General features: G+C 44.6%; 44 protein-coding genes (2 of these 44 cut by a window edge). 23 read left to right on the forward strand and 21 right to left on the reverse strand.

What is annotated here, in order from left to right; genetic code table 11:
* Positions 1–125 carry the 5' portion of a cobalamin B12-binding domain-containing protein gene (locus Q3W13_RS09905; protein WP_302863362.1) on the reverse strand. The gene continues 295 nt to the left of window position 1, outside the view, so the window shows 125 of its 420 coding nt (coding positions 1–125); the start codon lies at positions 123–125; its stop codon lies off the left edge, out of view.
* 214 nt (positions 126–339) lie between these two features.
* Between Q3W13_RS09905 and ruvC the strand changes: the two genes are divergently transcribed.
* Complete coding sequence (ruvC, locus tag Q3W13_RS09910; protein ID WP_302863364.1) at positions 340–939, forward strand: crossover junction endodeoxyribonuclease RuvC; 600 nt, start codon at positions 340–342, stop codon at positions 937–939.
* 71 nt (positions 940–1,010) lie between these two features.
* Here ruvC and Q3W13_RS09915 read toward each other — a convergent pair whose 3' ends face one another.
* The 4 genes from Q3W13_RS09915 to Q3W13_RS09930 form a co-directional block, all read right to left on the reverse strand.
* On the reverse strand, positions 1,011–1,406 hold the full coding sequence (locus Q3W13_RS09915) for an HIT family protein (RefSeq protein WP_302863366.1): 396 nt from the start codon (positions 1,404–1,406) through the stop codon (positions 1,011–1,013).
* A gap of 101 nt (positions 1,407–1,507) precedes the next feature.
* Entirely contained in the window at positions 1,508–1,981 is a 474-nt protein-coding gene (gene greA, locus Q3W13_RS09920; RefSeq protein WP_302863368.1) for a transcription elongation factor GreA, read from the reverse strand.
* A 299-nt stretch (positions 1,982–2,280) separates the two neighbouring features.
* The gene (locus tag Q3W13_RS09925; protein WP_302863369.1) at positions 2,281–2,643 is read right to left on the reverse strand and encodes a hypothetical protein; all 363 of its coding nucleotides are present in this window, start codon (positions 2,641–2,643) and stop codon (positions 2,281–2,283) included.
* Between the two features lie 123 nt (positions 2,644–2,766).
* Entirely contained in the window at positions 2,767–2,949 is a 183-nt protein-coding gene (locus Q3W13_RS09930; RefSeq protein ID WP_302863371.1) for a hypothetical protein, read from the reverse strand.
* Positions 2,950–3,749: 800 nt separating this feature from the next.
* Here Q3W13_RS09930 and Q3W13_RS09935 point away from each other — a divergent pair.
* The 3 genes from Q3W13_RS09935 to Q3W13_RS09945 all read left to right on the forward strand — a co-directional run bounded on the left by Q3W13_RS09935 (position 3,750) and on the right by Q3W13_RS09945 (position 5,521).
* Positions 3,750–4,952 (forward strand): MFS transporter, encoded by a 1,203-nt coding sequence (locus Q3W13_RS09935; protein WP_302863372.1) that lies wholly within the window; start codon positions 3,750–3,752, stop codon positions 4,950–4,952.
* Positions 4,953–5,150: 198 nt separating this feature from the next.
* Positions 5,151–5,333 carry a hypothetical protein gene (locus Q3W13_RS09940; RefSeq protein WP_302863373.1) on the forward strand — a complete coding sequence of 61 codons (183 nt, stop codon included), beginning with the start codon at positions 5,151–5,153 and terminating at the stop codon, positions 5,331–5,333.
* Between the two features lie 26 nt (positions 5,334–5,359).
* A complete protein-coding gene (locus Q3W13_RS09945) occupies positions 5,360–5,521 on the forward strand; it encodes a hypothetical protein (RefSeq protein ID WP_302863374.1) in 162 nt (53 codons plus the stop codon).
* A 226-nt stretch (positions 5,522–5,747) separates the two neighbouring features.
* Here Q3W13_RS09945 and Q3W13_RS09950 read toward each other — a convergent pair whose 3' ends face one another.
* The 4 genes from Q3W13_RS09950 to Q3W13_RS09965 form a co-directional block, all read right to left on the reverse strand.
* Complete coding sequence (locus tag Q3W13_RS09950) at positions 5,748–6,932, reverse strand: M20 family metallopeptidase (RefSeq protein ID WP_302863375.1); 1,185 nt, start codon at positions 6,930–6,932, stop codon at positions 5,748–5,750.
* The gene (locus tag Q3W13_RS09955; protein ID WP_302863376.1) at positions 6,925–7,386 is read right to left on the reverse strand and encodes an SPOR domain-containing protein; all 462 of its coding nucleotides are present in this window, start codon (positions 7,384–7,386) and stop codon (positions 6,925–6,927) included. The genes Q3W13_RS09950 and Q3W13_RS09955 overlap by 8 nt, the downstream gene beginning before the upstream one ends.
* Positions 7,387–7,527: 141 nt before the next feature.
* Positions 7,528–10,833, reverse strand: coding sequence for a preprotein translocase subunit SecA (gene secA / locus Q3W13_RS09960; protein ID WP_302863378.1), 3,306 nt, complete (start codon positions 10,831–10,833; stop codon positions 7,528–7,530).
* A gap of 323 nt (positions 10,834–11,156) precedes the next feature.
* Positions 11,157–12,044, reverse strand: a complete 888-nt coding sequence (locus tag Q3W13_RS09965) for a cupin-like domain-containing protein (protein ID WP_302863379.1) — start codon at positions 12,042–12,044, stop codon at positions 11,157–11,159.
* A gap of 269 nt (positions 12,045–12,313) precedes the next feature.
* Here Q3W13_RS09965 and purD point away from each other — a divergent pair, with 269 nt between their 5' ends.
* Entirely contained in the window at positions 12,314–13,588 is a 1,275-nt protein-coding gene (purD, locus tag Q3W13_RS09970) for a phosphoribosylamine--glycine ligase (RefSeq protein WP_302863381.1), read from the forward strand.
* Between the two features lie 486 nt (positions 13,589–14,074).
* On the opposite strand, the gene Q3W13_RS09975 is transcribed toward purD, so the two are convergent.
* Complete coding sequence (locus tag Q3W13_RS09975; protein ID WP_302863382.1) at positions 14,075–15,058, reverse strand: glycoside hydrolase family 43 protein; 984 nt, start codon at positions 15,056–15,058, stop codon at positions 14,075–14,077.
* 150 nt (positions 15,059–15,208) lie between these two features.
* Here Q3W13_RS09975 and Q3W13_RS09980 point away from each other — a divergent pair, with 150 nt between their 5' ends.
* Entirely contained in the window at positions 15,209–16,045 is an 837-nt protein-coding gene (locus Q3W13_RS09980; RefSeq protein WP_302863383.1) for an MBL fold metallo-hydrolase, read from the forward strand.
* 2 nt (positions 16,046–16,047) lie between these two features.
* Here Q3W13_RS09980 and panD read toward each other — a convergent pair whose 3' ends face one another.
* The 5 genes from panD to Q3W13_RS10005 form a co-directional block, all read right to left on the reverse strand.
* Positions 16,048–16,398 (reverse strand): aspartate 1-decarboxylase, encoded by a 351-nt coding sequence (gene panD, locus Q3W13_RS09985; RefSeq protein WP_302863385.1) that lies wholly within the window; start codon positions 16,396–16,398, stop codon positions 16,048–16,050.
* Between the two features lie 157 nt (positions 16,399–16,555).
* On the reverse strand, positions 16,556–18,067 hold the full coding sequence (locus Q3W13_RS09990) for a Gfo/Idh/MocA family protein (protein WP_302863386.1): 1,512 nt from the start codon (positions 18,065–18,067) through the stop codon (positions 16,556–16,558).
* 108 nt (positions 18,068–18,175) lie between these two features.
* Entirely contained in the window at positions 18,176–18,868 is a 693-nt protein-coding gene (locus Q3W13_RS09995; RefSeq protein ID WP_302863387.1) for a DUF1080 domain-containing protein, read from the reverse strand.
* Between the two features lie 312 nt (positions 18,869–19,180).
* Positions 19,181–20,101, reverse strand: coding sequence for a TIGR01777 family oxidoreductase (locus Q3W13_RS10000; protein ID WP_302863388.1), 921 nt, complete (start codon positions 20,099–20,101; stop codon positions 19,181–19,183).
* A gap of 29 nt (positions 20,102–20,130) precedes the next feature.
* Positions 20,131–20,952, reverse strand: coding sequence for a DCC1-like thiol-disulfide oxidoreductase family protein (locus Q3W13_RS10005; RefSeq protein ID WP_302863389.1), 822 nt, complete (start codon positions 20,950–20,952; stop codon positions 20,131–20,133).
* Between the two features lie 222 nt (positions 20,953–21,174).
* Here Q3W13_RS10005 and Q3W13_RS10010 point away from each other — a divergent pair, with 222 nt between their 5' ends.
* The 4 genes from Q3W13_RS10010 to Q3W13_RS10025 all read left to right on the forward strand — a co-directional run bounded on the left by Q3W13_RS10010 (position 21,175) and on the right by Q3W13_RS10025 (position 28,412).
* Positions 21,175–22,317 (forward strand): putative sensor domain DACNV-containing protein, encoded by a 1,143-nt coding sequence (locus Q3W13_RS10010; RefSeq protein WP_302863392.1) that lies wholly within the window; start codon positions 21,175–21,177, stop codon positions 22,315–22,317.
* Between the two features lie 748 nt (positions 22,318–23,065).
* Positions 23,066–25,018, forward strand: a complete 1,953-nt coding sequence (locus tag Q3W13_RS10015) for an ATP-binding protein (protein ID WP_302863394.1) — start codon at positions 23,066–23,068, stop codon at positions 25,016–25,018.
* 217 nt (positions 25,019–25,235) lie between these two features.
* Positions 25,236–27,656 carry a beta-galactosidase GalB gene (gene galB, locus Q3W13_RS10020; protein WP_302863396.1) on the forward strand — a complete coding sequence of 807 codons (2,421 nt, stop codon included), beginning with the start codon at positions 25,236–25,238 and terminating at the stop codon, positions 27,654–27,656.
* Positions 27,657–27,767: 111 nt separating this feature from the next.
* Positions 27,768–28,412 carry a DUF4136 domain-containing protein gene (locus Q3W13_RS10025; RefSeq protein ID WP_302863397.1) on the forward strand — a complete coding sequence of 215 codons (645 nt, stop codon included), beginning with the start codon at positions 27,768–27,770 and terminating at the stop codon, positions 28,410–28,412.
* Between the two features lie 346 nt (positions 28,413–28,758).
* Here Q3W13_RS10025 and Q3W13_RS10030 read toward each other — a convergent pair whose 3' ends face one another.
* On the reverse strand, positions 28,759–33,654 hold the full coding sequence (locus Q3W13_RS10030) for a discoidin domain-containing protein (protein WP_302863398.1): 4,896 nt from the start codon (positions 33,652–33,654) through the stop codon (positions 28,759–28,761).
* Positions 33,655–33,924: 270 nt separating this feature from the next.
* Positions 33,925–39,858, reverse strand: a complete 5,934-nt coding sequence (locus Q3W13_RS10035) for a DUF2341 domain-containing protein (RefSeq protein ID WP_302863400.1) — start codon at positions 39,856–39,858, stop codon at positions 33,925–33,927.
* Between the two features lie 390 nt (positions 39,859–40,248).
* Here Q3W13_RS10035 and Q3W13_RS10040 point away from each other — a divergent pair, with 390 nt between their 5' ends.
* Together Q3W13_RS10040 and Q3W13_RS10045 are read left to right on the forward strand one after the other, a co-directional pair.
* Complete coding sequence (locus tag Q3W13_RS10040) at positions 40,249–41,349, forward strand: DNA replication/repair protein RecF (RefSeq protein ID WP_302863404.1); 1,101 nt, start codon at positions 40,249–40,251, stop codon at positions 41,347–41,349.
* On the forward strand, positions 41,342–41,632 hold the full coding sequence (locus Q3W13_RS10045; RefSeq protein ID WP_302863407.1) for a DUF721 domain-containing protein: 291 nt from the start codon (positions 41,342–41,344) through the stop codon (positions 41,630–41,632). Before Q3W13_RS10040 ends, Q3W13_RS10045 begins: the two co-directional genes overlap by 8 nt.
* Before the next feature lie 324 nt (positions 41,633–41,956).
* Here the strand turns inward: Q3W13_RS10045 and Q3W13_RS10050 are convergent, their stop codons facing one another.
* Positions 41,957–42,376 carry a nucleoside-diphosphate kinase gene (locus Q3W13_RS10050; RefSeq protein ID WP_302863409.1) on the reverse strand — a complete coding sequence of 140 codons (420 nt, stop codon included), beginning with the start codon at positions 42,374–42,376 and terminating at the stop codon, positions 41,957–41,959.
* Between the two features lie 220 nt (positions 42,377–42,596).
* Between Q3W13_RS10050 and Q3W13_RS10055 the strand changes: the two genes are divergently transcribed.
* From Q3W13_RS10055 to Q3W13_RS10080, 6 genes are all read left to right on the forward strand, one after another.
* Positions 42,597–43,607: a bifunctional oligoribonuclease/PAP phosphatase NrnA gene (locus tag Q3W13_RS10055; RefSeq protein ID WP_302863411.1), complete on the forward strand. Its 1,011-nt coding sequence runs from the start codon at positions 42,597–42,599 to the stop codon at positions 43,605–43,607.
* A 7-nt stretch (positions 43,608–43,614) separates the two neighbouring features.
* The gene (locus Q3W13_RS10060; RefSeq protein ID WP_302863413.1) at positions 43,615–44,589 is read left to right on the forward strand and encodes an FKBP-type peptidyl-prolyl cis-trans isomerase; all 975 of its coding nucleotides are present in this window, start codon (positions 43,615–43,617) and stop codon (positions 44,587–44,589) included.
* 41 nt (positions 44,590–44,630) lie between these two features.
* A complete protein-coding gene (locus Q3W13_RS10065; RefSeq protein ID WP_302863414.1) occupies positions 44,631–45,614 on the forward strand; it encodes an FKBP-type peptidyl-prolyl cis-trans isomerase in 984 nt (327 codons plus the stop codon).
* A gap of 45 nt (positions 45,615–45,659) precedes the next feature.
* A complete protein-coding gene (locus Q3W13_RS10070) occupies positions 45,660–46,427 on the forward strand; it encodes a TatD family hydrolase (RefSeq protein WP_302863415.1) in 768 nt (255 codons plus the stop codon).
* A 41-nt stretch (positions 46,428–46,468) separates the two neighbouring features.
* Positions 46,469–47,491, forward strand: coding sequence for an asparaginase (locus Q3W13_RS10075; protein WP_302863417.1), 1,023 nt, complete (start codon positions 46,469–46,471; stop codon positions 47,489–47,491).
* A gap of 498 nt (positions 47,492–47,989) precedes the next feature.
* A complete protein-coding gene (locus tag Q3W13_RS10080; protein WP_302863419.1) occupies positions 47,990–49,423 on the forward strand; it encodes an NHL repeat-containing protein in 1,434 nt (477 codons plus the stop codon).
* 65 nt (positions 49,424–49,488) lie between these two features.
* Here the strand turns inward: Q3W13_RS10080 and Q3W13_RS10085 are convergent, their stop codons facing one another.
* From Q3W13_RS10085 to Q3W13_RS10095, 3 genes are all read right to left on the reverse strand, one after another.
* Positions 49,489–50,037, reverse strand: a complete 549-nt coding sequence (locus tag Q3W13_RS10085; protein WP_302863420.1) for an NUDIX hydrolase — start codon at positions 50,035–50,037, stop codon at positions 49,489–49,491.
* A 122-nt stretch (positions 50,038–50,159) separates the two neighbouring features.
* The gene (locus Q3W13_RS10090) at positions 50,160–50,762 is read right to left on the reverse strand and encodes a DUF4142 domain-containing protein (protein ID WP_302863421.1); all 603 of its coding nucleotides are present in this window, start codon (positions 50,760–50,762) and stop codon (positions 50,160–50,162) included.
* A 117-nt stretch (positions 50,763–50,879) separates the two neighbouring features.
* Complete coding sequence (locus Q3W13_RS10095) at positions 50,880–51,527, reverse strand: YceH family protein (protein WP_302863422.1); 648 nt, start codon at positions 51,525–51,527, stop codon at positions 50,880–50,882.
* A 514-nt stretch (positions 51,528–52,041) separates the two neighbouring features.
* Here Q3W13_RS10095 and Q3W13_RS10100 point away from each other — a divergent pair.
* From Q3W13_RS10100 to lpxB, 5 genes are all read left to right on the forward strand, one after another.
* A complete protein-coding gene (locus Q3W13_RS10100) occupies positions 52,042–52,641 on the forward strand; it encodes a DUF2807 domain-containing protein (RefSeq protein WP_302863423.1) in 600 nt (199 codons plus the stop codon).
* Positions 52,642–52,979: 338 nt separating this feature from the next.
* A complete protein-coding gene (locus tag Q3W13_RS10105; RefSeq protein ID WP_302863424.1) occupies positions 52,980–56,105 on the forward strand; it encodes an AsmA family protein in 3,126 nt (1,041 codons plus the stop codon).
* Positions 56,106–56,252: 147 nt separating this feature from the next.
* Positions 56,253–57,026, forward strand: a complete 774-nt coding sequence (surE, locus tag Q3W13_RS10110) for a 5'/3'-nucleotidase SurE (protein WP_302863426.1) — start codon at positions 56,253–56,255, stop codon at positions 57,024–57,026.
* Positions 57,027–57,029: 3 nt separating this feature from the next.
* The gene (locus Q3W13_RS10115) at positions 57,030–57,293 is read left to right on the forward strand and encodes a hypothetical protein (protein WP_302863428.1); all 264 of its coding nucleotides are present in this window, start codon (positions 57,030–57,032) and stop codon (positions 57,291–57,293) included.
* Positions 57,290–57,671: the 5' portion of a lipid-A-disaccharide synthase gene (gene lpxB / locus Q3W13_RS10120; protein ID WP_302863430.1), read on the forward strand. It continues 755 nt past the right edge of the window; only the first 382 of its 1,137 coding nucleotides appear in the window; its start codon is at positions 57,290–57,292; its stop codon lies off the right edge, out of view. Before Q3W13_RS10115 ends, lpxB begins: the two co-directional genes overlap by 4 nt.

A 57,671-nucleotide genomic window follows, 5' to 3' on the forward strand; every position in this document is an offset into this window, starting at 1 on the left:
GTGTAAATAACTTCCATTCCCGCATCGCGCAGGCTGGTAGCAATAATGCGTGCGCCGCGATCATGGCCGTCAAGGCCCACTTTAGCCACCAAAACACGGATAGGACGATTAAAGGTTTTGCTCATAATTTGCTCAAAGCTATGAAACTAATTTCGATTAGCAAGGGATCACAGGCAGCGCAAAGTAGCGGCAGTAAGTAGCAGTGATTCTTTATATACTATCTGTTTTGATTTTTCTGCGATACAACAAATCTCTATATGCGTTGCACAGTTGAATTTATTAGCACTGATAATTCCACCGGCAGTTTTGTTGTATCTTTGAACCAAATAAAGCTACTTAATGCCTGATATTGTGTCCACCGTTAACAAACCCCTTACCCTGCAAAAAGAGCGCATTATTTTGGGCATCGACCCGGGTACCGCAGTGATGGGATATGGACTGATAAAGGAGATGGGCAATAAAATTGATCTGATAAGCCTTGGTGTTGTCAAAATGGAAAAAATTGACGACCACATGCTGAAACTCCAGCGCATTTTCGAAAAAACCGTTGCGCTCATTGATAACTACAATCCAGATTGCCTCGCGATCGAGGCGCCGTTTTATGGGAAAAACATACAGGTAATGCTCAAACTCGGCCGTGCGCAGGGAATGGCTATAGCGGCAGCATTGTCGCGTAACCTGGATATCACCGAATATGCTCCCCGCAAAATAAAACAATCTATAACCGGCAATGGTAATGCAGCCAAAGAGCAGGTTGCCGCTATGCTGCAAACCCTGTTAAAATTTACCGAAACCCCCGATTTTCTCGATGCTACCGATGGCCTTGCTGTGGCGGTATGTCATTCCTTCCAGCGAATCAGCGGCACTAAAGGCGCCAGTAAAAAGTCATACTCGGGCTGGGACACGTTTGTGAAGGATAATAAGAATAGGATTGTGTGATTTATTCCGGAGTAAGTAATTTGAAGCCCCGGTTTTTATGTCTGATTAACGCATCATCAAACTTCAAACGATTAACTTTTCAGCGCTTCCCTTATTTTCTCAGCCGTCGCCTCTAATTGCTCGGGGGTGAAACTTAGTTTTGGCCGCGCAAAATTCAAATCATCAACGCGGTTCATCGGGATAAGGTGTATATGCACGTGGGGCACTTCGAGCCCGATGACAGCCACGCCTATACGCTTGCACGGGATGGCCTTTTTCAGCCCTGTGGCAACAATCTTGGCGAAGATCTGCAATCCGGCATACAAGTCGTCCTCCATATCAAATATGTAATCAACTTCTTTTTTCGGAATAACCAGCACGTGCCCTTCAGCAAGTGGATTTATATCCAGAAATGCCAGGTAATCTATAGTTTCAGCCACTATATAGGCTGGTATTTCGCCTGCTACGATTTTAGAGAAGATGGTCATGTTTTAGTTGATTAAGTGAGTAATTGTCCTAATATCACCCGGGAAAGTTGTCCAAATTAGGAAAGTCCTGAAGCGCCTTCCGGACTTTCCCGATTTTCAGACTATCTTGATATCTCCAGCACCTCAAATTCCATTTTACCGGCGGGCACCGTTATCTCGGCAATTTCGCCAACTTTTTTACCGAGGAGCCCCTTGGCAATAGGCGACGTTACAGATATTTTACCCGATTTCAGGTCTGCTTCGCTCTCCGATACCAACTGGTACGACATGGTAGCGCCGTTTTTTACATTTTTTATTTTTACAACCGACAACGCCAGTACTTTAGAAGTATCCAGCTTGGAGTCGTCGAGCAAGCGCGCATTGGCCAGCATCTCACCCATTTTAGCAATTTTTGCCTCATGCAACCCCTGGGCCTCTTTTGCAGCATCGTATTCTGCATTCTCAGACAAATCGCCCTTATCGCGCGCCTCAGCAATGGCCTTGCTGATGGCCGCACGGCCTGAAGTTTTAAGCTCGTGTAATTCCTTCTTTAAATTCTCTAATCCCTCTTTGGTATAATATGCCACTTCAGCCATAACCGTACAATTAAATTTTAAATAATATTTCCTAATCCTTTGCCAAAAAAAACCGCCCTCCCGTACTTAAGAAGGACGCATCGGCTTTCTATATAAAACAAACAAGACTATATCGGCGGCGCCTACATAGTCTTGCTTTGTGTGTAAAACGAAGATAAGCTATTTAAGTTTTAATATCCAAATTTTTTTTCGGACACGTCTGACACGCCATGCTGGAATTGTGATTTAAAACTAATTCTTTAGGCAATATAAATCCCCTAGGTCAAAAGCCAACAACTTACCTGCCTATCATTTGTTAATCAACCATTGCCTGGTTTGAGCTGCGACGGGTCCGTAACATATATAGCAGGTCTGCCATTATAGTCGACAATTTTACCTGATACACAAATAGTGCGATCCTTAAAATCGCGTTCCGGGTGCCAGTTAAATTTGGGATGATCAGGACCCTTAACCAGGACCGTCAGGTAACGGCCATCTTCGCTGCCTACATACAACAGCGTGGTATTGCCGGTTTTCGCTACTTCCGTATTAAATACCTTATCACAAACCATCAGCGTTTCTCCTTTATGATTCGCGGCATCTTTCGCGTTGATTCGTTTCTGGGCCCTGCAATTAAGCGAGAACAGAATTAAAAGGAGCGGGAACAATGCAAATGACTTCATCTGTTAATCAACTATTTTCAAAGTAACGTTTAAATAAAAAAAGAATTGTAATCATGGAGCGGGTAAAAATAAAAGCCGCACAGCGCTTAGCACCGTGCGGCTTTATTGATAAAAATAAGAGGGTTATTTTTGTTTTACAAGGGTAGAGTCTTTTTTCTTCTTGACAACAGTGTCCTTCTTCATCGGTTTTGTTTTCTTTTTGCTGGTGTCAGTTTGCATTACATTTACTTTGCTAACTGTTGCATGTGCATACACACTTCCGAATGAGATTGCTGCTAAAGCAATCATGCTAATTAATTTTTTCATGGGTTTCTCAATTTGTTACACTATAGGCATACACATTAGTGCCAAATCGATAAAAAAATCACTAATCACTCACAATCAATTGGTTAGCTATTTACTGCCTCATTTCAACTGTGGAGTTTCTCTACAATCTGACGCTTCCTTCACCGGATTTAGGCAGTAGCTCAACCCAGCGGAAAAAAGTAAAGCCCCTGATGGGCAGGGGCCTTTACTAACCAATTATAAACCTAAATTATGAGAAGACTTTTTTAATATTTGATGGTGTAAAAATAACACTATCTTTTTATATCTATCGAAATTATTTGTAATTTATTTGTAAAAAAATCATTTCTTTGATTTCTACATTTCAAAAATACAGACATTTTTCAAAAAAAAGAAATTTAATTAAAAAATTCATCGATACAGGTCGATTTTTTTTTGCAAAAGCTTCCTATCTATAGCCTATATTGACGTTAGTAAATAAAAATAAATCAATATTACAGTAAAATGGCACACAATTACAGACGAAAATCTAGCAAAAACTAATTATTTACCATTAATTAGCAGACACATTGTAACATTTTATACGATTACGGCTATTTTATATCAAATTAAATGTAAAAATACCCGACCAGCGGCGCAATTCGGACAATAATAGGTTTCTTAGAGAGGTATAACGTGACTTTTTACCGAATTCTGTTAAAATCCCTAACCAGATTCACAACAGTACCAGTAGTAACAGAATTCTTTTTAAATTATTGCATTGCATTAACACCAATATTTAAAAATGGTTGCCATTTTTGCGCGGATTCAAAACAAACTGTATGTCAAACAGCGAAGCAACGAAATTAAACCCACAATTAACACCGCTCACTTTATGGATCATGACCGTTGCTACCGCCGTTGTTGTCGCTAACCTGTATTATAACCAGCCACTTTTAGAAGACATAGCACGCACTTTTCATTCCACACGGGCAAAGGTCGGCAAAGTTTCTATGTTAACCCAGATTGGCTATGCCACGGGCATGTTTTTTCTTGTGCCCCTGGCCGACATGGTAAGACGCAGACAATTGATGCTGATCGTATTTATGTTTATCGTAATATCGCTCATCATAACCGCGACGGCAACGTCTATTAACTTATTGATAGTCGCCAGTTTTTTTCTGGGTGCATCATCCATAATCCCTCAATTATTGGTACCAATGGCTGCGCATCTGGCCAAACCTGAGGAGCGGGGAAAAAAGATCGGAGTTATCATGAGCGGACTTTTAATAGGTATATTGTTATCACGTACGTTCAGCGGTTATATAGGCTATTATTTGGGATGGAGGGCGGTTTATTGCATAGCAGCGTGTATGATGATATTGATTTGGCTGATGATCGGTTTCTTTTTGCCGGAAGTTGAACCGGAATACAAGGGTACCTATAAAAAACTTATGTCATCGATGATCCATTTGATAAAAGAAGAGCCCAGATTACGGCTGGCTGCCGTACGGGGTGCGCTTTGTTTTGCCTGTTTCAGCGCATTCTGGACTACTATAGTTTTCCTGCTCAAGCAAAACTTTAACATGGGCAGCAGTGTCGCAGGCGAGTTTGGGCTCGTTGGGGCTTTCGGCGCATTGGCGGCAGGCCTGATGGGGAGATTGAGCGATAAAATGGATGCCTACAAATTATCGGGCTTTACGTTGCTGCTTGTCTTTTTATCTTTTGTTATCTTTTACTTTTCAGCGCACAGTTTAGCCGGGCTGATCATCGGCGTAATCGTGCTCGACATGGGCGTACAAGCCACGCATATCTCAAACCAGTCTATAATATTTGCACTTCGGCCAGAAGCACGCAACCGCATCAATACAATATATATGGTGACCTATTTTATAGGCGGCGCTCTGGGCACTTTCGTCGCAACGGGGCTATGGAAAAACTATCAATGGGATGGTGTGTGCATAACCGGCGGCGCACTGGCACTTATAACGCTGGTAATCCATTTCGCAAATCATCGTACAGCAGCAACCGCAGCTGCCATATAAGCCAATGTACACCTGGCTGACTACTGTAAACAACATACTGTACTAAAAATCTGTACACCCGCCGCCAGCAGACACTTAGCGGCGTATTTTGCATTACTCAGAATTTTACACCTGTATTTCAGCGATTTATGGCTAAGGAAAAAGACCAATTCTGTTTTGGCATCAATTTGGAATAAACCTTATCAAATGCAATTCAGGATGGCACTCGATATCAAAGAAAGCCGCGAACGCGAAGAGAAAGAATGGGAAAATCCTGCAGACCCTAAAGCGCCTTCTGACGAGCGCGATAAGGAACAATTGCTGAGGCAATATAAAGAAGCCAAACGCAGGAAAGATAACTTAACAACAACTGAAGACGGCGAAACTGAAAAGACTAAATAAAGTCTGTTAATAAAGAAAGGTAAACTATGAAAAGCTATAACAAAACCGCCCCAAGTAAATTACTCGCAAAATTTGACAATGAATTAAAGGATTTGCTGGCGAGCGATTTAAAATCATTCATGAATAGGAATCCGTTCTTTTTGCGCAGAAAATTAGCTATGGCCAACAACACCTTGTTTGTTGCCTAACCATCATATATCTATCTACCGAAAAACAGTACATCAACACCTATGAAAACGTAGAGCTTTGCAATTGTGCAGGGCTCTATTTTTTTTGGGGATTTTTTCATAGTTACCTGTCTTTATGAGTTAATGACGTCTTTTGCCGTTTCCACCGGTTGAGAATAAAGCAGACCGGTTTTATCTGGGCCCCTTTGTTAAAGGCCAAAATAACAAATACTTTAATGGGCTAGCTTTAATTCCCTAGTTGTTTCAAGGCCAGATAGGCCATCAGCCCCGTGCTCATTTCCAAAGCGCTTTCTTCTACATCAAAGGTCGGCGTATGTACTGATGACGTAATTCCGCGGCTTTCATTTCGGGTGCCAAGCCGGTAGAAGCAGGAGTCTGCCACTTGGGAATAATAGGCGAAGTCTTCTGCGGCCATCCAAATATCCAGGTCGAGCACATTTTCTTTACCCAGGTAATCCTCGGCATGCCCACGGGTCGACGCAGTTAGCTTTTCTTCATTTATAAGGAACGGATAGCCTTTCATAATATTGAATTCGCAGCTTGCCCCCATGCTTTCGCAAAGCCCTTCCGCAAGTTTTTTCATCCTTGTATGGGCTTCTTTGCGCCATTTTTCGTCCATAGTGCGAAAAGTGCCTTCCAGGTAAACTTCATTAGGAATTACGTTTGTAGCGCCGTTGGCTATTACTTTTCCGAATGACAATACAGTAGGGCTTTTAGGATCGGCAAAGCGGCTTACTACCTGCTGCAGCGCGGTAAGCATGTGTGCAGTGATAATAACCGGGTCGATGTTTTGCTGGGGCTGTGCACCATGGCCCCCTTTACCACGAACTGTCACGTATAATTCGTCTGTCGAGGCCATATATTTGCCGGCCCGAAAACCCACTTTTCCGGCATCAATCAGCGGCATTACGTGCTGCCCGATTACCGCCTGCGGTTTTGGATTCTCCAATACCCCTTCTTTTATCATCAGGCTTGCACCGCCGGGCAGTTTTTCTTCAGCCGGCTGAAATATCAATTTTACCGTACCGCCAAACTGGCTTTTTAAACTGGTTAAAATTTGGGCTGTTCCCAATAGCGATGAAGTATGAGCATCGTGCCCGCAGGCATGCATCACACCCACATTCCGGGATTTATAGGGCACATCATTGGCCTCGGTAATTGGCAGCGCATCCATGTCTGCACGCAACGCAACCACGTTTTCCGAAGGCTTTTCTCCTTGTATCAAAGCAACAATACCGTTGTCAGCCATGCGCTGGCAGGTAAGACCCAGCGCCTCCAGCTTTCCTGCTACGAATGCCGAGGTATTTACCTCGCTAAAAGACAATTCCGGGTTGGCGTGGAGGTGGCGGCGATTAGCCACGGTATCGCCAAAAATATCTTTAGAAAGCTGCTGAATCTGCTCTTTAATCATTGGAGGTATCGGGTTTTGGGAGATTAATTTTTTCAGGGATTATAAATATACTGGTAAACATAGGCCTCACTTCTTCGGCTAGTTTTTGGGCTTCGAGCCTGGTGCGAAAATCCCCTGCACGCACTTTAAAGTTCGGCTCAACATAGCTGATGTAAGTACGCAGTTCCGGATATTCTTCATTCATTTTCGCCTGCGCATCATAAGCAGCTTGCCGGCTTGATCCAAAAAATATCTGCACACGGTAACCTCTTGCTGTTTCCGCTCCCGGCAAGCCGGTTTTAGCCCCAATGCTGCTGCGGCGAGCAATAAGGGTATCGATAAGCGGGTCTTTTATTACTTCAACTGTACCTCGCGTTTGAGCGGCTGCAACGGTTGAGGAAAATGTCAGCATAAAAAAAATGCAATACCTTATAAGGCCGGGATTAGCTTTTTTATAGGATAGTGTATTTTTCATAGGGCTATGATATAAACAAACTCGTCATTGCGAGCGAAGCACCGCAACCTCGTCGTCATCCATAGCGGACATGCATGGTTATGAGGTTGCTTCGCCGTTACTCTTCGCAATGACAAAATTTATTATAGTTTAATTAAAAATTTACGCCTGTCCTACGCCGTGGCAGTTTTTGTATTTCTTGCCACTGCCGCAAGGACAAGGGTCGTTCCTGCCTACTTTTTGTTCGTTGCGTACCGGCATCTGGCGCTGTGGCTCGGCAGTGTCAAGCATCGGTATACCTGATTCACTTACCATCTCAGCCTTTTGGGTGCGCATCTTTTTCAGATCCAGGTTAGGCTGCGGCCTTGCTTCCCGAACTTCCTCGGCCTGCTGCTGTACTGGTATGCCCCCCCTGAACAGGAAGCTTACCAGATCTTTATTTACACTGGCCAGCATGCCGCGGAACAGGTTAAACGCTTCAAACTTATAAACCAATAACGGGTCCTTTTGTTCGTACACAGCATTCTGTACCGACTGTTTCAGCTCGTCCATTTCGCGCAGGTGCTCTTTCCAGGCATCGTCGATCAGGTACAGGGTAACATTTTTTTCGAATGACTTAAATACTTCCTGCCCTTTATTTTCAATCGCCTTTTTAAGCGGAACAGCAACCTGTATTCCATTAACGCCATCGGTAAACGGAACCACTACATTTTCTACATACGAACCGCGGGTATCAAACACGTCTTTTAACACGGGGTAAGCCTGTTGGGCAATGGCCTGCTGCTTGCGTTTATAAAAATCTATCACTTTAGCAAACGCAGCGTCTATAAGGCCATTGATATTTTTAGCGGTAAACTCATCGTGCGAAATCTCCAGATCGAGCGAAAACAGGCGGATCATCTCCAGCGTGAACCCTTCGTAGTTGTTCGATTCCTTATATTCAGTCACTACGTCCTCAACTACATCGAAAATGGTGTTATTGATGTCGACCTCCAGGCGCTCACCAAACAAAGCATTTTTTCGCCTTGCATAAATAACGGTACGCTGCGAATTCATTACGTCATCGTACTCCAGCAAACGCTTACGGATACCGAAGTTGTTTTCTTCCACTTTCTTCTGAGCGCGCTCTATCGAGCTTGATATCATGGAATGTTGTATAACTTCGCCCTCTTCGATACCCATCTTCACCATCAGGTTCGATATCCTTTCTGAACCAAACAAGCGCATCAGGTTATCTTCAAGCGATACAAAGAACTGCGACGAGCCTGGGTCGCCCTGGCGGCCGGAACGGCCACGCAGCTGGCGGTCAACACGGCGCGATTCATGGCGCTCTGTGCCCACAATGGCCAAACCGCCTGCCTCTTTAACGCCCGGACCTAATTTTATATCTGTACCACGACCGGCCATGTTGGTGGCGATGGTAACAGTACCTGCCTGACCAGCTTCGGCCACAATGTCGGCTTCCTTCTGGTGCAACTTGGCATTCAGTACGTTATGTTTAATGCCGCGCAGTTTAAGCATGCGGCTAACCAATTCCGAAATTTCTACCGAAGTAGTACCCACCAGTACCGGGCGACCAGCTTTAGTAAGGTTAGCAATCTCCTCAGCAACGGCATTGTATTTTTCACGAACGGTACGATAAACCAAATCCTGGCGGTCGTCACGCGTGATCGGCGTATTAGTAGGTATCTCAACTACGTCCAGCTTATAAATTTCCCAGAATTCACCAGCTTCGGTAACGGCTGTACCCGTCATACCGCAAAGCTTGTGATACATCCTGAAATAGTTTTGCAATGTAATGGTCGCGAAAGTTTGAGTTGCATCCTCAACCTTTACATTCTCTTTGGCCTCTATTGCCTGGTGCAAACCATCTGAGTACCGGCGGCCATCGAGCACACGGCCTGTTTGCTCGTCTACAATCTTTACCTTGCCCTCATCAAGAATATATTCGGTATCTTTTTCAAACAGGGTATAGGCCTTTAATAACTGGTTAACCGAGTGTATACGCTCCGACTTAATAGAAAAGTCGCGCATCAGCTCATCTTTGCGGTGTATCTTCTCATCGTTAGGCAGATCTGACTTTTCAATATTCGAAATTTCAGTGCCCACATCAGGCATAACAAAGAAATGCGGGTCTTCGCCGGAAGATGTGATCAGCTCAATACCTTTTTCTGCCAGCTCAACCTGGTTGTTTTTTTCGTCGATGATAAAGAAAAGCTCTTCGTCAACCTTATGCATTTCCTTGTTTTGGTCCTGCATGTAGTAGTTTTCCGATTTCAACAGTAACTGCCTGTTGGCGCCCTCACTTAAAAACTTAATTAAAGCCTTACTTTTCGGCAGACCCCTGTAGGCGCGCATTAAAGCTAATCCGCCTTCTTCCGGGCCGGTTTTACCTTCTGCAAACAACCTTTTGGCTTCGTTAAGCGCCGCATTCACATAAGTTTTTTGCGCATTTACCAAACGCTCTATGCGTGGTTTCAGTTCGTAAAACTCATGTTCGTCGCCGCGCGGGATTGGGCCAGATATAATCAAGGGCGTACGGGCATCGTCAATTAAAACCGAGTCAACCTCATCCACCATTGCGTAGTGTAATTTTCTTTGTACCAGCTCTTCAGGCGTACGTGTCATATTGTCACGCAGGTAATCAAAACCAAACTCGTTGTTGGTTCCAAAAGTAATATCAGCCAGGTAAGCAGAGCGCCTTGCTTCAGAGTTTGGCTCGTGCTTATCGATACAATCAACCGATAACCCATGGAATTCATACAGCGGGCCCATCCACTCAGAGTCACGGCGTGCCAGGTAGTCGTTCACAGTCACAATATGAACACCCTGACCAGCAAGCGCATTAAGATATGCAGGCAGCGTGGCTACCAGAGTTTTACCCTCACCTGTGGCCATCTCAGAAATCTTGCCCTGGTGCAAAACAGTACCGCCAATCAGCTGTACATCGTAATGTACCATATTCCACGTCACGTCGTTTCCTGCGGCTTTCCAGGTATTATGGTGGATTGCTTTATCACCCTGAATCAGTACATTAGACTTCTTTGAAGCCAAATCACGGTCGAACTGGGTAGCGGTTACTTCTATAGTCTTGTTCTCTGAAAAACGTTTTGCGGTTTCTTTTACCACGGCAAATGCTTCAGGTAAAATACGCATCAGAATCTCTTCAAGCTGTTTATTGCGGTCTTTTTCCAGCTTATCCAACTGGGTATACAGTTCAACCTTCTCAGCAACATCTATATCAGGGTTGTTTTCGGTGCGGTCTTTAATCTCATTTATTTGGGCGTCAATGTCGGCAAGGCCTTCGGCAATTGTTTCTTTAAAACCAACTGTTTTGGCCCTAAGCTCATCGTTGCTAATACCGCCGAGCTTGGCATATTCTGCCTTAATCTTCTCAACGATAGGCATTATGCTTTTTACGTCCCTTTCTGATTTGCTTCCGAAAAGCTTACTTATAAAATTTAACATGATAATCTTAATGTATGGCAATACTTGGCTCAACAATTGCGCCACGGCAAACAATGAGCCATAATGACAGGCAAAGCTACGTTATTTTTTCGATTTTGATGTGATTTCGCCGATTGGAGAATGATTTCACCGATATGAAAATGAGTGACTTTAACACTTAGATGGCATTAAAATTAACGCCTGATTTTTCAGATTGAACAGGCTACACGAGTGATAAATTTAAAAAATGATAAATAAAAAATCCTTTAACCCGGGGAGAATTAAAGGACTCTTGAACTAAAAAACTATTTATTCAAAAAATTAAATCACTCTTCAACAGATAATCATCGTTTATCCTGCGAATTCATTATCGCGCCAACGATCTTACCGTACAGAAGAATTGGCGCTGCTGCAAATGATATTTTTTTCTTCCAGTTAACATAGCGGTCGCGGATGAAGTTATCCCAGTTATAGCCGTTCAGTTGTACGCGTCCTACAGATATACAGGGCTCGGTGATACGGGTAGTATGCCACCATCCCGATGGGAACAATAAAGTTTCACCTTCATTAACGGTTACCTCTATCGGTGTTGCCTCCCTAAACAGTGGAAACTGTTCATAATCCGGATTGCTGAAGTTTATTTGCGAAAACTTTGGGTTATCAGGATAAGGGTACATATATGGTGTCTGGTCAGGCGGATACATGATGAATGTTTTGGAGCCGTAAACCTGGGTTATCTGTGTGTGCAAAAATAATGCATCCACATGCAGGTACGGGAACCCGCTGCCGTTACCGCCTAAAAATATTTCATACACGGTTGTGCCTTGTAAAAACTTCCCCGGCATCAAAGGATGATTGATACGGTCGGTGTTGCCATAAATAACCTCCGGCTGTAAATCGGCTATCAGTTCACGGAACACTTTTCTGATATCAAAGTTGTATGGGTAAGGCGCCTGGTTGTCCGGAGTAGCTGCCAGCATCTGGTCGATAAACTCATCCATACGATAAGTAACGTCCTTAATGGTTTTAGTAATATCCGGATAGTTTTTCTTAAAAAACTCAGGGGTAAATTTGCCCATGGCTTTCCAATCCTTCGCCGCGTCGGTTAATACCACCGGCAGCGATTTACTTACGTATTGGTTTATAAATTCCTCGTGCGAAAGGTTTGTGCGTTTGTCGATTGAGGTAATGCCTTTGTGGGTTGGCTTCGTTTGAACTTGTTCAGCAACCATAATCATTTAATTTACCGTTTGTTAGTCTGCTTTATACGGCAATAGATGGCCGAGGGTTACCTGCTGGTTTATTGCAAACGGTTCGGCAGTTTATTGCCGCCGCATACAAGAGGAATTGCTAATTAAGCGTTACCTGTTTTTTGACATTGTTATCATAGTAGCTTGAATCAAAGTAGTTAACAGATTATTTGCAATGCCTGCTTTCAAACCAACTTATTTTCAAATCTTCAAATAGTTGCCATCCATACATTATTCTTACCTTTACGGCCATGAACATCCTGATCCTCGGTTCGGGCGGAAGGGAAAGCGCCTTCGCCTGGAAAATATCCCAAAGCCCCAAATGCGACCAGCTTTTTATTGCCCCCGGCAATGCAGGTACAGGTCAGTATGGTACTAATCTTAATATCAAGGTTACCGATTTTGAAGGCATCAGGCAGGCTGTTTTAACTAACAACATTAACCTGGTTTTAGTAGGTCCTGAAGAGCCCCTGGTAAAAGGCATACATGATTTTTTCCTGGCTGATGACCATCTGCACAACATTCCGGTTATCGGCCCTCAACGTGAAGGCGCTCAGCTGGAAGGCAGTAAGGACTTTTCGAAACAGTTTATGGTGAGAAATAATATTCCCGCCGCCGCTTCCCGCACCTTTACGCGCGAAACCATGCAGGAAGGCTTTGACTATTTACCAACCATCGGCCTGCCTATTGTTTTAAAGGCCGATGGGCTTGCAGCCGGCAAAGGTGTTTTAATATGCCTTACCGTTCAGGAAGCACAGCAGGAACTGATCGAGATGCTTACCGAGGCCAAGTTTGGTGAAGCCAGTTCGAAGGTGGTGGTGGAGCAATTTTTACAGGGAATAGAGCTATCGGTTTTTGTATTGACCGATGGCAACAATTATAAAATACTACCATCTGCCAAAGATTATAAACGTATTGGCGAAGGCGATACCGGCTTAAATACCGGCGGTATGGGCTCAGTTTCGCCGGTGCCGTTTGCTGATGATGAGTTTTTGCAAAAGGTAGAACAGCGCATTATTATCCCCACTATTGAGGGGTTGAAGAAAGAAGGCATCCCATATAAAGGCTTCATTTTTATAGGATTGATGAATTGCGGCGGCGACCCTTATATGATAGAATACAACTGCCGCATGGGCGACCCCGAAACCGAAAGCGTAATGATGCGCATTGAAAGCGACCTTGTTGATTTATTGCAGGGCGTGGCGGAAGGAAACCTCGACACCAGGGAATTAAAAATATCTGATAAAGTAGCGGCTACTGTAGTTATGGTAGCAGGCGGTTATCCCGGCGAATACTTAAAGAATAAAACCATCACCGGCATTGAAAATGTGCGCGATTCAATTGTATTTCATGCGGGCACCACGCTGGAAGGTGAAGATATAAAAACATCAGGCGGCCGTGTGCTGGCTGTTACCACTTTGCAGGATAATATGTTCTCTGCCTTACAACAAGCCACTGCCGATGCCAGCCGTATTTATTTTGATGGCATGTATTTCAGGAAAGATATAGGGTTTGATCTGCTGTGATGTTGTCACACAATTATACTTGTGATACTGTGACAAGTGTGACAGATATAACTTAACTCGCGCCGCACATAAATAAGCGGCCCAGAGCCTGTGTCACGCTGTCACAAGTGTCACAATTGTTATGTCTCTATCTGTGTGACAGCGTGACAAACACTTGACCCGTCCTGCAAAAAATTTACACTTTTGATTGTTAATACTGCTACAAGCTTACAACTCCCAATTATTGCAGACTGTCACACTTGTCACAACTGTTACGTCTCCTGTAGTGTGACAGTGGGACAATATTGTTAATGAGAATAATGAATAGCTTAATAATTTTCCAATAACAATTATGGCGTTTATCCTCTGATAATTATTGAATATATAAAGAGAGAGTATATTACTATTATCTATTTATATAATTATATTAATATAGATTAAAGGATATAAATATGGTGTATTGTCACACTGTTACGCCGTAACAGTTGTGACAGTGTGACAACAGTTCTACTTTATCACTCTCGCAGCGACGCCCTCATTGGTGATCCTAACCGGCAATATCTTGCCATCTTTATCAAAATACATTTTATCGATACAGGTTACGCGGTGATTGCCGTCTGTTTCGCCAAGCGGGCGGCGGTGATAAACGATATACCATTCGTCCGTACCCGGAACATTTATCACTGAATGATGTCCTGCGCCTGTCGCAACGTTCATATCCTGCTTTAAAATAGTGGCGATGCGCTCAAACGGGCCGATTGGTGAATTACCGATAGCATAAGCTACCCGGTAATCGGGCCCGGTCCAGCCGCCTTCGCTCCACATCAGGTAATACTTGCCTTTACGTTTGAACATTACCGGGCCTTCCACGTAATCCTTTGGGGTAATCTTCTTAAATGTTTCGCCGTCTTTAAATGGAACACAACCGGTAAAGTCATTTTTTAGCTTTGCGATGTTGCATTCACCCCAGCCGCCATAGATGATATAATATTGGCCGTCGTCATCTTTAAACACAAACTGGTCGATTGGCTGCGCTTTGTTTATGATCTTACCGATGAGCGGCTTGCCCAGGTAATCTTTAAACGGTCCGCCGGGATTATCCGAAACGGCAACGCCTATTCCGCCAATCTCCTTCTGGTCATCGTGGATGTCGTTCGCTCCAAAAAACAGGTAATATTTACCATCCTTTTTAGCTACCGCCGGCGCCCACATGGCACGTTTAACCCATTTCACAGTGCTGCTGTCAACAATACGGGGGTGCTTTGTCCAGTGTACCAGGTCGGTAGAGGAAAAGGCATCCATAAAAACCTGCTCATTGTATGGTGCAGAATAAGTTGGGTATACCCAGTACGTCTTATCAAAAATCTTTGCTTCCGGGTCGGCATACCAGCCGGAGAAAATAGGATTGCCGGATGTTTTCTTTTCTTGCGCCGATGCTATGGAGCATGTGGCTAATAATGCTATAAAGAGTATATTTTGAAATTTAGTCATATTGTTTTAGTCGCCGCAATTTGTAAACACAATAATGGGATAAAAAGTTGAATTAGCGGCTAACGGATTGAAAATTCCGCAACCGGCACCTTGACTTTAACATTCAAAAAGTTCGGATTCCCAAATCAAATAGCTTATTTTGTACCTGATATGTCGCTGTTCATCGCATCGTTAAATTCGGGAAGTAACGGTAATTGCTATTACGTTGGTAACCAGCATGAAGCTGTATTAATTGATGCAGGCATTTCCTGCCGTGAGACGGAAAAGCGGATGCAGCGCCTGGGGCTCTCTATGCTGAAAGTGAAGGCAATTTTTGTCTCCCATGAGCATTCCGACCATATCAACGGCATCCCTGTTATTGCCAAAAAGTATAAACTGCCGGTTTACATTACGCCGCCAACTTTGCAGCGCGGGGGTTTAACTATCGACCCGGGGCAAGTGATCCCTTTCAAAGGTTTTCAAACCGTTACTATTGGCGCGCTGCATATTACCGCGTTTCCCAAAAACCACGATGCCAGCGACCCCTACAGTTTTATGGTTACCTGTGATGAGGTTAAAGTGGGCGTATTTACCGATATTGGTGTGGTTTGTCAGAATTTAATCGACCATTTTAAGCAGTGTCATGCCGCGTTTCTTGAGGCGAATTATGATGACGACATGTTAGACAAAGGAGGCTACCCTTATCATTTAAAGCGCCGAATTCGCGGGGGACAGGGCCATTTATCTAATAAACAAGCGATTGAGCTTTTCATAACGCACAGGCCGCCATTTATGACGCACCTCTTGCTGGCGCATCTATCCAAAAATAATAACGACCCGCAATTAGTAAAGAATTTATTTGATGCCTGCGCCAATGGGGTAAATATCATAGTGGCGTCACGGCATGTGGAATCGGAGGTGTATTACATCACACAAAAGACAGAAGGCCTTGCACTATCGCCAACCGGCGTAACTGTACTTACAGCGCAACAAACCACACTGTTTTAAAATTACTTTATCAGCTTATTATCCCCGTCGGGAAAAATCAGGATAGGTTGGTATTGGCGGGCTTCTTCAGCTTCCATGTATGCGTACGACATGATGATAACAATGTCGCCTACCTGGGCCAAACGGGCTGTTGCACCGTTCAAACAGATAGTTCCCGAACCCCGTTCACCGGCTATGGTATATGTTTCAAAACGGGCGCCATTGTTGTTATTCACAATCTGCACCTTTTCGTTCGGTATAATATTAGCAGCATCCAGCAAATCCTCATCGATGGTAATACTGCCAACATAATTCAATTCAGCCTGTGTTACCCTCGCCCTGTGCAGCTTGGATTTTAATACTTCAATTATCATGGCGCAAAGGTAGGAATATTTTCAACGCCACGTCAATGGGTAATTGTGTGAAGGATGTAAAAAGAAAGCAGGCTTTCTGAACGAGTAGCAGTGGCAGTAAATAGTAGCAGGCTAATATACATTTACTGCTACCTAACGCTACCACTGCCACTATTTCTTACAACACGAGAGGTCCCCACCCCTTTCTGTACTCGCGTTTAATATACTGGTTAGCCGGTTCGAAGTTGGTGATGCGCATGTTTTCACCGTCCCACTTCAGCGCAGTGTAACGACCGCTGAATTTATAGCCTTCCATGTTGCCGTACACAGGATCATTACGCTTGATCTTCTCCTGGATGTTAAAGGTCCTCAGCAACAGGTTGCCCATCAGCACAGTTTCCGTAAGCGGACCAGCATACCCAACAAATGGCGAATCAACTTCCATTTTGCCATAACCTGCGATGCTGGCGTCAACCCACTGCCACCAGTGGCCGTCCATACCGCCCTGCACGCGTGGATATTTTTCAGGTATATGTATGTCTTTATTTAGGCTAAGCGGCAATAATCTTGGGTGACTTCCGCCCCAACCACACGAAACTTTTCCTTTTGTGCCAATAAACAGCGTACAGCCTTCAAAGTCATTTTCGCCGGGGAAATCGCCCAGGGCCTCGTTCTGGTTCAGGCTTGGGTCCAGCTCGCTAAGTCGCTCCGGCGTGATGCCACCGTCCATCCAGTATAAATCCAGCGGTTTACCATCCTTTTGGGTAAATTTGAATTTGATGGAACTTGATACAGGTCCGCTCTCAGGATAAATGCCTTCTTTGAAGATGCCTTTATATACGGTACTCGCACTTCCCGAAACTTCTGTCGGATACCCCAACCCCAGCAATTTAAACGGCGGCCCCATAATATGGCAACCCATGTCTCCAAGTGCGCCTGTGCCGAATTCCCACCAGCCGCGCCAGTTAAATGGCACCAGGTTATCGATATAATTGGTTTGTTTAGCTGTGCCCAGCCACAAATCCCATTTCAATTCTTTAGGTATTGGCGGACTCGTATTGGGCCAGCTTATGCCTTGCGGCCATACCGGGCGGTCTGTCCAACAGTAAACTTTTTCAATATCGCCGATCAGGCCGGCCTCAAACCATTCACGCAGAGTGCGCATACCATCGCAGCTGGCGCCCTGGTCGCCCATTTGGGTTACCACTTTATATTTTTCGCTGGCCTGTGTCAGAATACGGGCCTCGTGGATGTCATGGGTCAGCGGTTTTTGCAGGTAGAGATGCTTTTTTAGCTGCATTGCGCTCAAACCTACCAGCGCATGGTTGTGGTCGGGAATAGCCACGGTTACGGCGTCGAAGTTTTTGTGCTCTTTATCAAACATCTCGCGCCAATCGTGGTAAAATTTTGCCTTGGGGAACTCTTTCCGGCGTGGATTGGCCATCCGGTCATCCACATCGCAAAGAAAGGCCATTTCAGCATTTTTCTTTGGTGCGGTGGCATAATGGTGAATATCATTCTCAGCTTCTCCGCCACAGCCTACAGCCGCAATATATAACTTATCACTGGGGGCCGTATAGCCTTTGCCCAATACATAACGCGGCACTATATAAAAACCCGCAGCAGCAATAGCCGCCTTTTTAATGAACGAGCCGCGGGTGATGGTAGTATTATCTTTAGATTGTTCCATGATAACAGGGTTAAAGGATTAGAAATACCGAACACCGGATTTCGAATGAGGAATAATGAAGTACGTTCGGTGTGCTATATTCGGCATTCATTATTTAATATTCATTTCTCACTTCTTTAGCGGCTTTACTGCCACCTCCTTAAAAAACACCACATCATCATTACCATGATTTTGCAAACCAATGTAACCTTCATTCGGTCTTATGCCGCGGTAAGGCTCAAAATCAAACTTGCGGGCCGGTGTTGGCTGGCCTTCAGTGTAATCAGTTACCTTTTGACCATTTACTACGACAATCGTACGCGGCCCATCCAATGTTATTTCCATGGTATTCCATTCCGGACCGGGTTTGCCCGGTTTAGCCAGCGGCTTGGTTAGGGAGTACAATGTGCCAGTTATGTGGTATTCATCTTCCTTCGAGGTTTCCGGGTGATTGTCGATCTGCACCTCGTAACCATAAAACACAGGCATCCACTCCTCACGCGGCTCAATAGGTATGCGGATAAACACGCCCGAATTGCTGTTGAATTTTTGCATCTTATAAACTACACGGATAACGCAGTTGCCAAATTTTTCTTTGCTCCAGTACTCCAGCCCCATGCCGCCCTTGCTGCCTGTAACACCATCCTTAACATAACGGCTGCCCGGACCAACGTGCTTCCACCCATTGTTGAGGTCTTTACCATTGAACAGCTGCCGCCAGCCGTCTTTATCTTGTGCGTTTGTAGTGGTGCAGGCTAGTAAAAGCAGTGCCGAAAAAGCGGCAGCCAGGCATTTACCTGCCAGGAAATTCATGGTTTTCATATACCGGAAACTTTAATTAGTTAATAATTGATTAAACTAAGGTAGCGGTTTTTTAATTGGCACGCAATAAATACCGGATGAGCGTTAGCAATGTAAACGGAAAATTACACGAATTGCCTTACAGCGCTCCGCGACACTGTACGCTGCTTGTTCTGAAGAAGTTGGGCGAGCATCCTTATAATTATAAATTTGAGCGGCGAGAATGACCAGGCTGTATACAGCGCAAGGCTTTTAGCCCCGTGAAGGAGAGGTCAGAATATGCGTAACAACCAGTGCAGCAACCCACTTGTAAAACATGCGGACCATCCAACATTAAGCCTTTAATATATCTCTTACTGCTTCTTCTGCTTCGGGAAACATAAATTCAAATCCGCTATCCAACAGCCTTGCAGGCCGCACCCACCTGCTTTTCAAAATCAATTCTGTCTCTGTGCCGATGACAATAGAGCCCAACTCAAGCAGCCATTTCGTTGCCGGCAGTCCGAAAGGCATTCCGTACATTTTGCGGATAATGCGCATCAGCCCGGCATTCTTTACAGCATTTGGCGCAACACAGTTAACTGCGCCATTTATTTCGGGATGATCCATCAGCCATTCGGTACTGCGGGCAGCGTCCGTTTCATGTACCCAAGACACATATTGCCGGCCATTACCTTGTTTGCCACCTAAGCCAAACTTCACTAAATTAAGCAGACGTGGAAAAACACTGTCTGACCGGCCAAGCGCAATACCCATGCGCAGTGCTATCTTGCGGGTTTTCGGCGTTTCGTATTTATTGAACGCGGCCTCGCATGCCTTACAAACGTCCACAGAAAAGCCAGTGCCTATCTCGCCTGTTTGCTCATCCTGCGGGCGGTCCTCAGCATGACGGTAGATTGTTGCAGACGCCAGATTTATCCAGAGTTTTGGCGGTTCATAAAGGTCGTGGATCACCTCGCCGAGCAATTCAGTAGGCAGTATCCTTGAAGCGAATATTTCAGCTTTATTTTTTTCGGTATAGCGGCAGTTTACATTTTTGCCGCATAAGTTGATTACCATATCGGCATTGACCAGTTCTGCTGTCCATTTGCCGCGCGTTTTGCCGTCCCATACTACAGTACGCACATTCCCGTCGGCTTGTTTTTCATGACGGCTTAATATTACCACCTCTCCAGCTTTTTGTGTATAATATTTAGCGAACACCGTGCCCAGGTAACCATTACCGCCCGCGAGGACTATTTTTTTATATTTCATGTTTGTAATTATTAAGTTATACGGCCACGTTAATTAAGCATCAGAATCACAAGCAGCAACATTGCCCGGTAAAAAGCCCATGTTACCGTCATCGTCCAGCCAAGATTTAGTAATTTCGTTCTGCGGATGTGCTCGAAAAACATCAGACCAGCGACCATTATAAAGCTTACAATAAAGAATAAAGTTGGCAAATTAAACCACGCACCAACTGCCAGTGGCAGCAGCAGCAACAAGCTGCCGCCGAAAGAAATCGTCATCATATTACCGAGATAATCCCAAAGTTTTGGTTTAGCCAAGATATTGATGATGATACCCTGAAAAATGATTTGTCCACCGCATATCATATACTCCCGACTCGAGTTACCCAGAGGAATTGCCGGTGTTAAGCGATGCACATAAGCGGTGAGGATAAAGCCGGTGCAAAGCCATGTAAACAGCAGATAAGCTATGCGGTAATGGCGTTTAAATGTGGGTTGATAACTAAAGCTGTTACCGATTTCACTCGCCGGAATAATTACCCGGCGGTTGTAGGATATGAAAGCGTAAATCTTGCGCATTACCCATAAAAATGGGTTGCAGGCAAACAGTCCGGCAAACAACGGCCACGCGTTCCCTAATATTTTAAAAATGCTGGTTACCCCATAAGTCACTTCACCGTTCTCTATGTTTACAAGGGCTATCTCATTTACCGCCCGCTGCTTATCAATCTGAGGACAAACGTTCATATGGGTTTGATAGGCTGCCCTTCCGGCTGAATCTAGCATACCGGTTTTAACAAATGCCTGGGTGTAAGCCCGGCACATGGGGCATTCACCATCGAACAATATTATGTGATTTTTCAATGTTCTCATATTTTCAATATTTAATGAAAGATTAGGTCGAAAATAAATCGGCAACGTGGCTGCCGGTTTATCATGGAACAAAAATAAATAAATATTTTATATTTTCAGTATTTATTGAAAATAAAATCAGTACAGATCTTGATCTTTTTACATCGTTTTGTAATACTTATTCCTTTTGTTCGCGTTGAAATATAATTGCGGTATTTTAGCGTTTCAAATACAAAAATCATAATGGCTTATACGTCAACCTACCAGGCTGCACATGCAGCGGCTCCGGCTATAGAAAGCCATTTTATTAAGTTGCTGGCTATAGCAACCCAGGAGGGCGAGTCTGAAGAGCTTGCGCCTGCTCCGCCGGCAGGCGTTGTTGAGGCGCTAATTGATGTTGCCTTCTGGATGAGCCTCCGACATGAGGAAGGCCGTTCTCCAAAAATATCATTAGCATACCTTCCTCCATTGCTGGCAGGCCAACCGCTTATTTTTGAGGAGCGGATACCATTAAGTCCGCACGTTCTTACCAAACTGGCCCCGGCCGTTGAGCGTTCAGGTATCCACCTCGGAATATGGGATGACGGCGGCGAAATGTTTATCTGGGGCACGACACGATCTATCCCGGATTGCTGTTTTGTACTGGAGGTTATTGAGCCGGGCCTGCTTGTTGTGAAACACCGCAGAATTAAAGGATTCGGGAAGTTTATTAACGTGGCGGTGTTGCGTGGCGGCGAAGTGAAAATTATCGATGAGCTGAGCAGAAGCCTGCCCGACTGCCCCGCAATGCTCACCTCGTTGCTTGGCTATAATTCAGCAGGCGCCTGGAATGATTCGGTAAACGTGCTGGTACAGTTGGCTGCTTCCATGCGTTTGCACGGTCACGGAGGTACCTTATTGGTAGTGCCTGCGGAAAATGAAGCATGGCGCCATTCCATCATCAACCCTATAACTTATCCCGTTCATCCGCCATTTGATGAGCTTAAGTTGTTGATTAACCAGGTGGTAGATAAGCATAGCATGCCACTGTGGCAAGAGGAGGTGAACCGGTCCGTTGAAAATATTGCAGGCCTTACCGCTGTGGACGGTGCAACCATCATAAACGACCAATTAGAACTACTTGCTTTTGGAGCAAAAATAGGATTAGGAGCAAATGGCCCTGTTGAGCGTACGCTTTTAACCGAACCGGTTATTGGTAATGAGGCCGTAACCATGCATCCATCGCAAATGGGCGGTACCAGGCATTTATCGGCCGCACAATTTGTATTTGACCAGCGCGATGCCATAGCACTGGTGTCATCCCAGGATGGCCGCTTTACGATATTTTCGTGGTCGCCCTGCGAAGACAGTGTGCATGCCCACTTTGTGGATTCCCTGCTTCTATAATAGCTACGCTAGATTGTTGGAAAGATAGTTTGTGCTTTATCGCCGATTAAGGTGATTGGACGTTTTTCGCCCTGAACCGCCCCTATGAAGCCGATGATCCATAAAACGAAAAAAGCCAGATCGAATATCCGCATTAATGTATATAAGGAAAAGAATCCGCCTGTTAACCACACGATACCCAAAAGCAGGCTGAGCCCCCATCTTAAAACCATGTAAGATATATGAAAAAGTAAGGTCTGCCTTAACTGGTAGCTGCCTAATCCGGTTCTATTTTGATGAAGTGTAAAATAAGCAATCAGCCATCCAATAATGGTAAAGTAGTTTACAATTCCGGTGGTTTGCCGTTGTCGTTTGTTGGTGCGTTAGGTTCCATAAGCGATTGGTGATCAGGAAATTTTAAATAAAATATAAACATTTTAGAATTACTCATTTACGGCGATAAATTTTCGATAATTGCTCCTGATGATGGCGAGTGCCCTCTACGTTAGCAGGAAAAGTAACCTTGGCCGTTACCCACATTGCATTAATAAAAACTCCTGGCAAAGGCATAAACCCAATACTAATAGGAATATTATTTAGCCAGCAAATGCTTTCAAATGCTGAACATTAATCGTTTTTGATTGTTAATTTTTTAATTCACCGCACAGGGGCGTCTGTATTTACAAGACACTTTACGGATTGACATGAATTTTGTAATACAAGGCCGTGATTATTTCTAAACTTTAAATTTTATTGAGAATATCTGCTAATGAGCTATCCTATTCCGTTTTTGAGTAATGAGCAACTATTACAGGTTTTATCAACATCTAACACCGCCGTCGCAATCCACATAACAGAGGATGCGGTTATACAATACGCGTCAGACCGCATGATAGAGATATGGGGAAAAGACAAAAGCGTTCTCGGAAAAACGCTGGAGGAAGCCTTGCCCGAACTTAAAGGACAGCCTTTTATCGGCATGTTTAAAAAAGTATGGAATGAGGGAATAACTATCAGTGGTACTGATACTGCGGCCCAGCTGGTTATTAACGGGGAACTTCACACATTTTATTTCGATTTTGAATACCGCGCGATTAAAGATGCTGCTGGCAAAACATATTGCATACTACACACCGCAACCGATGTAACCGAACGGGTTTTAAATGCTGAAAAAGTACAGAGCCTTACCGAAGAGTTAAGGGCATCTAATGAAGAATTGCGTGCAGCAAACGAAGAATTGAATGCTTCAAACGAAGAATTGAGCCAATCTCAGCGCGACTTACAGGAACTCTATAATGATCTTGCCGAAAGCGATCTGCGTTTCCGCAATATGGTACGGCAATCGCCGGTGGCGATTTGTATCATCAGGGCCAGGGACTTATTGGTACTTGATGTTAACGATAGCTACCTTCAATTGATTGCACGCAGACGGGAAGAAGTTGAAAAACACAGGATTTGGGATGCTATACCGGAAGCGGAGCCAGCATATGCACCAATAATGAACGAGGTAATACGTTCGGGAATGCCGCATATGGCTAAGGAGGCGGAGGTGACTTTGATGATAAACGGTGCGCCGGAAACGTTTTATCTGGATTTTGTGTATGAGCCAATGATAAGCAATGGCGTTGTTACCGCTGTTATGGTACTTTGCATTGACGTGACTGACAAGGTAATAGCTCGCCGCAAAATTGAGGATGTGGAGGAGCGCATCAGGCTTGCTGTTGAAGCATCTGAAACCGGCACGTTCGATCTGGACCTGGTGAACCGCGCCATGATTACCTCTGATAGGTTTAATATGATCTTCGGGTTCGACAGTCAGGTATCATGGGAAATCCTCGCGTCAGTAATCCATCCGGACGACAGGGCCGTACGCCAGGCGGCCCATGATGGCGCCATCAAGAACGGGAAGCTATTTTACGAGGCCCGTGTGCTGCATAGCGACGGCTCCACGCATTGGATAAGGGTGCAGGGAAAGGTCTACTATAAAAATGAACAGCCCGTTAGGATATTAGGCACCCTGCTTGACATAACCGAATTCAAACGCCTGCAACAGCAAAAAGATGATTTTATCAGTATTGCTAGTCACGAGCTAAAAACACCGATCACCAGCCTGAGAGCGTCATTGCAGCTATTGGAGCGAATAAAGGACGACCCAACTTCGGAATTGATGCCCAAGCTGATAGATCAATCAAGCCGCAGTATGCAAAAAATTAGTGCACTGGTAGAAGACTTGCTGAACGTAAGCCGCGCGAGTAAAACGGAGCTGCATTTAAAGAAAACAACTTTTGTAATTGCTGACCTGCTTAACGCTTGCTGCAACCACGTTCGTATCGGCGGAAAGCATAATCTGCTTGTTCAGGGCGAAACGGACTTGAAAGTAAATGCCGACGAGCATGGAATAGACCAGCTTGTTGTTAACTTGGTAAACAACGCGGTAAAATATGCGCCGGACTCGAAAGATATTTATTTGATAATTGCGCAGGAAGGCGACATGGCAAAGGTATCAGTTAAAGACAATGGCCCTGGGATACCCCCGGAAAAAATCCCCCACCTGTTCGACCGTTATTATCGTGCAGAACCATCCGGTTTCCAAAACTCTGGCCTGGGACTGGGATTGTACATATGCTCAGAAATCGTAAGGCGGCATGGCGGCAGTATTGGTGTTGACAGTGAAGTAGGTAACGGCAGCACTTTTTGGTTTAAATTGCCGCTGGAGGGTTAACGGCTCCACTTTGAATAGTAACCCAAACGACTAATTTGAAGCGATAAGCTAGCAGCCTGGCCCGGTTAGACAAAAATCTGTTTGGGTTTTTCTTCCGTGATATTATTGGCACACCAAAATAAAAAAATTGTGTTACTTACTATGCGCTAATAATTTATAAATTAGTGTCGGATTTACAATTATTTTCTTACCCACGTCTGTTATGAAAAACAGTTCTATGCCAAAAGTTATACGTTCCTTAAGCCTCTCCTTTTTATTTTTTCTATTGGCTTTAACCGGCTTTAGTCAGGGCCGTACCGTCGTCGATTTTGATAAGGGTTGGAGTTTTCAACTGGGCGACATAGATGACGGGCAGAAAACGGATCTGAACGTTGCCGGCTGGCGCACGCTGAACCTACCGCACGATTGGAGCATTGAAGGAAAATTCAGCAAGGATAACCCGGCCACTCCGGAAGGCGGCGCATTACCCGGAGGCATAGGCTGGTACCGCAAGGTATTTACAGTACCGGCAGGCTCAAAAGACAAACAGGTATTTATCGATTTTGACGGCGTTTATCAAAAAAGTGACGTATGGATAAACGGCCATCACCTGGGCTTCAGGCCGAACGGATATATTTCGTTCCGTTACGAGCTTACTCCTTATTTAAAATTTGACGGGCCAAATACGATAGCAGTCAAAGTCGATAATTCATCACAGCCAAATTCGCGCTGGTATTCAGGTTCAGGCATTTACCGCAACGTGTGGCTGGTGACCACCAATAACGATGTATCAATTGGTCACTGGGGAACTTATGTAACTACACCACAGGTAAGCAGCTCTTCTGCCACTGTTCATATACAAACCAACATTAACACCAATAATGTAAAAAATAAAAACCTTAAACTGGTTACTACTATCGTGGACAGGAACGGTAAACCGGCAGGATCGGTGGTTACCCCCGTTTATACAAAAGCCCCTGCAATGCTGCATACTGTTGAGCAGGATATCGACGTTACAAAGCCGGAACTATGGTCGGTTGAGCGACCGTATTTATATACTGTTGTCAGTAAGATTGTGCAGAATGGGGTAATACTCGACAGATACACCACGCCGCTGGGTATCCGTTATTTCAATTTTGACGCTGACAAAGGCTTTACGCTGAATGGCAAACCAATGAAGATTTTAGGTGTTTGCGACCATCATGATCTGGGTTCACTGGGCGCTGCCATTAATACCCGCGCACTTGAGCGCCAATTACAGATGTTAAAGGCAATGGGCTGCAATGGCATTCGTACCTCTCACAATCCCCCTGCCCCCGAATTACTTGACCTTTGTGATAAAATGGGCTTTATTGTAATGGACGAAGCCTTTGATTGCTGGGAATGGAAGAAAGCGGAATTTGACTATCATGTCTTCTTTAAAGAATGGCACAAGCGCGACCTGGAAGACCAGGTACTACGCGATCGCAACCATCCATCGGTAATGATCTGGAGCATCGGCAACGAGATACCACAGCAAAGCGATACCAGCGCTTTGAGGATTGCGCCTGAGTTGGCCGGTATAGTACGCAGCCTTGATAAGACGAGACCGATAACTACTGCTAATGACAATCCAGGCAAAAACAATAAAATTATCGCGTCTGGGGCTATCGACTTGATTGGCTATAATTATCATGAGTTTGATTATGCGACCTTTCACGACAGATATCCCGGCAAAAAATTTATAGCCACCGAGACTACATCCGGACTCGAAACACGCGGTCATTACGATTTTCCTTCAGATAGTATAAGAATATGGCCAACACGCTGGGATAAACCATTTACTGAAGGAAATGCGGATAATACGGTTTCGGCATTCGATAACGTGCGGCCACCCTGGGGCTCAACCCATGAGGCTACCTGGAAAGTGATGAAGAAATATGATTTTCTGTCCGGCTTCTTTATCTGGACAGGATTTGACTATCTGGGCGAGCCAACCCCTTACAAATGGCCCTCGCGCAGCTCATTCTTCGGTATTATTGACCTGGCCGGGTTTCCTAAAGACGTTTATTATATGTATCAGTCCGAATGGACCGATAAAACGGTATTGCATATTTTCCCTCACTGGAACTGGACTCCCGGTAAAATCGTCGATGTTTGGGCATATTATAATAATGCCGACGAAGTTGAGCTGTTTCTCAACGGAAAATCAGTAGGCATAAGAAAGAAAAAAGGAGACGACCTTCATGTAATGTGGCGCCTGAAATATGAGCCAGGAACCTTGAAAGCGGTGTCGCGCAAGAACGGTAAGGTGGTGATGACGCGCGAAATACATACGGCCGGCAAACCTGCCAAAATACAGCTATGGCCCGACAGGACAGGGATGCGTGCAAACGGGAAAGACCTGTCATTTGTTACCGTACGTATCCTGGACAGCAAGGGGAATGTAGTACCCACAGCGGATAACCTGGTAAACTTTAAAATCAACGGGCAAGGATTTATCGCAGGGGTGGACAATGGCGACGAAAACGATCATGATTCATTTAAAGTGAACTACCGCAAGGCGTTTAATGGTTTGGCCTTGGCTATTATACAGGCAAAGGAAAAGCGCGGCGATGTTAGCCTTACAGCAACATCGAAGGGCCTTGCACCGGCAACTGTTGTTTTACATGTAAAATAGCTATATTTAAGGCGATACTGATCTTAAACAATTTCAGAACAAAAATAATTATAACAGTAATTAAACCTTTCAGCAACCGTTTGTCTAAATGATTATAAGGGAGTTAATATCATGAAAAGATTAATCTATTTAGGGCTGACAGCTATTACCCTCATCGGTCTGTCGGCCTGCAACAGCTACAATTATTATACTGCCGCCATTAACAAAACTAATCTAAGCAGCTATCACACTTTTGCCTGGATGCCGCCATCAGGCAGAAACGACAAAACGGTAAACAACGAGGCGGATGCCAAAATTAAGGACGCTACAACTAATGCCCTGGTTATGAAGGGACTTCGGTTAAGTCAGCGCAACCCCGATCTGATTGTAAGTTATACTACAACCGTTGGCAGGGGCGCACGCACTAATTATTACACTCCGGGCTATTACGGCGGCTGGGGCTATCCGGGCTGGGGCCTGGGCTTTGGTTGGGGAGGCTGGGGCGGTTATGGCTGGGGCGGATTCTATCGCCCTTACTATTATGCTTACGGAGGACCATTCCTTTATGGCGGTCCAACCTACGCAGAAAAAGAGCATTACAAAGAAGGTACTTTAATCATTGATTTGATTGATCCGCACACCCGCAAAATCGTATGGCGTGGATTTGGTGTTGGCGAGGTTCATAAAAACCCGCAGAAAAATATCGATGACCTGCCCAAAGTTGTTGACGGTGTGCTAAACCAATTACAGTTGACACCCAATTACGCTAGCCGGTAAAATTTCTAGTTGAGATAGAAATGTCTTTTAAATCCCTTCTTCCGCTGGCAGAGGGGATTTTTGTTTGCGGTGCAGATATATTGCCGCCAATACAACAGCGATAACGGCCAAAAAAACAACCCAGGTGTCAAGGGGGCAGTCTGTGTTGTCGACGTCGTTACCGGCGCAAGGCTCTCCTGGATCGGTTTGCGCATATAACAGCGCAATATTAAATATTGATAATATCAATGTGGCAAAAACTATTCTTACACTTATCCTCATACTCAAAAATACATTTTTAGCAACAATCTCGCTGCTTATACTTATCCACTAAGGGTTAATAACCATCTTCAATAATCCATGCGTGTTATAATTTTATAAACTTGGCTCTGCCAACTGATGAATTATCAGCATTGTTAGTTACATCTATAACATAAGTTCCGGGAAGCAGATTGCTGACGTTATCCTGCCATGTAGCCTGCGATGTAGTAATCGTCTTTAAAACCTTGCCTGAGCTGTTGGTTATCTTTAACACGTACGACGGCGCGCTGCTCTTAGTTAAATTAACCGCATTTTCTACAATCGCCACATTGATAATCCCTACGGCCGGGTTAGGATAAACGTTTACAGTATTATTATTTAAATCGCCTACATTGGCATAAGCCAGCGTAACCGGGTCTGAATAAGTTATGGTGCCATTCAGGTCCTCCATCTTTAGCCGATAAGTATCAGCTGGCATAACCGGTTTTTTATCGGTGAGGCTGTAGGTCCCTTCCCCGCTTGATGCAAAACCGCCTACAACAATGTATGTTTTACCATTATCGGTACTCCGCTCAATAGTAAAGTTGGTAGAGTATCTTTCATTTTCAGTCTTCCACATCAATTCGGAGCCTGCCGTTGTTTTCTTGCCGGTGAAACTAAGCAGATGTAATCCAAGGCCCGGTGTCTCACGAATAACGAGCGTAAAACGGTGTGAGCCAAAGCTGTTGGTGTCGCTCTTTAATATATCAAATTTATAGCTGTCATACGTCTTAAAATCCAGTGAATCTTTTTTATATGCATCCCTCAACCATATATCATATATCGCGGGTATATTTTTAAACTCAGTACGGTTTATGGCGTACTGTCCGCTAACCGAGGCGCTTACGTTCAATTTTATTTTCGTTGTATTGGTTTTGGGGAAGGGCACATGGTTTATCGCCAGCGCGATATTATCAGATGAGTTGGTCGAAAAGCTTACGCCGCCGCTTCCCGACATGTGCTCAGAATCTTCGCCGTCCACAAATTTGTCATGAGCCGCGCCCTCAAACTTAATTACGCTTTCCTCCACATTGTCGCTGTCTTTACGCAATTCCAGCCGCATATACTGAGCCACGGGTTCGGTAGCCCCAATCGTTGGCCTGGCAGTTAACAACAGCGTAGAACCGGTTGCCTGTGTAGGGCCTGTTACCTGCGCACTCGTTTTGGCAGCCTCGTTAAATGTAAGTTGCGAAGATGCACTTGTCGCCTTCACGTAAAAGCCTTGCCCGCTTGGGATGATGTTTGATGCACCGTTTGTGCCGGTGCTTCCATCGTATGTCCCATATATTTTGGTCGACTCGTTATAAATGTAGATGGTGTTACTTACGTTGGTAATATATATACCTGATGTTGCCGACGTGCCACGTGTATTCCAGTCAATTGAGCTTGCATAAGGGTTGCCCACAAGATTATAACCTGCGTAACTGCTGCCGTTGATCATGGAATATTGGAGAGATGTTGACTGCGTATACCAGTTTACCACCGGTACCGATTGCTGGTTTAATGTGCCCCGGGTGGAAAGAACGGTTGTTTCAGGAATTGTACTGGTGATAAATTTTGACGACAGATTCGTTTTGTCGCCGCGGTAGAACATCCAAAACCCTGTTCCCACGTGCAGAGAAAAAGTGCCATCATAATCAATGCCTACCTGGTATTTGTTGGTATTGTTTATTTTGTTCACACCCCTGAAATTCCCGCCGTTGTACGAACCGTTGGTAAAGGTTACATCATTCCTGTACAAATAAATTGTGGGGTTGCCTGTTTTATCCATGCCGCCGGTAGTACCGAGGGTCCCGGTCAAAGGTGTTTCCGTCGTAAGGTAGCTAAAGTCGTAATAGTAGTCGGAACCTGACTTTGCTGTGTAAACTGGCGACGATAAAAACCGGTAGCCACGATATTTTGCCTGGCCGCCGCTGATGTAGCGTTCCACATTAACAAGCCCGGTTATACTATATGACGAAGGTATAGCTGCTACGCTTGCTGACAGTGTCGAAGTACTTTTTAGTGTTAAATCGCCGTTGCCCGAATTATCGATTACCAGGTTGCCTTTAGTAAGTGTGAGTGTATTGTAAATATCTACCGGGCCACCAGTTATTTTGACGGTGCCGGCCGATGAATTATTAATAGTCATGTTGCCTATCTCGGCCGTGTTTTTCACGTTCTGACCATAGTAATATTGGGTCGACAGCGAACCATTCCAGTTGATACCTGACGAACTGTTGCTGGCGTTAAGTATGCCTTTGCCGCCTGTGGTAGAATTGTTGTAAATATGGCAGCCAACATTCAAGGTATGGCCATTAAGGTTTATCTGGGCTCCGTCTGCAATAGTAAGTGAATAAATGCTGGCATCGGCAGTCAATACCGGGTAGTTGCCCGAACTCACCACCGGGATAATCATTTTGGTATTGCCATTGAACACCGGAGTGTACCCGGCATCCCAATTGTTATCTTTAGTCTGATCAGTCGGCGCGGAACTGTCAAGGCCGGTCCATGTATATGATACAGCGCCAACTAAATTAGGTGCGTTGTCTTTGAAGGATATAACCGAAGCGCTGTAATCGGTAAACGAAAGTGGCTGTGTTTGGTTGTAATATTCAGCTCTTATCCAGTCTGCACTCTTAACCGTATTTGAGATGCGGACTTCGTCCATATAGCCGTTATACCAGTTAGTTGCCCTCGTCGGATCATTAGGATCGGTAGTTTTTTTAAGATAGTCAATACCCATTTGGGCAACGTCGCCGGCATCAGGTGTAATATCAGTTCTTTGCTTTCGGATAGTCATGCTTGAACTTGGAACTGCTACACCGTCAATATAGTTTATAAACGTGGCGCTGCTGGTCGTACCTCCCGTAAACACACCTTGTATATAGTGCCATGTCTTGCTGCTTACAGCACCTCCTGTTCCCAAATTGCCAGTTCCATCGCCGCCTACATAACGGGTTTCCGTCTCCAGTTTCCCGTATTTCACGCTCAGCTTATACCCTTGTGTATAATTTATTTCGTTTGATATAATTTTATTATCACTAGTGGCGTCCCCGTTGTAATAAATCCATGCAGATAGTGTAAACTTATCGGTTATGTCAGGGTTGGTGCCTGTATTTTGTATAATGCTCGAACTGGTGCCATTAAAGCTGTAACCGCCGCCCGGAATAGGCACGTTTGCTGCAATATGTATTTCATCATTTGTTACAGATGTATTCGCTTGTACGGCATTGCGCCCGTTGCTGGTAGCATCTACAACCGATGCCGTGGTTGATGCTTCATTAAAGTGATATACCGCCAGGTAATCGCTTGCCCAGGTAGTTGCAGACCAGGTTGCAGAATGCGCGGGATTTTTAGAGCCAAAATAGAAAGTAATGGGAAGATTGGTAGAAGTTAGTGACGGTATCCGAACCCAACAAAACAAAATACCATTCACTGAATCGTACGTATCTACCTGGTAGCTTAACTCAGTACTGCTTCCCTGTAGCGTAAATGCAAAATCATAATTGGTACCTGCAGCAAGACCGCCCCCGTTTCCTGTAGGAAACTGCACCTTATCGCCGCAGCTATTACCTGTTTTAAGAGCATCATCCTTTATATAAACTAACGCCGGAAAATCTGTCAGGGTTGATGAAATACCATTAGTAATTTGGGATGTATTTAAAACAAGCGCTTTGCTAAACCCGTAGTCTCCAAGTTTTGAGACAACGGTAACGGTTTGCGACGTGGCAGAAACAGAGCAACCTGCGGCGGAAGTGACCGTCAGCGTTATAGTTTTAGTGCCTACGCTTGACCACTGAACGGAAAACGGCCCCTGGCCTGTACCTGTTGATGGTGTGCCACCGTTGAAATTCCACGAATAGGTTAAAGACGAATCATATGTGCTGGTTAACGTTACGGTTGAGGCCGAACCTGTGGTCACCAATGCGGTTGCCGTGAAAGTTGGCGTCGCAGGCACTGCGTTGATAGTTACAACGGCCCCGGAACTGCGGGCTGTAGTTGTACCCGAAGTCGACGTGTATGATACATAATAAGTTCCGCTTACGGTTGGGGCATAAGTTGTACCGGTTGCAAGCGAAGTGCCGCCGGTTGAAACGTTATACCAGTTATAAGTACCACCGGTGCCTCCGTTGGAAGCCGTTAGGGTTACCGAACCAGCGCCGCAGCCCGAACCAGCGCCTGATATGGTAGGTGTATTTGAGGTTACAGTAATACTAAATGTTTTAGATGCAGTTACTGTGCCCGACGCGGCCTGAACGGTAATGCTGTATGTGCCCGCCGAAAGTGACGTTGGATCGGCTACGGTAACAACGCCTGTATTTGAGTCGATGGTAAACTTTCCGGAAGCGTTGCTTGTAAGAGAGTAAACTATCGCCGGGGCGCCATACACCTGGAATTCATACAATGAATAACCATATATCGTAGCGCGCGTCACGCCCTGCATTCTTATATATCTGCCCGTTCCTGGCAAACTTGAAATCGCATCTGTTCCGCCATTTGCGCCCGTTATGCTGTAAATATCAGTAAAAGTCGAGTTGTCACCGGAGGTCTGTAACTTATAAGCCCACCCATACGCTGCTTCCCAGTACAGGTTCACTTTATCTATATCATAAGAAGCTCCAAGATCAATAGTGATGTACTGATTATCGCTATATTGTGACGACCACCTGGTGCTGGTTGATCCGTCTACCGCATATGAGCCTGGGAAAGATGAGTTTTCTACCGAAGAAACAAAAGTTGTTTTGCCTTGCGCCAGGTTAATCCCTGTATTACCTGTAGTTGTTGAATAGGCCGTTATACCTACCGTAGTTCCGGCGGCAGAATATGCCGGGATTGAGATTTGAGTTGAATTATTTACAGGAGTTGTTACCGCGACCGTTGATGCAAAATAAGCGCTTGTTTTAAAACTCAATAACGATATCAGACACAGGAATCCGGTGATGGCTTTCGGAAGTGTGTTGCGCAAGGTGTATAGTTTCATTCGTATAGCGGCTTATTGTATAAAGCGCAGCCTTAAACTCCGCTTCGATACGTTAACAACTTAGTTTTGAGCCTTTATACGAAGACGGCCGAAAGATGTTCCAACTTTTTTGTTAAAGTTTTGTGGTCTTGGAGAGTAAGATGGATAGGTCAGCAGCGAAGCTGGGCAAAGATGTAATACTGTCCGGTCACAAATAAAAAACGGACCGGTTCTGTAAACCCGCCCGCTGAAAGAGATAATTAATAAAACTATGTGATGCTGAGCTTTATTCTATAATTTGATGAACTTGCTTTGGCCAACTACGGCATTATTCTTATTATCTAAAACCTGTACAACGTACGAGCCGGGGAGCAAATTACTTACCGCGCCCTGCCATTCTGCCTGCGATGAGGTTGCCTTTTGTACAACGTTGCCATTACTGCCGGTAATTATGATACTATAAGATACATTTATCGTCTCAGGGATTTGTTTGATGCTTGGGACAATGGAAACGGTAATAGTATTTCTTGCGGGATTGGGATATACGCTAATGGGCGCCAGTGGTAACTTATTACCGGCAGTATATACCAGCGATATGGTTTTTGAATAGGTGACCACGCCGTTTACATCTTCCATCTTTAAACGGTAGATGTCTGTGCCAATCGGCGGGTACCTGTCAAGCAGGCTGTAAGTACCCTCGTTGGTCGACGAATAGCCGCCTGCCACCTTAAAAGTGGCGCCGTTGTCATTACTGCGCTCGACGGTGAAATAAGTATAGTTGGCTTCATTTTCTACCGTCCAGGTAATTTCTGCTCCATTCGCAGTTTTCGCACCCTTAAAATTAAGCAGATGAAGTGCCAGCGCCTGGTTTTGTCTGATGATCAGGCTAAACCGGTGCGCGCTGAAACTCGAAGTATCCCCATTAAACGTGTCAAACTTATAAACCGGGTTGTGCTTAATATCAAGCGAGTCTTTCTTGTATGCATCCATCAGCCATATTTCGTATATATCAGGCATGTCTTTAATTTCAGTCATATTGAAGCTATACTGGCCCTGCGCCGCCATGCTCACATTCAGTCTTATAGTGTCTGCCCGTAAAGGCAGCCGTATCCTGTTAATGGCAAGCGGTATATTATCCGCGGAAAGGGTTGACAAATTAACGCGCCCTGAACCTTTCATATAATATGCATCCTCATCAAAAACATAAGCGCGGCTGGCTTGCTTATCAAATCCGATATAGACGTCCTCATGATTTACCGAATCAGATGAAAGTTCGAGGCGCAAATACGATCGCTCCTCATTTTCTGTCTTCCCAACGTTGACAAGGGCATTTCTGGTGGTTTCGAAGTAATTAGTGGTTGTATTTTGTGTTGATACTTTAGCCGATTCATTAAAAATAAGCTGAGGGTTAGCAGCCGAAGCCTGTACAAAAAAACCCTGCCCGCTTCCGATAGTACGTATTCCGCCGTTGCTCGATGCTCCGCCTTTTTGGTAAGTGCTGTAGCTGCGCGTAGTAGCATTAAACTCCCAAATGGTATTACCAATATTTACACCATAAATACCGGTTGAAGAACTGGTAGTATTAAACGTTTCCCAATCAATACCGCTGGCATAAGGATTACCTACAAGGTTAAAGCCCCTGGCTTTATAATTGGTTGTTGAAGCAGTGCCTGAGCCGGTATAGCCTATAGTTGTTTGTGTTGGTGTGTACCAGTTGCGCACAACAATTTGGCCCTGGTTAAGTGTACCTGAAGAGGTTAACGTAACTGTTGGAGCGGCAGTATATGTAGATACTGTTTCGGCAGCCAGCGATGCTGCAGCTCTGTTTCCCCTGAAAAATACCATTACTCCATTACCGGCGGGCAGGTTGTAAGTAGTTGAGCCGCCATTCATGTAATAGTTGTACGACGGACTATTGTTTATTTTACTGATGCCCCAAAAATTGCCGGTGGTAAAGCCGCTGTTGTTAGGTACCTGGTCTTCCCGATAAAGGTAAAGCGACGGGTTACCCGTCTTATCAAAACCACCAGCCGTTCCTGTAGTACCGGTGAGGTACATGCCGTTTATAAGATAACTAATATCATAAACTTTAACTGAATTTACAGTTGCGGCGTAAACCGGCGACGAAATCAGCCTGTATCCGCGGTAGCCGGTACCGCCCGTTATATAGCGCTCTACTTTTACTGTGCCGGTTATCGAACTGCCCGAAGGTAATGCAGACACATATGCGGTTTGTGTTGCCGTACTTTTTAAGGTTAAAGCTGCCGGCGATGACCCTACGGCCAGGTTACCGCTGATAATGGTAAGATGATCATAAATATCAACGGGGCCACCGCTAATAGAAACGGTACCTCCGGAGGTATTGTTTATGGTCATGGCTCCCATAGCGGCAGTAGCACTGGTATTTGTACCGGTATATGTTTGATTGGCAAGGGAACCGTTCCAGTTAATTACTGACGTGTTACTGTTGCCATATAAGATTTGCCCGCCGGAGCTGTTGTAAATATTACAGCCAACATTTAGGGTATAGCCATTTAAATTGATAGAGGCGCCAGAAGCTATTGTTAAGCCATAAAGGCTTCCATCGCCCGACATTACCGGATAATAACTTAAACCCGAAGGTATAACTAAAGTCGCAGTGCCATCAAAAGCAGGCAGCTGATTAGCTATTCCGGCGGTTGTATTATCCCAATTATTGGCGTCGCCCGCATTGGTACTGGTACCTTTCCAGGTATAGGTGAGCGCCCCGGCCAACGATGCCGCATTTGCACTGACTACAGTGGTTGCGCCTGCTGAGGTAAACGCTGCAGGGTTATTCTGATTTACATATTCAGCTTTTAGCCATTCCGCGCTTTTTGCTGTACCGGATACCCGGGCCTCATCTATTATCCCGTTGAAATAGTATACATTTCCTCCTTCGCCGACGCCGATGTATAATGGATTAGTGGAAGACGGGGCAGTTGTTGTGCTTAAAACGGCATACTGCGAACCGTTAACATATGTACTAAGGCTGCTGCCATCGAATACTCCCTGCACGTAGTACCAGGTGTTTGCAGAAAGGGCTGGTGATGGGGGGGATGAGCCCCTGTTTATACCTGTAGCAGATTCTGCCTCAGCCTTGCCATCGCTGAAAATTCCGAGTTTATATCCCCCGGTGCTGCTGCCGCCGGTTGCCTGGTTGGTTAATATCTTTTGGTCGTTATTAACGGTTGCAGGCTTTACCCAGGCCGATATGGTAAAAGGCCCGGTAATAGTTACTGCATTAGCAGTAATTTTTTTACTTGAACCGTTAAATGAGTAAGCGGTGCCTATTTTACCTGTCACCAGGTCAGATGATGTCATTCCGCCGGCCGTCCCTGTATGCCCGCCGGATGTGCCATCAGTTACAGCACCTGAATATGTTCCTTCGTTAAAGTGGTATACAGCCTTATAATCGCTTGCCCACGTGTTTTGAAAGAATGCGGTATTATGTGTGACAGTTGGCGATGTTGAGCCATAGTAAAACATAATACTGTTATTTACCGCATAGGTTAACGTGGGAATCTGTACCCAAACCAGCAAGGTACCCGTTGTTTGATCATAGCTTTCAATTTGGTAGTATAACTCACTTGTTCCGTTTGCATCGGTAAAGGCAAAATCATAGTTGGGGCCGTTTGGCGTATGAACTTTATCGGTGCAGGTATTAGAGATGATCAGGTTATTATCCTGTATGGTCAGCAAGGCGGGAAAATTAGTCAGGTTTGACATTATACCGAGCGTCGTTGTATTTAATGTGATTGGTTTTTTAAAGCCGTAATTACCATAGTTTGCGGCACTTACCGTCACGGTTTGAGTCGTCGTGGCTGTACAGCCGGTTGAATTGGTAACGGTAAGCGTGATGGTCTTTGTACCTGCCGACGACCAGTTTATTGTATAGGGCCCGACGCCCGAACCCGAGGCTATGGTACCGCCATTAAAATCCCATGTATAAGTAGACGCAGAGGCATAAGTGCCGCTATACGTTACAGTGGCATTGCTTCCTATCTGAACTGTTGAGGTGGCGGTAAATGCTGCTGACGGTGCATCGTTAACTACGGCAGTTACAGTAGTTGTTGTTGTACACCCGGTAGAGTTGGTTACTGTTAGTGTATAGGTACCTGCGTTTGCCGTTGCTGCATTTGTGGTAACTGTAGGGTTTTGCGATGTGGAAGTAAAGCCATTGGGCCCGCTCCAGGAATAGGTAGCACCGGAAACGCTGTTTGCCTGGAGCGAAAGCGTATTGCCTGCACATATTGGCGAACTGCCTGCACCATATAAAGAGTACACTTGCGAGGCAGTCAGTGCTGACTTGTATATTGCGATATCGTCCAGCGATCCGTTAAAATACCGGCTTGACGGCTGATTTGTCCAGCCATCAAGATTATCATAGGCAATACGCCAATAGCCATTTACTCCATAGGATTGAGATGTAGTCATCGACGCATCGGATGTAACCAGTGCGCCATCAATATATAAGAATGAGCCGTCTGTAGTAGAGGTGACAGCAACTGCATGATGCCAGTTACCATCGGCATATGATGCTGAAGTGCTGATAGTTTGAACTGAACCCGGGTAAATGCCGTAGTAGATCTGCCCGCCATTAGCCATGTATAGGTGACGATCATACATGCTGCTTGCCCCTGTTTGAGATGAGCCGTAGCCGACCAGCAACCCGCCGGAAGAAGTTGTTGTTTTAAACCATACGCTGATTGAAAAGCTTTGCGGACCAGGGGATGCAGAAGCTGAAGCCGTTTTAATGTATTGGCTGGAACCGTTAAAATTATACGCCTTATTTGCCTGGTTATATCTGTCGGTAGTAAGTGATGCCCCGCCCTGCGCTGTGCCGTCGTCATTTGCCGACGAAGCATCATTAGCATTACCATTAAACGGGTACGATAAATATAAGCCGCCACCGGTTGGCGCGGTCGCTAAAACCGGCGAGGAGCCCGCCGTAACCGTTGCTCCACTGCTCCTGGCGCTTTCAATACCACTATAGGTGTATGACACGTAGTAAGTTCCGGGTGAGGCTGTATAGGTTGTGCCTGTTGCCAATGTAGTGCCGCCGGATGCCGCGTCGTACCAGGTATAAGTGCCACCTGCAGGGCTTCCGCCAGATGCGGTGAGCGCCACAGAACAGCCTGTGCCTGCGCCACTTACTACGGGCGCTGCCGGCCTTACTGTTATTGTTACAGTGGTGCTACCAAAACTTGAGCTGTTACGATAGCCGTAAACAGTATAAGTGGTTGTGGGGGCAAATGTGGTGGGCGTTCCGCTAATTTGGCCTGTTGAGCTGTTAAAGCTCAAGCCAGCCGGAAGTTCAGCGTTAATAAAATATCCGCCTGATGGAGGATATTTATAAACTGTACTTCCGCTATAGCTGGATACGTATAACGTTCCGGTTGGGCCAACCGCAATGCCTTCGGCGTCTGTTACAGTTATTGTTTTAAGCGCGGTGCCGCTTTGGTTGTATATCCTAAGCCTGTTTTCACCCGATGAACCAACATAAAGGTTGTCTGCACCATCAATGGCAAGTGCCCAGGAGTTGTTAAGCCCTGTTATGCCTGTAAACCCGGATTGGAATACCAATGAAGAGTTATATTTAACCACTTTGTCAGACCCATACAATAATATAAAAATATCTCCCGTAGAATTAAGCACTACTCCCCGGGGTTCGTCGTTGAAATTCAGGTTGATGGTAGCAAGCAATGAGCCCGAAGTTGAATATTTCCGTACCCTGTCGTTATCACTATCGCAAACGTAAATATTACCGGAAGCATCAATAGTGATACCTGTGGGGCTGCTCATTCCGGTAACTATGGTTGATTGGAAACCGCCTCCCGAATCATATTTAAGGATACGCCCGTTAGAATAGTTAAGCACATAGGCGTTGCCCGCCGAGTCGAATACTATACCAACCGGGCCATTCAATGCCCCTCCGGAAATAAAGGTACCTATGAATGTTCCAGAGGAGCTATATTCACTGATGGTATTATTGTCGTAATTAGTTACATAAATATTGCCCGAAGCATCTGTCCCGATCCCTGCCGGTCCACTGATTGTGCCGCCAAGTTGTGTGCGTGAACCGTAATTAAAATTAGACACGGAACTGCCGGAATTACTAATACTTAAGTCTGAAATGGCTGTTCCAGCTGTGTAGATATTTGACGATGGGTTATAGCTAAGCTGGGGCTGCCCATGCAATGCCATCGCGGAAAACAGTATAAAAAAAAGTATAACAGGACAACGTAAAAATTGTTTCACAGTTCAGGGCTTTGGCCACCAGCTGCTGTTGAAAACTCATGTTAATAGTTGATAAGAGAATATCAAATCATAACATATTAATTTACAGCAATTAATAGCAGTCTACTCAATAATTTAAACAAATCAGTACAAATAACTAACAATATTAAATATGATAAACAGGGAGATTATCAACATGTTAACACTGCTTTAATCCAAAAACCCGACCATTGTGCTTCATATTAGACTTGTTCCGGACGACAAATATTTGCTCTGGCAACCTCCGCTATTCATTTCGGGTTTGACTTTCGCTACTTTTCCAACTTCCCATCTAAAACACCTACCTTTGAAATCGGCATGCATCTGAAACAGTTATCGGTTATCAACTTTAAAAATTACGCAGAAGCGGAGTTATCCTTTAGTGCAGGAGTTAACGTTTTTACCGGGAACAATGGCGCGGGAAAGACCAATCTGCTGGATGCTATCCATTATTTAGCGCTGTGCAAAAGCTATTTCAACCCGATCGATAGCCAGCAGATAAAACAAGGGTCCGACTTTTTTATTATAACCGGGACCTTTAACCGTAACGGGAAAACCGAGAACGTTGCCTGCTCGGTAAAGCGCAACCAGAAAAAGCAGTTTAAGCGCAACAAAAAGGACTATCAGCGCCTGGCCGACCATATCGGCCTGCTGCCGCTGGTAATGGTATCGCCTTATGACATCAGCATTATTATCGAGGGAAGCGATGAGCGCCGTAAATTTATTGATAATGTAATATCGCAAACAGACAATGCTTATCTGGACGAGTTGCTTATATATAACAAGGTTTTAGCCAACCGCAATGCACTGCTAAAGCAGATTGCCGACACCGGCCGCTACGATGCTGCATTGCTGCAAATACTGGATGAACAACTGGTAGCATCAGGCAACCGTATTTTTGAAAAGCGGAAGGCTTTTATGGAAATATTTACAAGCATATTTAATAAACATTACAGCTTTTTAAGCGAGGATGCAGAGCAGGTAGATATGATATATGAGTCGCAATTACTGGAAAATGATTTTAGTACATTGCTTAAAAAGAACCTGGAAAAAGACCGTGGCCTTGAGCGTACCAACGCAGGGATACATAAGGATGACCTGGTTTTTGCTATACACGGCATGCCTATGAAAAAATTCGGTTCGCAGGGTCAGCAAAAATCCTTCCTGATCGCTTTAAAGCTGGCACAGTACAGTTTTTTAAACCAGCAGAACAAATTTAAGCCGATATTGCTGCTTGATGATATATTTGATAAGCTTGATGACCGGCGCGTTACCAAACTGATGCAAATGATATCCAATCATGATTTCGGCCAGGTTTTTATTACCGATACCAGCGAAAGCCGCGTTCGGGAGATATTCGATAATATAGGTGTGGATATAACGCTTTTTAAAGTAAAAGGGGGTGAGATTGATGCGTAAGGCCAACGACAAATCGATTAAAGACGCCATTGAGCAGATGCTAAATGTTTATAAGCTGAAACGCCGGTTTGATGAAACATCGGTAGTAGCGCACTGGCCCGAGATTGTAGGTAAGCCCGTTGCCAACCGTACTAAAGAACTATTTGTGCGCGATAAAAAGCTATTTGTACGCATAGAATCGTCTGTTGTAAAAAACGAAATGCTGCTTATGCGGCAACAAATAATAAATAAGATAAATGACGAGGCTAAAAGCCTTGTAATTGAAGAAATTATTTTCCTCTAGACCATCTTGGGAAAAATGAACGGAAGTTCAAATCGTCGCTCATGCGAGAAAAAGCAAGGATGAACAGGCCAGGCAACACAAATGCCAGCTGCGCTTCAGGGTGAGTTCTGTATAATAATATAGTGCCCGAGACCAATACTATAATAAGCAGCAGATACAATATATACTTAAGCAGAAGTCTCATTTTCGTTTCGGTTTAAAAATTGGAAGATGCTTTTTTACAAAGCACAAGCAACCAATCAATTATAAAGTTAAACACATTTATTTATAAAACAAAATCAACGGGATGTTTTTATCTGACAGAACATCCCGTTAATTATTGATTTAGAATTTTTCGAAAGCCGAAAAGAAGAAGTCGCCTTCTATTACTGCGTTTTCATCAGAATCGGAACCATGTATGGCATTAGCCCCTATCGACTGCGCAAAGCGCTGGCGAATAGTTCCTTCCTCTGCTTTCGACGGATCGGTAGCGCCTATTAGCTTACGGAAATCCTCAACTGCATTGTCTTTTTCCAGTATGGCTGCTACAATCGGTCCTGATGACATAAAGTTCACAAGCTCGCCGTAAAAAGGGCGCTCTTTGTGTACTTCGTAAAATTTTCCGGCAGTGTATTCAGTCAGCGCCACATATTTCATAGCATTGATCTTAAAGCCTGCCTTTATTATCTGGTCCAGAATTGCACCAATGTGCCCGCCTGCAACAGCATCGGGCTTAATCATTGTAAAAGTTTTATTAGTACTCATTTTATATATGTGTTGTGGAAGTCCATCCCCAACAGCTTATAATTCAATACAGATGCAATAAGCATGCCCATTTTTTCTGCCCCTAAACAATAAGCTATCAGACCTGAACAATTTGGCCGCAAAAGTAGCTTTTTGCAATTGAAACATAAAGGCTTTTACATTAATTAACGTTTTGTATTTGATTTATTTATTTAGCTTTGCAACTCTTTTTTTAAAATTAATGTTAGATACAGCCTCGCTTATAAAAATCTTAGCGCAGCCGCAAAAAATAGTGATTACTACCCATCATAAGCCCGATGGCGATGCTATGGGTTCGTCGCTGGGATTGTATAATTATCTTATACAGCAGGGGCACCATGTAAAGGTTGTTACACCCACCGACTATCCTGATTTTTTAGCCTGGTTGCCGGGGAACGGTGAGGTAATTATTTACACAGAAAATGTGGAACAATCTGCCGGTTTGATTGCCGATGCGGATTTAATTTTCTGCCTGGATTTTAATGCCCTGAACCGGATTAATGAAATGGGAGAATTGGTTGCCGAAAGCACCGCGGTTAAGGTGATGATTGACCATCACCTGGAGCCTCAGGATTTTGATGACTATCGATACTGGGATATCAACGCCTGTGCTACGGCGCAACTCATTTATACATTTATTACGGAAGAACTGGATAACGCTAAGCTGATTAACAAAGACGTTGCTACTTGTTTGTATACCGGCATCATGACCGACTCCAAATCGTTTTCGCTGCCTAATACCACTTCGGATGTGCACCGCATTATTGCCGGCTTAATGGATGCCGGCGCTGTAAACTGGCATATATACGATCAGGTCTACAATAATTCATCCGAAAACAGGTTACGTTTCCTGGGTATTTGCTTGTCAGAAAAACTGGAGGTACTGCATGATTTTAACACAGCCATTATAACGGCTAATAAAGAAGATCTGCATAAATATGAGGTTATAACCGGCGACACGGAAGGTATTGTTAATTATGCCCTGTCGGTAACGGGTATTAAACTGGCGGCTTTTATAGTGGAGCGGCCTGATAAGGTAAAGCTTTCGTTGCGGTCGAAGGGGGAATTTCCGGCGAATGACATCTGCAAGAAATATTTTAACGGTGGCGGTCACCGCAATGCTGCGGGTGGCATATATGAAGGCACCCTTGAGCAAGCTGTAAATCAATTTAAATCAATATTACCTGAATATAAAAAACTATTAATACAGTAAAAGAAAAATGAAAAAACAATTGATGTTTTTGGCGCTTGCAGCCATTGGTTTAGCAAGTTGCAATGGTGGTTACAATAAGTTGGGGGCAGGAATGACCTACAAAATTATAGATGACAAGTCGGGACCAAGTATAAAAGAAGGAGACTATGTATTTTTCAACTTCAACATAAAAAATGATGCTGACTCAGTGCTGCAAAGTTCGTTCGGCAAAGGTATGCCGCAATATGCCCCTATGCCAAAAGTTGTAAGCGGCAAAGGTAATATTATGGAAGCCTTTTCTTTTTTAAGTGAAGGAGATAGTGTTGTAATTAAACAAGAAATAGACAGTGCTTTTAAAGGCCGCCAAAAGCCTCCATTCTTAAAAGGTAAATATTTAGTTTATGAAGTCAAGGTGGAAAAGGTTATTGCAAAAGGAAACCTGAATGACCAGGTTTTCCAGGGAAGGATATCTGACTACGCCAAGAAGATGGAGGATGCGCTGAAAGCTAAAGAACCCGCCGATATTAAAAAATATATTGCTGATAACAAGCTTAAGGTTACCACTACCAGTTCGGGTTTAAATTATGTTATCACCAAAGCTGGATCTGGCCCTGTAGCGATGGTTGGCGATACTGCTGTAGTGCACTACACTGTTAAAAATCTTGCCGGCAAAGTTTTTGAAACCAGCGTTAAGGATGTTGCGGTAAAAAACAAAATGCCGATTGACCCAAGAAATCCTTACAAGCCGCTAAGGTTCCCATTAGGTACACAGGGCATGATAGCCGCCTGGAATGAAGCCTTTCCATTATTCAATAAAGGGACCCAGGCTACTTTAGTTGTGCCATCATCACTCGCTTATGGTGAGCAAGGCAGCAGAGAGATTGGTCCGTTTACTCCATTGGTGTTTGACGTTGAACTGGTTGATATTATCAAACCGAACCCGCCAAAACCGGCTGCCCCACCGGCGTTAACGCCTAATGCCGCACCGGCGCCAAAAAAATAAATTTAAATTATAACGCCCCCGTAACGGGGGCTTTTTTTGATATGAGAAAATATATTTCAGTTGCTTTAACTCTTGCGTTCGGACTGGGTGCGTATGCGCAAGACGGCCTTCAGCGCACGCCGAAAGGTGCGCTTTACCAGGTATACACGCATAATACCGGTGAAAAAATAAAGGATGGCGATATCATCACCTTTCAGTATATACAGAAAACGGATAAGGATTCGATACTTTACAGTACTTATGTAAGCGGAGCGCCCGGCAAAGCGAGGATACAGCCCTCACAAAACCTGGCTGATCTGATGGAGATTTTCCCGCTGTTAACCGTTAACGACAGCTTGCTGGTAAAAATACCTACCGACTCCCTGTTTAAAGGACACGAAGAAGCCCGTCCGCCATTTTTTCCAAAAGGAAGCAACCTGAACTTCACTATCAAAATTCTGAAGGACCAAACCATGGAAGCCTTCATGAATGATTTGAAAGCAGCGGAAACAGCAAGCGCTGATAAATATATTGCCGACCATAAAATTACCGGTTTGCAAACCACAGCAAGCGGACTTAAATATGTGATTACGCAACTATCAGCTAAACCAAAGCCCGTACTTGCCGATACCGTGCTGGTTAATTATACCGGGCGCGGTACTGACGATAAGGTTTTTGATACCAGCATTGAATCTGTTGCGAAAGCTACAGGCATAGCAGAGCAGCAGCAGGGACGCAAATATGAACCAATAAAGGTTGTTATTGGCGCCCAGCCCGGTCAGGATGGCGCTGTGATAAGCGGCTGGAACGAAGGCCTGCAATTGTTAGGTGAGGGGTCAAAGGCTATGTTTGTAGTTCCTTCCGCACTGGCTTATGGACCGCAAGGCAACCAGGGTATAGCACCATTCAGCACACTGATTTTTGATTTAGAGGTGGTAAAAATTATACACCCCAAAGCACCGGCCAAGGCAGCGCCAAAACCTGCAGCGAAACCGGGGGCAAAAAAACCGGCAGTGCATAAGAAAGTCACTACAAAGAAAAATTAGATGAAAGCCTCCTGATAACCCGGGAGGCTTTTCTATTTTTGCACCATGTTGCTTACGGATACCCATACCCACCTGTATTACGAGAAAGACAAAGCCAAACAGGCTGCGATGATTGAGCGGTGCAGGCAGAATAATATCAACCGCCTGTTTCTGCCGAATGTGGATGCTGAATCGGTTGCTATGGTTTATGGGCTACATGAGACTTATCCGGATATGTGTTTTCCGATGCTGGGCCTGCACCCCTGCGATGTTAAAGAGGGATGGGAATATGAACTGGAGCAGATAAAAGCCACTTACGGCAAACATAAAATATATGCCATCGGCGAAATCGGGATAGATTTGTATTGGGATAAAACGACCTTGCCGATACAGATACAGGCCTTTAAACAACAGATAGCCTGGGCGAAATCGCTGAAATTGCCGATTGTAATTCATTGCCGCGATGCCTTTGACGAGGTGTTCGCCGTGTTACAGGAAGTGCAGGGCGAAGATCTGTTCGGGATATTTCATTGCTTTACAGGGAATACGGAGCAGGCGCAGAAAGTCATCAGCCTTAATTTTTATTTGGGTATTGGAGGGGTGGTTACATACAAAAATTCGGGATTGGACAAGGTCGTATCTCAAGTTGACTTAAACCATATAGTTTTAGAGACGGATTCTCCGTACCTTACGCCCGTTCCGTACCGTGGCAAACCTAATGAAAGCTCATATTTAACTTACATCGCCCAAAAGGTGGCGGAACTGCATCAAACCGACCTTGAAACTGTGGCCGCTGTCACTACAGAAAATTCAAAAAAGGTGTTTGGTATATGAATTAATTTTTCGACAGCAGTATTTTTAAGAACCTAACAATAATGAGTGAGATATTGATCATTTATACCGGGGGGACAATTGGTATGATGAGCGACCCGCAGACGAAGGCGCTCAAGCCGATCAATTTTGAGCAGATAATGGAGAATGTGCCCGAGCTGGAAAAACTGAACTGCAAAATAAAGGTGCATTCATTTGAACAGATCATTGATTCATCTAACATGAATCCGGCCATCTGGAGTGAGTTAGCCACCCTTATAGAATCGAATTATGATGAGGTTGACGGTTTTGTTATCCTGCATGGGTCGGACACCATGGCTTTTACCGCTTCGGCGCTGAGTTTTATGCTTGAAGGCCTGGGCAAGCCGGTGATTTTTACAGGCTCGCAGCTCCCCATCAGTGCTATCCGTACCGATGCTAAGGAAAACCTGATGACCTCTATCGAAATCGCTAAAGCTAAAAAGCACGACCGCGCCCGCGTACCCGAAGTTTGTATCTATTTTGACTACAAGCTATTCAGGGGAAACCGATCGTTTAAATACAATTCATCCAAATTTGAAGCGTTCCGTTCGCCTAATTATCCTATTCTGGCTGAGTCCGGTGTACATCTGCGTTTTAGCGTGAATGATATCCGTCACCCTAAAGAAGGGGAAATGCTGAAAGTGCACAAAAACCTGGTAAGCGATGTAGCGGTGCTGAAACTATATCCGGGCATTAGCCCAAAGGTGGTGGAGACTATACTTACTGCCGACGTTCGTGGCATTGTAATGGAAACATTTGGCGCAGGTAATACAACCACCGACCAATGGTTTGTCGACCTGCTTAAAACGGCTATCGACAGCGGTAAGGTAATATTGGATATTTCGCAATGCAAAGTTGGCACCGTTGAGCTCGGCCGTTATGAAACCAGCAAGCAATTAAAAGATATAGGCGTGGCTAACGGTTACGATATGACCTATGAATCGGCAGTTACTAAAATGATGTATCTGCTGGGCCAATTTAAAGACCCGCAACAAGTTAAAGAGTACCTGGAGACTGATATAAGGGGGGAAATTACGGTTTCGTAAACAAAAATTTCTGATGCAGGTGAGCAAAACTTCGCATATCCGGACCATGCGTTTTTTCACGATTGTTGCGACAATTTCAAGTACCGAGCACTTCCCGGGCATTTAATATGCTGACTATTTGTTAGCAGTCAATTCAATCGGCCTAACCGCCAGGTTCAGCAGGCTGCCAATTCAGCCGGCAGACGAATAACCATGGATGTTGGCGACCTGTAAACGCCAACCATTCACTCCTTATAATCCCGGTGTGCAATGGTCTTAAATAGGCCAACCCTTTCGCATGCTAATCTTATCCATCGGGGGCTGGATGCGGTCCTGACGGTTATTATTACCTGTAAATGTTGGTGAGAGTGAGATGCTATTGTAATAAATCCCTTTTCCGGTACGTATGGGTTATAAAACCCTTGTATTTTTGCTGTTAATATTTGTTAAAATTTTTAACATTCATAATAGTAATCATAATATTGTGGTTAATTAAATAATGCCTATTAATAAACATACATGAATAGAACTTTTACGCCCCCCGATATCTTTCGCATGACAGCCTCCCGGTTTCAAAAATCTTTGTTTTCGGTCCTGTTTTTATCATTGGTGATTTTAATCAGTAGTTGTAAAAAGAAGGATACAACCACTACAACGCCAACATCCACACTTCCAACGGTAACGACAGCAGGCTTGGTTATCAACCTTACTTCAACAACCGCACAGGCTGCGGGCACAGTAAGTGAACAGGGTTCAAGTACCATTACAGAAGCAGGTATTTGCTACAGCGCTACTAACAAAACGCCGGTTATTACAGATGCAAAAGTCACCGGCAACGTAACCAATCCAACCTACCCAATCGATTTCACGGCCGATTTAACCGGTCTTACCGCAGGCACCGTTTATTATGCCCGCGCCTTTGCCACTAACAGCAGCGGAACAGCCTATGGAAGTGTTATTACTTTTACTACCAGCACAGGGGCTTCCGGCTTCACTACTACTGTTAGCACGTTTGCAGGAACCGGCACAGCTGGCAGCAATAACGGCGATGGTATAATTGCTACATTCAACAATCCACAGGGCGTAGCTGTTGATGCTTCCGGTAAAGTATACGTGTCTGATTCATTCAACAACAGCCTGCGTGTCTTAACCGCAGGAGGAATAACTGCCAACTTCGCTGGAAACGGAACACTCGGCTATCAGGACGGGAACGCTGCCGAGGCAGAATTTTATGGCCCGCATGGTTTGGCTGTGGACGGCTCGGGTAATATCTACGTAGCCGATCTGGGTAACAACGTTATCCGCAAAATTACTCCCGCGGGTGTGGTCAGTACGTTTGCAGGCAGCGGAGTGGCCGGTTTTACCAATGCCACCGGAACTGCCGCAACGTTCAACAACCCAAGCGGCGTGGCTGTTGATGCTGCGGGCAATGTTTATGTGGCAGACTATGGCAATAATGCCATCCGTAAAATTACGCCCGCAGGTGTAGTAACTACTCTTGCAGGCTTTAAAAGCGGCGGTTTTGTTAATGGAACAGGAACTGCCGCCGGGTTTAAAAATCCAAACGGCGTGGCTGTAGATGCTTCCGGAAACATCTACGTGGCAGACCAGGGTAATTCAGCCATCCGTAAAGTAACCGCGGATGGTGTGGTAACAACTGTTGCAGGCGGACCATCGCAAACTCAGCTTTTAAATTTCCCTGTAGCATTGGCGCTTGATAAAGATGGAAATATTTACGTAGCCGATGAAACAGGCCGCATTATTATCTGTACAACCACTAATGTGTTATATGTGTTGGCGGGCACTGCAGGTGTAACCGGTTTTACAAATGGCGACGGTGCAACAGCGACATTCTACAATCCGCAGGGCATTGCGGTTGATGCAAGCGGCAATATTTATGTAGCCGATCAGAACAACAATGCCATTCGTAAACTGACTGTAGTAAAGAAATAGATCAAAGAAAGCTAAAGCTGAAAGCTGAAATTTTTAAGCCTAACACTTTATCTTTTACATTGGTATTAAGCCTTTAGCTTCTCTAACGCGTAAAACAGCCCGGTGCAGTGTAAAGCCTGGGCTATTTTATTATCGGCCAGCAATTGTTTTACCTCATCAATTGTAAAGGTCTCGACAATTAACTCTTCATGGTCATCAAAATTTTGCTCCTGCACATGTTTGCCATTGCGCGCAAGGAAGCAGGAAGTAGAGTTATTTGCGGTTGACGGGTTAGCGTATACAGTTGACAACAATTCAAAGTCGTCAAACAAATACCCTGTTTCTTCAAGCAATTCCCGCTTTAAGGCCTCTTCGTTTGATTCGCCGGCTTCAACTACACCGCCGGGCAACTCGAGAGACACAATACCTGCTGCGTGGCGGTATTGGTATACCATAATTATTTTGCCATCATCTGTCAGGGCAACTGCATTCACCCAGTTAGGATATTCTAAAACGTAGTAGTCTTCTACAACGCGGCCGTCGGGCATTTCGCAGCGATCGCTGCGCAGCGTGGCCCAGGGGCCTTTATGTAAGTAATGCGATGAAAGTTTTTTCCAGGTTAGTTCTTCGTGCATAGTGCATATTAACCGGCGTAAATAAGGCCGGCGACACAAAAATAGACGTAATGTACTTGTTTTTCGAAAAAAAAGGGAACAAGCGCCGACTTGTTCCCTTTAAAGGCACGCATAGCATGTAATTATTTCATGCTTTTTTGAATCTTGGTAACGGCATCAAGGTGCATTTGTACTACCGGGGCTGTTTTAGCGGCAAATGCTTTTAAGTCGCTGTCGGTACATTTATCGGCGCCCATCTTCATCATGTCAAGAACTTTTTTATGCCCGTCAACCATCGCATCAACGTAGGCTTTATCAAAGTCCTTGCCAGAAAGTTTCGACAGGTCATCCATTTTTTTCTGATGCTCAGCGTCCGGCGCGGTAGGCAAAGTGATGTTTTTTTGCTTTGCAATAGCCATCAATTCGTCATTCGCCTTACTATGGTCTTTAACCATCATATCGGCAAAGTTTTTCACCTGGGCATTTGTAGCTTTTGTTTGAGCCAGTTTGCCCAGGGCAACTTCAGCCAAACCGGCATTTGCCGCATCGGTGGCAAATTTTGAATCATCTGTGTTAACAGCCATTGGAGTTTTAGACATGGTGTCCTTCTTGGTGGAATCCATGCTGGTAGTATCCTTGGCCATATTCATACTGTCTGCATTGTCTTTAGCGTCCTTATGTCCGCCGCAGCTCTGAAATGTAAAGGCTGCTAATGCGATTATCATCGCAAAACTTAACTTCTTCATAGGTTTTATAGTTTGTTGTGTGTATAAATGTTCAAACAAACGACACTTGTTAAAGTTTTAACCTATAAATAAAAAATCATCGTTATAATTTCTATCTACTCTCAGGGTACCTTTGCATCAGCTCAGTTCTTTCATCAGTTTATCAAAAGCTTCCCGTAATTCAGCAAGGTCTGTTTCCAGCTTTGTAACCCGTGCCTCAAGGCCTGCGCGGCCAATAGACGCGTCGTCATTAAAATCGTCATCGGTAAACTCGGGAACGCCACTAAACAGGTGTGCGTAACGCGCTTCTTTCTGGCCGGGGCGCTTAGGTAGCTCCATCAAAAAAGGCAACTCCGGGCTGCTCAGTCGCTCCAGTTTTTCCTGCACCTCCTCGATGGATTCGAATTCATACATACGGCCGGAGTTAGTGTTTATTTCCCCCGGCGTTTGTGGTCCGCGCAGCATAAACAGGCAGATAATAGCTACTTCAGCCGGAAGCACAGGATAAACGATGGCAAAATTGTGCTTATATTTTACAACACGGTTGGATCCGCCGGTGGCTGTGGAAACCAGTCCCCGTCTTTTAAGGGTATTCAACGCCTGGGCAACGGTGTCTTCGTCGTAATTAACCACCGGCCTGCGCGATGTTTTCTGGTTGCAGGCAAGGGTAATGGCATTAATGGTCATTGGATAATAATCAGGCGTCGTTTTGCTTTTTTCCATTAGTGAGCCAAGCACGCGTACTTCAACGGCGTCAAGTACAGGCAGAGTTATTGGTGAGTCCATTTTGTAAATATATAGCTGTATTTCTAATTTTTAAGCGATGTTTTAGCATTTTTGGGTTGCGTCTGACTCCGAAAGTTTAAGGTAATTATTTCACAGATAAAAACTGTGACTTTTGTTAATACGCCGCTCACTACCACCCCAACCATTCTTATAATGTGTATTATGATTATTCGTTGTACAGCTTGCGGGGTGATGCCAAGGTCTCGGGTGCTGAATTTGGGAATACCTGCATATTTGGTGGCAAAGCTTAACCGTAGAAATCCATTCAAAATCAATGACATAGCCCGATATTCCCGACAACCTGCCTAAAATCACCGATAAACACTTCGTTTTAATGTATCAATCGACTAAAAAGGGTCACAGACAGGGAAAAAACCGTTTGGCGTTCAAAAATGGCTATATGTCTACAATGGTTGCCCTGTGGTCTAATATATTTTCCCGGGTAAAAAAATGGGTGTTCCTTTGGTCATTGAAAACAAAGAACAACAAAAATTTAACCGCTAAATATAACGTCATGAAAACATTAATATTAACCGCCGCCCTTTCAATAGCTACAGTAGCAGCTATCAGCAATACAACTTTTGCAGTCGATGGAAACACAGGCAAAGCCGCTACAGTGCTAACCGAAGTAAATAATATCAATGCCATTGAAGTTCATGGTAATGTCGAGGTTTATGTATCAAATGGCAACGCCGACCAGGTAAAGGTTTACAACGAATACTATTCAGACAATGCTATGGTGCAGGATTCAAAAGGCACATTACGCATTGCATCATACGGCAATCAAAAACTAACCGTTTGGGTTACCGCTAACCAGCTGCAAAAACTGAGCGTTTATGATAATGCTACCGTAAAATCATTCGGTAAATTATCAGCAATCGACCTTGATGTCGAGCTTTATAACAACGCTACCGCTAACCTTAGTCTTGATACCTTCGGTACAGCCGTAACATTGAACAACAACGCTAAAGCCGAGCTTGCCGGTAACGTAACCAACGGATTTGTTAAGTTTGACAATGCTGCTGCCTTGAAGACAGCAGATCTGAAAGTACAGCACCTGGTAAAAACTGAAAATACTGCGAAGGAAGAACTTACAGAAATCGCCGCTCTTTAATTTTTAACTCCATCATATATAAGTCGAAGTCCTCCCGTGTTTCCGGGGGGACTTTTTTATTACAGGTGGGAAATGGCACCTATGATTATCATATATCTCTGCAATTAAATTTGTTAAATGTCTCATCCTTGCTTTAACCCAATGTTAAATATCATTAATAACGGAGCAGGTTGTAATTGTTTGGCTATTTTAGCAGTATAATACGGGTTGGTTAACATGTGCTTTCTGACAACCTAAATCCTCTGTTCTGAGAGGACTGGTGGACGAGAATGCTGCCGGGACGGGAAGCCAACCAACCTGAACATTTAAGTATTTGCTGGTCACAATTGATTAAAGTTATGAGCCCATCCGCGAAGAAAATTATAGTCAGATCCCTTAAAATAACCGGTATCACCGTTATAAGTACTGTTGTGCTGCTTTTTGCACTGCCCTGGCTGTTCCCGCAAACGGTAAGTAATAAAATTAAACAGTTCGTTAACGGCAGTATAAACGGTAAGCTGGAGTTCTCTAAAACAAGTCTCTCTTTTTTTAAACACTTTCCCAATCTTACGCTTACGCTCTACGATGTCGATCTTAACGGTAGCGCGCCTTTTCAGAAAGACACGCTGGTGGCTGCGAAAGAAGTTTCGTTCGGGATCGACTTAAGCACACTTTTTCGATCAAAGCTCACCATCAACAAAATATTCCTTGATAATGCCTTCATCAATATCCAGTCGGACAGTGCAGGGCGCGTTAATTATAACGTTTACAAGGGGGAGAAAGATGCTAACCCGGCAGACACGTCCGGCGCATCATTAGGCATTAACCAGATTTTGATTAATAACAGCCGTGTGGTTTATAACGACCGCTCGCTGCCTATGAAATTTGTAGCCCGGGGCGTTAAATATTCCGGCAAGGGCGATTTGACCAAAGATATTTTCGACTTGTATACGCATACCGAAATACAGTCAGTTGATTTTTATTATTACAATGTGCCATATGTGCTCAACAAAAAGCTGAACGCTGATCTGATAACCAAGATCAACACCAAATCGCTGGCTTTCTTCTTCCAGAAAAACGACCTGTTGCTTAACAAGCTGCCTGTTAATTTTATTGGAAAGTTCGCGTTTTTGAAGAACGGGTATAGTTTGGATTTCCGTATTAATTCGAATGAGAGCGACCTGCGCGATATGGTAACGGCCCTTCCGCCTCAATATTTAAAATGGCTGGAGAATACAGATGTAAAAGGCACCGGGAACATCAACTTTAAGCTGGCCGGATTATACAACGCTGCCGACAGTACCCTGCCCGACCTTAGTCTGAAAATTAAAATCCGCAACGGCTACATCAATAACCGGAAGGCCCCATCTCCGGTGAGTAACCTGTACATGGATTTTGAGACCGCGCTGCCCGGCCTCGACCCAGACAGTCTGAAAGTGAACCTCGACTCGCTACACCTGAATATGGGAAAAGACTATTTAAATGCCGTGCTAAAGTTAAAGGGCGCTACTAATCCATTGATCTATGCCAAACTGAACAGTGAAATGGATCTGGAGAAATGGAACCGTGCATTCGGCATCAAACGGGTAGATTTGAAAGGACAATACGCTGTGCACCTGCTGGCCCAGGGCAAGTATGCCACCGCCATAAAAAAGGACCGCCGCAAACACAAAACGGATACTGTTATAACCAGCATACCGAAATTTAATATAGCATCGTCATTCACCAATGGCTATATCAAATACGCAAATGTGCCTGAAGCAATAAAAAATATCAGCTTTAAAATGAGTGCAGGCTGCCCCGATAATCATTACGAGCATACCAGTTTTACCATAGAAAACTTAAACGCCAATGTGCTGGATGATTTTATCAAAGGCCATTTTAAACTGACGGCCGCCCCCGGTTTCCCAATGGACCTGACCCTGCAATCAAAATTTAACCTGGCTGATATCAGAAAGGTTTATCCGCTTGATAGCCTTGGTGTTTCGCTGGCAGGCAACTTTACAGCTGATCTGCAAACCAACGGAAAATATCTGCCTGCAAAAAAGGTATTCCCCGTTACCAAAATCAATATGGTGCTGCAAAACGGGCAGATAAAGACGAAATACTATCCGCATCCAATCGAAAACATACAAGTAAGCACCAATATCATTAACACTACGGGCACGCTGGCGGGGGTGAAAATGCTTATTAAACCGGTGTCATTCAGCTTCGAGGGTAAGCCTTTTTATCTCCGTGCCGATTTAAAAAACTTTGATAATATCGATTACAAAATAGCCTCATCCGGAACATTGGATGTGGGCAAAATATACCAGGTATTCGCTGTGAAAGATTATAACGTACGGGGACTAATAAAAACCAGGCTTTCATTAAACGGAAAACAAAGTGATGCCGCGGCTGGTAACTTTGCGAAGCTGCACAACTCCGGCTCGATGGATGTGCGCAGTTTGTCGCTTACCTCGTCGTTATTCCCCAAGCCATTCTTAATTAACAAGGGTATATTCAGCTTTAAAGATGATAAGATGATGTTCGATGACTTCAATGCCAATTATGGCAATTCGGTCATCACTTTGAACGGAGCGTTATCAAATGTAATTGAGTATGCAACTAAACCCGGCGCCGTACTAAAGGGTACGATGAATTTTGGAAGTCCCGAAATTATTGCGGATGACTTTATGGCCTTCGCCAGCACCTCGCCAACGCAAAGCGGACACGCAGGGTCGGCAACTTCGGGCGTAATTATGGTACCAAAAACACTTGATCTAAATTTTACGGCCGATGTAAAAAAAGTGAGATACAATGGCCTTAAATTAACTGATGCCAAAGGACAAATGGCCATCTGCAATGGGAAGATCATTTTAAAGCAAACCGGGTTTAATATCATCGGCACGCCGGTAATCATGGATGCGACGTATAGGGCGCAAAGTGAAAAAAATGCAGCTTTTGATTATCATATTAACGCCAAAAACTTCGATATCAAACGGGCTTATAATGAGATTAAGCTGTTTCGGGACATGGCCAGTGCCGCCAAAAACGCACAAGGCCTGGTATCGCTGGATTATAAGCTTGCGGGCCGGCTAAATGCCAATATGCAGCCGGTTTACCCGTCGCTGAAAGGCGGAGGCGTATTATCTGCTGAGAAAGTGGCATTTCGTGGATTTAAACTGTTCAGTTCGGTAAGCAAGCAAACCGACCATAAAATAGATACCGGCGATGCAAAAAAAGTAAACATCGAAACTGCTGTTGCCAACAATATCATCACTATAAAAGAAACCAAGATGCGCATGGCAGGGTTCCGGCTGAAATTCGGCGGGCAGGTTAGTTTTGATAACAGGCTAAACCTCCAATTCAGATTGGGTTTGCCACCTTTTGGTATTTTCGGTATTCCGATGACAATCACCGGCACCGAGGATAACCCTAAGATAAAGTTGGGCAAGGCAAAAAAGGATGATGAGATAAAGGAGACGGAGGATAACGGGGAATGACACAGTTAGCGCATGGCACATCAAGGATCACTCAAGAAGTTAAACCTGTCGCTTTGAACAGGTGTTTCTGTCAGCACAAGGCGCCGATCTCCGATCATATAAATGGTATTGTACCCCATCCGTTATTTATCCGTAATTTTGCCCGACATGAAAAAATCCGAGCCCACCATTCTTGTTGTAAACGATGACGGTATAACTGCCCCGGGTATTAAAGCTTTGATGGATACTATGGCCGAAATAGGCAGGGTAGTTGTTGTTGCGCCTGATAGCCCTCAGTCTGGCATGGGGCATGCCATTACAATAGGCAAACCATTGCGGCTGGATAGCGTGGAAATCTACGAAGGTATAGAAATGTATAAATGCTCCGGTACACCCGTAGACTGTGTTAAACTTGCCGTAACTAAAATATTTAAAGGTCAAAAGCCCGACCTTTGCGTTTCAGGTATCAATCATGGCTTGAATAATTCCATCAACATCTTGTACTCCGGCACCATGTCGGCGGCGGTTGAGGGCGCGATAGAAAGTATTCCGTCGATTGGTTTTTCCCTGGATGACTACTCACTTCACGCCGATTTTTCGCACTGCCTTAAGTTTGTGAAGGAAATCGCACTACAGGTTTTACAGAATGGCCTGCCGACCGCCTCTTTGCTTAACGTAAACTTTCCGCCGGGCGGTGGCATAAAAGGAATAAAAATTTGCCGCCAGGCCAGTGCCAAGTGGGCCGAAGAGTTTGATGAGCGCACAGACCCATACAAACGCCCTTACTACTGGCTCACCGGCGTCTTTCAGAATAATGACCATGGTGAGGACACTGACGTATGGGCGCTGCAACACCATTATGTTTCGGTAGTGCCTGTTCAGTTTGATATGACGGCGCACCACGCAATTCCTGTATTGAATGGATGGCAATTTAATGTTTAATTTATGCTCAACAAAAACAGCTATCTCACCGGCGCTCTGGCAGCATTAATATTCCCGGCAATTGCATGCGGCGCTGCTTATTATTTTAGATACACCGCCGAAGTGATGAATCGCCCGGCGCTGCCTTACCTGTTGGCTGTTGCGCTTAATCTACTGGCGATGCGGTTTATTTTCAGATACGGCTATGATAAAAGCGGCAAGGCTATGATGGCAACCACATTTATTGTCTTGATTGCAGTATTTATAATCAAAGGACACCTGCGATGAAATATTACCTGGTAGCCGGCGAAGCATCGGGCGATTTGCACGGAGCAAGTCTGATGAAAGCATTAAAAGAGCGCGATCCTGATGCCACTTTTCGTTATTATGGCGGCGACCTTATGAAAGCCGAAGGCGGCGAGCTGGTAAAACATTATGCCGATATGGCTTTTATGGGTTTTATGGAAGTGGTGGCCAATCTGCGCACCATCCTCGCCAATCTAAAAGCCTGTAAAAACGATATTGCTGCCTGGCAGCCGGAGGTGCTGATATTGATTGACTTTCCGGGATTCAATCTAAAAATCGCCGAATTCGCTAAAAAAAATGGGGTGCTGGTTTGCTATTATATCTCTCCTAAGGTTTGGGCCTGGAACCAGAAGCGTGTGC

This window comes from Mucilaginibacter sp. L3T2-6 (assembly GCF_030519355.1).
Taxonomy (GTDB): Bacteria; Bacteroidota; Bacteroidia; order Sphingobacteriales; family Sphingobacteriaceae; genus Mucilaginibacter.

Bases quoted from the DNA above. Each gene is read 5' to 3' on its own strand.
- Q3W13_RS10005 (WP_302863389.1), bottom strand. From the start codon at position 20,952: ATGAGAACATTGAAAAATCACATAATATTGTTCGATGGTGAATGCCCC.
- Q3W13_RS10080 (WP_302863419.1), top strand. From the start codon at position 47,990: ATGAATAGAACTTTTACGCCCCCCGATATCTTTCGCATGACAGCCTCC.
- Q3W13_RS09965 (WP_302863379.1), bottom strand. From the start codon at position 12,044: ATGGTTGCTGAACAAGTTCAAACGAAGCCAACCCACAAAGGCATTACC.
- Q3W13_RS10095 (WP_302863422.1), bottom strand. From the start codon at position 51,527: ATGGACTCACCAATAACTCTGCCTGTACTTGACGCCGTTGAAGTACGC.
- secA (WP_302863378.1), bottom strand. From the start codon at position 10,833: ATGTTAAATTTTATAAGTAAGCTTTTCGGAAGCAAATCAGAAAGGGAC.
- Q3W13_RS10085 (WP_302863420.1), bottom strand. From the start codon at position 50,037: ATGCACGAAGAACTAACCTGGAAAAAACTTTCATCGCATTACTTACAT.
- Q3W13_RS10045 (WP_302863407.1), top strand. From the start codon at position 41,342: ATGCGTAAGGCCAACGACAAATCGATTAAAGACGCCATTGAGCAGATG.
- Q3W13_RS10090 (WP_302863421.1), bottom strand. From the start codon at position 50,762: ATGAAGAAGTTAAGTTTTGCGATGATAATCGCATTAGCAGCCTTTACA.
- surE (WP_302863426.1), top strand. From the start codon at position 56,253: ATGAAAAAATCCGAGCCCACCATTCTTGTTGTAAACGATGACGGTATA.
- Q3W13_RS10030 (WP_302863398.1), bottom strand. From the start codon at position 33,654: ATGAAACTATACACCTTGCGCAACACACTTCCGAAAGCCATCACCGGA.
- Q3W13_RS10035 (WP_302863400.1), bottom strand. From the start codon at position 39,858: ATGGCATTGCATGGGCAGCCCCAGCTTAGCTATAACCCATCGTCAAAT.
- panD (WP_302863385.1), bottom strand. From the start codon at position 16,398: ATGATAATTGAAGTATTAAAATCCAAGCTGCACAGGGCGAGGGTAACA.
- Q3W13_RS10100 (WP_302863423.1), top strand. From the start codon at position 52,042: ATGAAAACATTAATATTAACCGCCGCCCTTTCAATAGCTACAGTAGCA.
- Q3W13_RS10060 (WP_302863413.1), top strand. From the start codon at position 43,615: ATGAAAAAACAATTGATGTTTTTGGCGCTTGCAGCCATTGGTTTAGCA.
- purD (WP_302863381.1), top strand. From the start codon at position 12,314: ATGAACATCCTGATCCTCGGTTCGGGCGGAAGGGAAAGCGCCTTCGCC.
- Q3W13_RS10050 (WP_302863409.1), bottom strand. From the start codon at position 42,376: ATGAGTACTAATAAAACTTTTACAATGATTAAGCCCGATGCTGTTGCA.
- Q3W13_RS10065 (WP_302863414.1), top strand. From the start codon at position 44,631: ATGAGAAAATATATTTCAGTTGCTTTAACTCTTGCGTTCGGACTGGGT.
- Q3W13_RS10115 (WP_302863428.1), top strand. From the start codon at position 57,030: ATGCTCAACAAAAACAGCTATCTCACCGGCGCTCTGGCAGCATTAATA.
- Q3W13_RS09955 (WP_302863376.1), bottom strand. From the start codon at position 7,386: ATGAAAAATACACTATCCTATAAAAAAGCTAATCCCGGCCTTATAAGG.
- Q3W13_RS10000 (WP_302863388.1), bottom strand. From the start codon at position 20,101: ATGAAATATAAAAAAATAGTCCTCGCGGGCGGTAATGGTTACCTGGGC.
- ruvC (WP_302863364.1), top strand. From the start codon at position 340: ATGCCTGATATTGTGTCCACCGTTAACAAACCCCTTACCCTGCAAAAA.
- Q3W13_RS10040 (WP_302863404.1), top strand. From the start codon at position 40,249: ATGCATCTGAAACAGTTATCGGTTATCAACTTTAAAAATTACGCAGAA.
- Q3W13_RS10070 (WP_302863415.1), top strand. From the start codon at position 45,660: ATGTTGCTTACGGATACCCATACCCACCTGTATTACGAGAAAGACAAA.
- Q3W13_RS10010 (WP_302863392.1), top strand. From the start codon at position 21,175: ATGGCTTATACGTCAACCTACCAGGCTGCACATGCAGCGGCTCCGGCT.
- Q3W13_RS09950 (WP_302863375.1), bottom strand. From the start codon at position 6,932: ATGATTAAAGAGCAGATTCAGCAGCTTTCTAAAGATATTTTTGGCGAT.
- Q3W13_RS10075 (WP_302863417.1), top strand. From the start codon at position 46,469: ATGAGTGAGATATTGATCATTTATACCGGGGGGACAATTGGTATGATG.
- Q3W13_RS09995 (WP_302863387.1), bottom strand. From the start codon at position 18,868: ATGAAAACCATGAATTTCCTGGCAGGTAAATGCCTGGCTGCCGCTTTT.
- Q3W13_RS09915 (WP_302863366.1), bottom strand. From the start codon at position 1,406: ATGACCATCTTCTCTAAAATCGTAGCAGGCGAAATACCAGCCTATATA.
- Q3W13_RS09935 (WP_302863372.1), top strand. From the start codon at position 3,750: ATGTCAAACAGCGAAGCAACGAAATTAAACCCACAATTAACACCGCTC.
- Q3W13_RS09925 (WP_302863369.1), bottom strand. From the start codon at position 2,643: ATGAAGTCATTTGCATTGTTCCCGCTCCTTTTAATTCTGTTCTCGCTT.
- galB (WP_302863396.1), top strand. From the start codon at position 25,236: ATGCCAAAAGTTATACGTTCCTTAAGCCTCTCCTTTTTATTTTTTCTA.
- Q3W13_RS09945 (WP_302863374.1), top strand. From the start codon at position 5,360: ATGAAAAGCTATAACAAAACCGCCCCAAGTAAATTACTCGCAAAATTT.
- Q3W13_RS09940 (WP_302863373.1), top strand. From the start codon at position 5,151: ATGGCACTCGATATCAAAGAAAGCCGCGAACGCGAAGAGAAAGAATGG.
- Q3W13_RS10015 (WP_302863394.1), top strand. From the start codon at position 23,066: ATGAGCTATCCTATTCCGTTTTTGAGTAATGAGCAACTATTACAGGTT.
- Q3W13_RS09980 (WP_302863383.1), top strand. From the start codon at position 15,209: ATGTCGCTGTTCATCGCATCGTTAAATTCGGGAAGTAACGGTAATTGC.
- Q3W13_RS10105 (WP_302863424.1), top strand. From the start codon at position 52,980: ATGAGCCCATCCGCGAAGAAAATTATAGTCAGATCCCTTAAAATAACC.
- greA (WP_302863368.1), bottom strand. From the start codon at position 1,981: ATGGCTGAAGTGGCATATTATACCAAAGAGGGATTAGAGAATTTAAAG.
- Q3W13_RS09990 (WP_302863386.1), bottom strand. From the start codon at position 18,067: ATGGAACAATCTAAAGATAATACTACCATCACCCGCGGCTCGTTCATT.
- Q3W13_RS10025 (WP_302863397.1), top strand. From the start codon at position 27,768: ATGAAAAGATTAATCTATTTAGGGCTGACAGCTATTACCCTCATCGGT.
- Q3W13_RS10055 (WP_302863411.1), top strand. From the start codon at position 42,597: ATGTTAGATACAGCCTCGCTTATAAAAATCTTAGCGCAGCCGCAAAAA.
- Q3W13_RS09930 (WP_302863371.1), bottom strand. From the start codon at position 2,949: ATGAAAAAATTAATTAGCATGATTGCTTTAGCAGCAATCTCATTCGGA.
- Q3W13_RS09975 (WP_302863382.1), bottom strand. From the start codon at position 15,058: ATGACTAAATTTCAAAATATACTCTTTATAGCATTATTAGCCACATGC.